Below are 56669 nucleotides of genomic sequence, written 5' to 3'. Positions count from 1 at the left end.
CCATCGTAGGCAGGGCGCCGCGGGCCGGGGACGTCCCGCCCGGTCGTCGGACGTGACCTACGACGCGCGGGCGCGGTGACGTCGCCGCCACCGCGCCCGCGACGCGTCAGTGCGCGGTCTGCTCCGCGGCCCGCACGTCCTGGCCGGTCGCGGCCATGAGGTCGGTGAACCACTCCTGGGAGATGTCGAACGCCTTGCCCCCGGCGACCCGCTCGTGCTCGATCGCGCGCAGGAGCCCGCCGCGCTCCTCGTCGTGCCCGATGAGGCCGGAGCCGCCCTCGAGCGCCACCTGGACGGCGAGGTCGGTCATCGACTTGATGAGCCGCAGGTCGTCCGGGTCCGCGGCCGCGGAGCGGGAGAAGTAACCCGACTTCTGCACCATGACCTTCTCGGCGCCGAGCTTCTCGGCGAACTGCTCGGCGAACCAGGCGCCCGGGTTGATCGTGTCGAGCTTGACGTGGCCGAACGGGTCGCGCTCGACCTCCTCGCCGCTCGCCTCGAGCTCGGCGACGATCTCGGGGACGCCCGCGCCCTCGGAGAGGAAGACGTTGACGTTGCCCTGGGCGTCCATGATCGCGCGCAGGCGCTCGGCCTCGGCGTCGATGTCGAGGTGCAGCTCGGGCAGGAAGACCGCGTGCACGTCCCACCGCTCGCGGGTCAGACCCAGCGCCGGCGCCCACTCCTGGGCGTCGAGCCACGTCCGGTAGCGCCGGGCGGCGGCCGCCGTGAGGTACCCGCAGTGCCGCCCCATCACCTCGTGGACGATGAGCATGCGGGGGTTGGACCGGTGCTCGCCGACGATGTTGGCGGCGAACTCGGCGGCCTCGCCGGCGGCGGTCCAGGCCCCCAGCGACTGCCGGACGGGCACGATGTCGTTGTCGATCGTCTTCGGGAGGCCGACCACCGTCATGTGGTGGCCGTTCTCCTCGAGGAACTGCGCGAGGTCGGCGGCCGTGGTGTTGGTGTCGTCGCCGCCGATGGTGTGCAGGACGTCGATCCGGTCGGCCACGAGCTGGTCGGCGGCCACCTGGAGCGGGTTCTGCCCCTCCGCCACGAGCCCGCGCTCGAAGAGGTTCTTGACGTTCGTCAGCTTGACGCGCGAGTTGCCGATCGGGCTGCCCCCGAACCGGTGGAGGATCGGTGCCTGCGCGCGCGCCTCGGGGGTGATCTCGATCGAGGTGCCGGTGAGCAGCCCGTGGTAGCCGTGCTGGTAGGCGATGATCTCGACCTCGGGGTCGATCTCGGTGTAGCGCTCGATCAGGCCGCCGACGGCGGAGGACAGGCACGGGGCGAACCCGCCCGCGGTGAGCAGGGCGACGCGGCGGACAGTCATGGGTGGCCTTTCGACGGCGAGGTCATCGTGGACCCCTCCATCCTAGGAGCGGGGCCGCCGCCCCCGCGGCCCGCGCGGGCGCCCGCGGCGATACCGTGGCCGGGTGACCACGTACCCCGAGGAGCCGGGCGACGACGAGCGGACGTCGGTCGGCCCGCCGTCCGCGGGGAACGACCACGGGCGCGAGCCCGGTCCCGGCACCTCTCCCGAGGATCCCGACGACGAGAACCCCTCCGACGACCGGTCCCCCTCCGGCGCGGGGCGGCCCGACGGCGCGAACACCTCCGGCGCGGGCGAGCTCGACGACGCAGAGGTCGACCGCCGGTTCGCGTCGATCCTCGACCAGCTCGGTGCCGCGCCCGTCCGTTCCCCGGCTCCCCCGGCCACCGACGACCGGCCGGCGCGCACGCCCCGTCCGCTCGGGCCGCGCGACGAGCTGCTCGAGGAGCACCCGGAGGACCCGGCGTGGGGCATCGACGGCTTCGTCGAGCCCGACCCGCCCGGACCGGACCTGTCCGACCCCGGCGCTGTCGTCGGGTGGCTCCTCGCGATCGGCCCGATCGTCGCCGGCATCGTCCTCGGCCTGGTCGGTCGTCCCCCGTCGGTGCTGATCATGCTGCTCGGGCTCGCCGTCACGATCGGGGGCATCACCCTGCTCGTCCGTCGTCTCCCCGGCGAGCGCGGCCACGGCTCGGACGGCGCCGTCGTCTGACCGGGACGCCCCGCGGCCGGTCGCGCCGCGCGCCGGGCCGTGCGCGGCGACGCGCCGGGAACGGCTGCACCGGCGACGGGCGCAGACACCGACACGGCCGGACCGCGTCGTCGCGCCGCGCGCAGGACCGCCCGCCGCCGCCTACTCTTGCCCCACCAACGACGTCAGGGCGGCCGCGTTCGCCCGGCAGGACCACGAGCCGACGGAGGCCCCCATGTCCAGCGAGCACGCCCCCCGCCCGATCGCCTCGCTCCCCCGCGTGATCGACGTGCCCGACGACTCCTCGATCACCACTCTGCTGGTCGACCACGCCCGGGAGACACCGGGCCGCGTGCTGTTCCGGGAGAAGGTCGACGGCGAGTGGGTCGACCGGGACGCCGCCTGGAGCCTCGCCCGCGTCGAGGCGCTCGCGAAGGGCCTCGTCGCCTCCGGGGTCGGAGCCGGCGACTCGGTCGCGATCATGTGCCGCACCCGGCTGGAGTGGACGCTCCTCGACCTCGCCGCCTGGTACGTCGGAGCGGTGCCGGTACCGATCTACGAGTCCTCCGCGTCCGACCAGGCCCAGTGGATCGTCAACGACGCCGCGGTCACGGTCGCGTTCGCGGAGACCGGGGCCAACGCGGAGGTCCTGCGCGAGGCGGGCACGCTCGAGGGTGGCACCCCGACGCTGCGCGAGGTCCTCGTCATCGACGACGGCGCCCTGGAGGAGCTGACCACCCGCGGCGCCGACGTGACCGACGAGCAGGTCCGGGAGCGCCAGCGGGCCGTCCGGCTCGCCGACCTCGCGACGATCATCTACACCTCGGGCACGACCGGCCGCCCCAAGGGCGCCGAGCTCACCCACGAGAACTTCGCCGTGCTCGCCGTCGAGTCGGTGCACGACCTCCACGAGGTCGTCGCGCAGCCCGGCTCCTGCACGCTGCTGTTCATCCCGCTGGCCCACGTCTTCGCCCGCTTCGTCGAGGTCCTCATCCTCGCCGCCGGCGTCCCGCTCGGGCACGCCCCCGACCCGAAGGAGGCGGTCGCGGACCTCGCCGTCTTCCGGCCCACCCTCCTCCTCTCGGTCCCCCGGATCTGGGAGAAGGTCTACAACTCGGCCGAGCAGAAGGCGGGCAGCGGCATCAAGCTCAAGCTGTTCCGCGCTGCGGCGCAGGCCGCCGAGCAGTACTCGCGGGCGCTCGACACCCCCTCGGGCCCCTCCGCCCTGCTCAAGGCCCGCTACCGGGTCCTCGACCGCCTCGTCCTCGGCAAGCTGAGGGACGTCATGGGCGGCCGCCTGAAGTACGCGGTCTCGGGCGGTGCGCCGCTCGGCGAGCGGCTCGGGCACTTCTACCGCGGCGTCGGCCTGGTCGTCCTCGAGGGCTACGGCCTCACCGAGACGACGGCGCCGATCGCCGTCTGCCGGCCCGACTCCCTGCGCATCGGCACGGTGGGCCTGCCGATGCCCGGCACCGAGATCCGCATCGCCGAGGACTCCGAGATCGAGGTGCGGGGCCTGCCCGTGTTCCGCGGCTACCGCGGCGGGGTCGGCGCGGACGCCTTCACCGAGGACGGCTTCTTCCGCACGGGCGACCTCGGCTCGCTCGACGACGGGCACCTGCGGATCACCGGCCGCAAGAAGGAGATCATCGTGACGGCCGGCGGCAAGAACGTGGTCCCCGCCCTGCTCGAGGACCCGCTGCGCGGACACCCGCTCGTCTCCCAGTGCGTGGTGGTGGGCGACAAGCAGCCGTTCATCGCGGCCCTGCTCACGCTCGACGAGGAGATGCTGCCCGGCTGGCTCGCGAACCACGGCCGGGACCCGCTCACGCCCGAGCAGGCGCGCACCGACCCGTTCGTCCGCGAGCGGCTCCAGCAGGGCATCGACCGGGTCAACACGAAGTTCTCGCGCGCCGAGCAGATCAAGGAGTTCGTCATCCTCCCCGAGGACCTCACGGTCGACAACGGCTACCTCACGCCGTCGCTCAAGGTGAAGCGGTCCGCGGTGCTCGCCGATCACGCCGACGTCGTCGACTCGCTCTACTCCGACGCCCGGACCCGACGCGACAACGGCGGGGCCGGCACCTCGTCGTGACCGCGGAGCCATGTCACGCGGCCGACGGGAACGCCGTCGGGCGCGGACCACGGCGCGTGGGGCCACGCCGCTCCGACGCGCCGGACCCGTCCCGCTCGCGCGCGTTGTCGGCGCGCGTCCGTAGCCTCACGGGATGACCTCGATGCTCGCCCCGCCGCCCGGTCGCCGCCTCGCGACCGAGGACGGCGGGCCGGGCGGCCGGCCCTACCAGGTCGGGCTCGACGAGCTCGGGACGCCGCTGAGCGAGGTGACGTTCGTCGTCGTCGACCTGGAGACCACCGGCGGGGCGGCCAGGTCGGACCGGATCACCGAGATCGGTGCCGTCAAGGTCCGCGGCGGCGAGGTGCTCGCCGAGCTCGGCACGCTGGTCAACCCGGGCGTCCCCATCCCGCCGCAGATCACGGTCCTCACCGGCATCACGACGGCGATGGTCACGCCCGCGCCGCCGATCGAGGAGGTGCTCCCCACCTTCCTCGAGATGGCCGGCCTGGAGACGGGCTCCGTTCTGGTCGCGCACAACGCGCGGTTCGACGTCGGCTTCCTCAAGGAGGCGTTCCGCCGCGCCGGGCGGGAGTGGCCCCGGCCGATGATCGTCGACACCGTCCAGCTCGCCCGCCGCGTCGTCACCAACGACGAGGTGCCCAACCGCAAGCTCGGCACGCTCGCCGCGTACTTCGGGGCGACGACGACGCCGGACCACCGGGCCCTGTCCGACGCGCGCGCGACCGTCGACGTCCTGCACGCCCTCATCGGCCGACTCACCCCGCTCGGCATCACGCACCGCGAGGACCTGCCGACGCTGGCCGAGCAGGTGCCCGCCCACCGCCGACGCAAGTCGACCCTCGCCGACGGGCTCTCGCGCGGCCCGGGCGTCTACCGGTTCGTCGGCCCCGATCAGCAGGTGCTGTACGTCGGCCGGGCGACGAACCTGCGCCAGCGGGTGCGCTCCTACTTCACGAGCGCCGAGCGCCGGGCGCGGATCGGCGAGATGGTCGACCTGGCCGTGTCGGTCGAGGAGATCCCGTGCGCCACCGTGCTCGAGGCCCAGGTCCGCGAGCTGCGCCTCATCGCCGAGCTCGACCCGCCCTACAACCGGCGCTCGAAGCGGCCGGCGCGGATGCCCTGGGTCCGGCTGACCGACGAGGCGCACCCGCGGGTGACGATCGTCCGATCCCTGCCGGCCGGGGGCCTGGACTCCGCGATCGGGCCGTTCACGTCCCACAGGGCGGCCCAGCGCGCGGTCGAGGCGATCCAGGCCGCCGTGCCCGTGCGTCGCTGCACCACGCGACTGCCCGCCACCCCGCGCGCCGACGCCCGCGCCTGCGCGCTCGCCGAGCTCGGCCAGTGCTCGGCGCCGTGCGTCGGCTCCCCCGCACTGCTCGAGATCCGCCCCCGCACGCGTGCCGCCGGCACGTCGGAGCCGCTCCCGCACGAGGACGCGGTCGCGGCGGTGCGCCGGGTGCTGGCGGGCGACGTCTCGGAGGTGAACGCCCGGCTGCGTGCCCGGATCCGGGAGCTGGCCGCACGGCAGCGGTACGAGGAGGCCGGGACGGAGCGCGACCGGCTGCGGGCGCTGCTCGTCGCGGCCCGGCGCACCGAGCTGCTGCGTCCGCTGGTCGCGACCGCGCAGATCGTCGCCGCCCGCGCCCTGGCCGCCGGCGGGTGGGAGATCGTCGTGGTGCGGCACGGCCGGCTGGCCGGGACCGCCGTGTCCCCGCGGGGCGTCGACCCGATGGACACCGTGGCCGACCTCGTCGCGACCGCCGAGCACGTGCAACCGCCGAGCAGCGAGTGGGGCGCGGCGTCGGCGGAGGAGACCGAGATCCTCGCCGACTGGCTGTGGCGGGGCGGCACCCGGATCGTCGAGCACTCCGGCGACGCGCCGCTCGGCTCGCCGACCGGCGGTGCCGCCTCCCTGCCCCTGCCGCCCGGACCCGACTCGCTCATCGGGGATGATGGGGGCCGGCGCCGCTGACGCCGTCCCAGCCCCGGCACCGCCCGGCGACCGACCGACCTCCAGGAGGAGACATGCTCACCGCCATCGTCATGATCGAGGCCGACGTGGCCAGGATCCCCGAGGTCGCCCAGGGCGTGGCCGACCTCGACGGCATCGCCGAGGTCTACTCCGTCACGGGGGACTTCGACCTCGTCGCGATCGCCCGGGTGGCGCAGCACGAGGACCTCGCGGTCGTCGTGTCCGACCGGCTCGGCAAGATCGAGGGCGTCACGGGGACGACGACGTACCTCGCGTTCCAGGCCTACTCCCGCAACGACCTCGAGCAGGCGTTCCACATCGGCCTCGACTGACTGCCCAATGAATCAAGCGGGAGGACTGGATATCGAACAATCCAGTTCTCCCGCTTGATATTCTGGGCGAGGTCCGGCCCTCAGCTGTCGGTGAGCTCGATCCAGCGGTCGAGCCGGGCGCGCGCGGCGCCGGTGTCGACGGACTCCCGGGCGTGGTCGATGCCCGTCCGCAGCCGCGCGACGAGGTCCGGCTGCTCCGCACGGTCCAGCCCGGGCAGGGTGCCGTCGGCGACGAGGGCGGCGGCCGCGTTGAGCAGCACCGCCTCGCGCACGGGACCGGTCTCGCCGGCCAGGAGCCGCTCCGCCACACCGGCGTTGTAGCCGGCGTCCTGGCCCCGCAGGTCCTCGACCGTGGTCGGGGCCAGGCCGAGCTGGGCGACGGCGTCGATCTCGCGGGCGTGCACCTCGCCGTCCGTGACCTCCCACACCTGGTTGACGGTGGTCGACGACAGCTCGTCGAGCCCGTTGTCGCGTCCGCGGAACACGAGCGCAGAGGTGCCGCGGGCCGCGAGCACGCCGGCGACCAGCGGGGCGCTGCGGACCGGGGAGACGCCGATGGCGCCCGCGCGGGGGCGGGCCGGGTTCGTCAGGGGCCCGAGCAGGTTGAACGCCGTCCCGATCCCCAGCGCGCGCCGGGTGGGGGCGGCGTACCGCATCGACGGGTGGAACATGTTGGCGAAGCAGAACGTCAGGCCGTTCTCGTGGAACACCCGCTCGACCGTGGGCACGTCGAGGTCGAGATCCACCCCGAGCCGCTCGAGGACGTCGGCCGAGCCGGACGCGGAGGACGACGCCCGGTTGCCGTGCTTGACCACGCGCACGCCGGTCCCGGCGATGACGAGCGAGGCCATCGTCGAGATGTTGACGGTCCGCAGGCGGTCGCCCCCCGTCCCGACGATGTCGACCACGTCGGAGGGCACGTCGACCGGCAGGGCGTGCGCGAGCATCTCGTCGGCGAGCCCGCGCAGCTCCTCGACGGACTCGCCCTTGGTGCTGAGCGCGGTGAGGAAGCCGCCGAGCACCACGTCGTCCGTCGCGCCGGTCATCACCTCGTTCATCGCCCACGCGGTGTCCCGGGCGGAGAGGTCCTCCCCCGCGACCACGCGGGCGAGGAGGTCGGGCCAGCGTGCGGCGCGCCCCGACCTCACGACAGGCGCTCGCGGAGCAGGCCGGACAGGGCCTCCTGGAGCTCCCGCGGGTCGACCGGGTAGGTGGCGACGGCGTCGGCCTCCGACCAGGTGGCGAGCCACCGGTCCTGGGGACGGGCGATCATCAGCAGCACGGGCGGGCAGTTGTAGACGCTCGTCTTCAGGCGGCGGGTGAGCGACATCCCGCCCTCCTTGGCCGCCTCCGCGTCGAGGACGAGAGCGGCGATCCCGCCGGCCTCGACGGCCTCGACGACCGCCTCGGCCGTGGCGGTCTCGACCAGGTCGACCAGGGGGACGTCGCGCGCGGGGCGCCGCCCGACCGAGGAGACGATCTCGCGGCGGGTGGCGGAGTCGTCCGAGAACACGAGGACTCTCAGGCGTCCCTCGTCGACGTCCTTCGCCGGCTCGGCCCCATGGTCGGCCCTGGTCACGGTCATGTCCTGCTCCTCACAAGTCCGGTGCCCGGCGGCCCGGCACGGCCGGGCTGCCCCGCACATCGTAGGCCCGCCGCGCCGCGCCACCCGGCCGTGGCGCGACCCACAGACCGCCGGGACCGGCCGCCTCCCCCGCGGGTACCACGTCGCGCGGCCGTCCCGACCTGTCGGCGCGCCGACGGGAGAGGTCCGCGCACCTCCTCGGGTGGGTCATAATGACCGGGTGTCGTCTACCTCTGCACCCGCCCACGTCCCGGGAACGGTGAACCGGCCGAACCCGCTGTCGGTCGGCGTCATCGTCTGGCTCAGCTCGGAGCTGATGTTCTTCGCGGGACTGTTCGCGATGTACTTCACGCACCGGTCCGTCGCCGGACCGGAGGCGTGGTCGGACGAGGCGTCCGTCCTCAACTTCCCGTGGGCGCTGAGCATCACGATTATCCTCGTCGCCAGCTCCTTCACCTGCCAGATGGGCGTGTGGGCCGCCGAGCGGTTCCAGCAGTCCCGCACCGGCTCGATGCTCGACATCCGCCGCTGGGGCATGAACGAGTGGTACGTGCTCTCCTTCGTCCTCGGCGCGATCTTCGTCGCCGGTCAGACGACCGAGTACATCGAGCTCATGCACCACGGCGTGACGATCCAGGCGAGCTCGTACTCGTCGGTCTTCTACATCACGACCGGCTTCCACGCGCTGCACGTCATCGGCGGGCTCATCGCGTTCCTCTACGTCCTCGGCCGCTCGTACCAGGCCAAGGTCTTCGGCCACCTCGAGGCCGGCTCCGCCGTCGTCGTGTCGTACTACTGGCACTTCGTCGACGTCGTCTGGATCGGCCTGTTCATCATCATCTACGTCATCAGATAGCGTCGCCGGGGCGCGGCACGGAAAGGTCCGGACCAGCCCCGACATCCCACGACCCCCACCACCGCACTCACCACCGAGAGGTCGAGAATCGTGAAGGCACTCGCCGCCCGCAGGAGGAGCCGGTACGCACCGGTCATCCTGCTCCTGCTCGCACTGCTGATGACGGGCGGGGTCCTCGCCCTCGTCGACGCGGGCACCGCGGACGCGACGTCCGCCGAGAGCTCCTCGGAGGACGCCGAGGCCGGCGAGCGGCTGTTCCAGGCCAACTGCGCCACCTGCCACGGCCTCGACGCCACGGGCACGGACATCGGCCCGTCGCTCGTCGGCGTCGGCGCGGCGAGCGTCGACTTCCAGATGGCCACCGGCCGGATGCCGATGCGCATGAACGGCCCGCAGGCCCCCGCCGGCAACCCGAGCTTCACGCCCGAGGAGATCAACCAGGTCGCCGCGTTCGTCGCGGCCCTCGGCCCCGGCCCGTCGGTTCCCACCGCCGAGCAGGTCGACCCGGAGATGGGTGACGCCGCCAACGGCATGGAGCTCTTCCGCACCAACTGCGCGATGTGCCACAACGCGGTCGGCGCCGGCGGCGCCCTCTCGGAGGGCCGGTACGCGCCCGCCCTCGACGGCTCCACCCCGACCGAGATCTACGAGGCCATGCTCACCGGCCCGCAGTCGATGCCGGTGTTCAACGACGCCAACATCACCCCCGAGGGCAAGCGGGACGTCATCGCCTACCTCGTCGCGCAGCGTGACGTGTCCGTGGGCGGGCTCTCGCTCGGCTCCGTCGGCCCCGTCAACGAGGGCGTGTGGGTGTGGATCGTCGGCATGGGCGTCCTCGTCGCCGCCTCGGTCTGGATCGGAGCGAAGTCCTCGTGAGCACCACCCCCCACAACGACCACCACCGCGAGGTGGCGACCGGCCGCGAGAGCGACTCCGCGGTCGCGGTCCAGGAGCGGTTCGAGAACCCCGGCCTGGCCCCGCACAAGCACCGCCTGGGCGACTCGGACCCGGCCGCCGCCAAGCGGTCCGAGGCCATCGTCGTGGCCCTGCTGACGATCTCGATCGTCGCGTCGGTCGCCGGCATCGTCCTCTACGTCGTCCTGCCGCTCAACGCCGAGATGATGAGCGTCCGGCTCTCCAACCTCTCCCTCGGCCTGGGCCTCGGGATCGGCGCGCTGGGCATCGGGATCGCGGCCGTCCACTGGGCGAAGTCGCTGATGAACGACGAGGAGCAGATCGAGGAGCGCCACTCCGTCGCGTCCGGCGCCGCCGAGCGGGCCGAGGCGCAGCAGATCCTCCAGCGCGGCGCGGACGACTCGAACATCGCCCGCCGACCGCTGCTCAAGGGCGCGCTCGCCGGCGCCCTCGCCCTCGCCCCGCTCCCCTTCGTCGTGCCCCTGGTCGGCAACCTCGGCCGGGACTGGGACGTCGACAAGTTCCGCCACACGATCTGGGGCGACACGCCCGAGGACGCCGACCCGAGCTTCTTCGGCGAGACGGCCGACGGCCGCGTGGGCCGCCGCCTCGCGATCGACCCGACGGGCGACCCGGTGCAGGCCTCCGCGGTCACGCGCGGCTCGGTCTTCCACATCGTCCCGCAGGGCATGGACGCCGAGGAGCACTACTACGAGGAGAAGGCCAAGGCCGTCGTCATCCTCGTCCGGATGGACCCCGGCATCATCACCGAGGCACCCGAGCGGCAGGACTGGAGCTACGACGGCATCGTCGCGTACTCGAAGATCTGCACGCACGTGGGTTGCCCCGTCGCGCTCTACGAGCAGACGACGCACGAGCTGCTGTGCCCGTGCCACCAGTCGACGTTCGACATGACCGACGGCGCGAAGGTCGTCTTCGGCCCGGCCAAGCGCCCGCTGCCGCAGCTGCCGATCGCCGTCGACACCGAGGGCTACCTCATCGCGACCGCCGACTTCGACGAGCCCATCGGGGCGAGCTACTGGGAGCGTCTCAAGTGACCACGACCGCCACCCCCAACGCGCTGCCCGCCTCCGCGCCGCGGACCGCGGCCGGCAAGGCCGGCGTCATGCTCGACGAGCGTGTCGGCGGAGCGAAGCTCGTCAAGGAGTTCGCCCGCAAGCTGTTCCCCGACCACTGGTCGTTCCTGCTGGGCGAGATCGCGCTCTACAGCTTCATCACGCTCATCATCACGGGCATCTTCCTCACGATGTTCTTCGTCCCCTCGATGGGCCACACCGTCTACCCGGAGGACGCCCTCCCGGTGACGATGCAGGGCGTCGAGATGTCCGAGGCGTTCCGCTCGACCGTCTACATGTCCTTCGAGGTCAAGGGCGGTCTGCTCATGCGGCAGATCCACCACTGGGCCGCCCTGCTGTTCATGGCGTCGATCGTCACGCACATGTTCCGCATCTTCTTCACCGGTGCGTTCCGCAAGCCGCGCGAGATCAACTGGCTCGTCGGCTTCGGCCTGATGATCCTCGGCCTGCTCGCCGGCTTCTCCGGCTACTCGCTGCCGGACGACGTCCTCTCGGGCAACGGCCTGCGCATCGCCGACGGCGTGGCGAAGAGCATCCCGATCATCGGCAGCTACGCCAGCTACGGGCTGTTCGGCGGGGAGTTCCCGGGCACCGACATCATCCCGCGGCTGTTCACGGTGCACATCCTCATCATCCCGGGGCTCATCCTCGCGCTCGTCGCCGTCCACCTCATGCTCGTCGTGGTCTACAAGCACACGCAGTACCCCGGCCCCGGCCGGACCGAGAAGAACGTCGTCGGGTTCCCGCTGTTCCCGGTCTACATGGCCAAGGCGGGCGGCTTCTTCTTCGTCGTGTTCGGTGTCCTCGCGCTCATGGGCGCGACGATGTCGATCAACAACGTGTGGAACTACGGGCCCTACGACCCCTCCCCCGTGGGCGCCGGCGCCCAGCCCGACTGGTACATGCTCTTCCTCGAGGGCGCGCTCCGGCTCATGCCGGGGCAGACCGAGGTCGTCATCGGCGGGTTCACGATCCCGTTCAACGTGCTCGTGCCCGGCGTCGTCATCCCCGGCATCCTCTTCGGGCTCCTGGCCATGTGGCCGTTCATCGAGCAGTGGGTGACCGGCGACCGCCGCGAGCACCACGTCCTCGACCGCCCGCGCAACGTGCCCGTGCGCACCGCCGTCGGCGTCATCATCATCGCCGAGTTCGGGCTGCTGTTCGCGGCCGGCTCGAACGACATCATCGCCACCCACTTCGACCTGTCGATCAACCAGATCACGTGGGCGTTCCGGGTCGCCTTCTTCGCGCTCCCGTTCATCCTCTTCCCGCTCGTCAAGCGCATCTGCCTCGCGCTGCAGCGCCGGGACCGCGAGCTGGTCCTCGAGGGCCACAACACCGGCCGGCTCGTCCAGCTGCCCGACGGCTCGATGCACAGCTGGCACCGCCCCCTCGACGAGCACGAGCGCTGGACGCTCGTCGGCTACGAGGCCGGTCGCCCGGTGCTCGAGGAGCCCGAGGTCGACGAGAACGGTGTCGACCGGCCTGCGGGCCAGCGCGGCCCCGGCAAGCTGCGCCGGGCCTTCTCGAGGTGGTTCTACGAGGACCGCGTCGAGCCGGTGACGCCCGCCGAGCTCGCCGAGGCCGAGACGCACCGCCACGGCCTCGTCGAGGGCACGGACCCCGCCGAGGAGCACCACGAGGAGCCGCCCGCCTCGCTCTCGAGCGCGCGTCTCATCCGGGACTGACCGGCACCTCGACCACCGGCACGACGACGAACGGCGTCACCCCACGCGGGTGGCGCCGTTCGTCGTCGTCCGGCCGTTCGCGCGCCGAACCACGCACGCGGGCCCTCGCCCCGGACGCGATCTCGCGGCGGGAGCGCGGACCGGGCGGGCCTTCCCCGCTCCCGCCGGTCCGAAGGTGCGCGGGCTCACGGAACCGGGAACAATGGGGAGCACGTGCTGTTGCAACTGGTGAGCGGGCCCGCAGCCCGTGAGCACGACACACCCGGCCCCGGCCGGCGAGACGATGGAGGACATGCATGACGTACACGCTTCCCGAGCTCCCCTACGACTACGCGGCGCTCGAGCCCCACATCAGCGGCAAGATCATGGAGCTCCACCACTCCAAGCACCACAACACCTACGTGACGGGTGCCAACACCGCCCTCGAGAAGCTCGCCGAGGCCCGCGAGTCCGGTGACCTGGCCGCGGCCCCGAAGCTCGAGAAGGACCTCGCGTTCAACCTCGGCGGCCACATCAACCACTCGATCTTCTGGAAGAACCTCTCCCCGGAGGGCGGCGGCCAGCCCGAGGGCGAGCTCGCCGAGGCGATCAAGGACTCGTTCGGCAGCTTCGACAAGTTCCAGGCGCACTTCACCGCCGCCGCCACGTCGATCCAGGGCTCCGGCTGGGCCGTGCTCGCCTTCGACTCGGTGTCGAACAAGCTCGTCGTCTTCCAGCTCTTCGACCAGCAGAACAACGTGCCCGTCGGCACGCTCCCGCTGCTCATGCTCGACATGTGGGAGCACGCGTTCTACCTCGACTACCTCAACGTCAAGGCGGACTACGTCAAGGCGTTCTGGAACATCGCGAACTGGCAGAACGTGGCCGAGCGCCTCGCCAAGGTCCAGGCCTCGGCCGGCGGCCTCGTCGTCGCCTGACGCTCCTTCCGTACGACGAACGGGCCCGGCCCCTCCTTGCGTGGAGGGCCGGGCGCGTTTGTCGTCTGCGGCGCCGTGGCGCCCATGGATCAGTGCGCGTGGATGCCGCGGTTGGCCTCGTACATCTGGCCGGCGACGCCGACGATCGCGATGACGAAACCGATACCGGTGAGCCACCAACCGGCCGCGATGCCGACGAACCCGAAGGTCGCTGCGACGCCGAGCACGAGCGGCCACCACGACCGCGGGGCGAAGTCGCCGATGTCGCCGGCGCGGTCGGCGATCTCGCCGTACGGGTCGTCCTCCCAGCGGGTCGCCGCGTCGGTCGTGCGCGCGGTGAGCCACAGGTAGACGGCGACGAAGCCGTTCATCCCGCCGAGCAGGAGGAAGCCGACCGTGCCGACGGACTCGAAGTCCGCGACGATCGCGTACGCGACGCCGCACAGCGTGAAGAAGACGGTGAGCGCCGTGAACATGACGATCTCGACCCGCATGGGGCGGATCTCGCGCTGCTGCTCCTCGATACCGATGGGGTCCGTGCTGCTCCCGTCGGGCTGCTGCGCCGTCATCGCTGGACCTCCTGGTCGTTCGTCGACGATCGTCGCCCGTGGCCGGCCGCGGCGAGCACCGACTCGTCGGGCGCCGTGTGCTCCATGGCGGTGACCTCCGGGTGGTGGAGGTCGAACGCCGGCCGCTCCGAACGGATCCGGGGCAGCGACGTGAAGTTGTGCCGCGGGACCGGGGAGGCCGTGGCCCACTCGAGCGAGTTGCCGAAGCCCCACGGGTCGTCGACGAACACGGTACGCGGGCCGCGCATCGTGACGTAGACGTTGATGAAGAAGAAGATCGTCGAGCTGGCGAGGATGAACGCGCCGACCGTCGAGATCTGGTTGTAGAGCTGGTACCCGTCCTCGACCATGTAGTCCGCGTAGCGGCGCGGCATGCCCTGGGCACCGAGCCAGTGCTGGACGAGGAACGTCGTGTGGAAGCCGATGAACGTCAGCCAGAACGTGATCTTGCCGAGCGTCTCGTTGAGCATCTTGCCGGTCCACTTGGGGAACCAGAAGTGGATGCCCGCGTACATCGAGAACACGACCGTGCCGAACACCGTGTAGTGGAAGTGCGCGACCACGAAGTACGTGTCGTGAAGGATGAAGTCCAGCGCGGGCGCCGCGAGGATGACGCCGGTGACGCCGCCGAAGACGAAGGTGGTCATGAACCCGAGCGCCCACAGCATCGGCGTCTCGAAGGTCAGCTTCCCGCGCCACATCGTGCCGATCCAGTTGACGAACTTCACGCCCGTCGGGACCGCGATGAGCATCGTCATCAGCGAGAAGAAGTCGAGCATCACCCCGCCGGTCGTGTACATGTGGTGCGCCCACACGGTCATCGACAGGGCGGCGATGGCGATCGTCGCGTAGATGAGCGTCTGGTAGCCGAACACGGGCTTGCGGGAGAAGACCGGGATGACCTCGGAGATGATGCCGAAGAACGGCAGCGCGATGACGTAGACCTCGGGGTGGCCGAAGAACCAGAACAGGTGCTGCCACAGCAGCGCCCCGCCGGCCTCCGGATTGAAGATCTGCCCGCCGAGCACGCGGTCGAACCCGAGCCCGAACAGCGCGGACGCCAGCACGGGGAACGCCATGAGCACGAGCAGCGAGGTGACGAGCGTGGTCCACGTGAAGACCGGGACGCGCATCATCGTCATGCCCGGGGCGCGGTAGCAGATGATCGTGGCGATGAAGTTGACCGACCCGAAGATCGTGCCGAAACCGGTCATCGCGAGGCCGACGACCCACAGGTCACCACCCAGTCCGGGCGAGAACGCCTCGGTCGACAGCGGGGTGTAGGCGGTCCAGCCGAAGCTCGCCGCGCCCTGCGGGGTGAGGAACCCGGCCACGACGACGATGCCGCCGAACAGGTAGAGCCAGTAGGCGAACATGTTGAGCTTGGGGAACGCGACGTCCGCCGCGCCGATCTGCAACGGGACCATGATGTTGCCGAACGCCGTGAACAGCGGCGTCGCGAACAGGAACAGCATGATCGTGCCGTGCATCGTGAAGAACTGGTTGTACTGCTCCGCCGACTGGAGCATGAGGCCGGGCGAGAAGAGCTCGAGCCGGATGACCAGGGCGAGCAGACCACCGATCGCGAAGAACACGAACGCGGTGATCAGGTACATGTACCCGATCGTCTTGTGGTCGGTCGAGGTGATCCAGTCGACGATGATCTTGCCCATCGACTGCTTCCGCGGTCGCAGCCCGGGGACGAGCTCACCGCCGTCGGACGTGTGTGCCGACTCCTCGATCGTGGTCGCCATCAGTTGCCCTCGCTCGCGCTCTCGACCGGGTAGCGGGGCAGGTCGTAGTCACGCCCCAGCTCCGCGGGCAGATCGCCCACCCAACCGTTCGCCCGGTACTCCTCCATCATCGCGTCGTACTCCTCCTGCGGGACGACCGCGACGTTGAACAGCATCTCGCTGTGGAACTCGCCGCAGAGCTCGGCGCACTTGCCCGAGTATACGCCCTCGCGGGTGGGAGTGAGCTCGAAGGAGTTCGTCCGGCCCGGGATCATGTCGACCTTGTAGAGGAAGGCCGGGATCCAGATCGCGTGGTTGACGTCGCGGGAGTGCACGACGATCTCGACCGTCTGGTCGACCGGGAGGTACAGGGTCGGGAGGGTCTCCTCGACGCCCTCCTCGCCGGTGAGGTCCATGCGGCCGCCGGAGTAGTACACGCCGTCGGTGGTGTAGACGAAGTCCCAGCTCCACTGCTTGCCGTAGATGTCGATGACCAGGTCCTCCTCCGCGGAGGTGTCCTGCATCGTCGCGGTCGAGGACTGCGAGAAGTAGAAGAGCGTGCCGACGAGGAGCACGGGGACGACCGTGAACATCATCTCGAGCGGCACGTGGTAGCGGGTCTGCACCGGGAGGCGGTCGTCGTTCTTCCGCTTGCGGTACACGACGATGCACACGAGCGTCATGATCCAGACGGCGGCGCCGACCGCCAGGGCGGCGAGCCAGGTCCCGTTCCAGAAGCTGATGAGCTGGTCGGTCTTGTCCGTCATGTCCCGCGTCGACGGCAGGAAGCCGACGTCGAGGCCCATCCCCTCCTCCGAGGGACCGTTCTCTCCCGCGCAGCCGGCGAGCAGCAGGCTCGCCGTCACGGCCGCGGCGAGGAGCGGCGTTCGCCGCTTGTGGGACTGAGTACTCCGCACGGTGGACCTTTCCCGACGTCTTGATCAGCTGGGCCGGCCGTCCGCCCCGGGCAGCGGCCGCACAGCCGTGGTGGAGCGGGACGTAGGCCCGTCCGGGCCACCTTACCCCGCCGTCACGACGCAGCGTCGCCATCGCCCGCCCGATCGGATCCCGCGTGTTGCACCCGGTGGGGCGGCGTCCCGGCGTCGGCCGGGTATCGACGGGACGGCCCCCGGCGGCGCGTCCTGCGCGCTGCCGGGGGCCGTCCGAGGTGTCGGTCCGAGGATGGGGTCAGGAGGCGCTCTCCGACGGGCTCTCGGCGCCGGAGCCGGACTCCGAGCCCGACTCGGACGGGGACTCGCCGCCCTCGACCGGTGGGCCCTCGACGGCGCCGACGACGTCGAAGACGAAGGCCGACGACGGGACGCCCTGCTCGGCCAGCGCCGGGGCGAGGACGACGACCCGGGACCCGACGGGGACCCCCGTCAGCGCGTCGGCGACGCTGCCCATGCCCACGGGCTGAGCCATGACCGACCCGAGCTCCCAGGTCGACTCGGTCGTCGAGCCGTCCCACGAGGCGGCGGCGTACTGGAGGACCACCGTGCTGCCCGGCGTCTCCGGGACCGGGTCGCCCGAGCCCTCGGCGATGACGTGGGTGGTCATCTCGGTGGGCTCCTCGGCGCCCTCCTCGACCGCGATGGTCGCGGCGCTGCCGAGGTCCCCCTCGATGGTGACGGGCAGGTCGGGGGCCGGCTCGACCGGGGTCGCGTCGGCCTCCGCCTGCGCGTCGGGCGCGAACGTGTCGACCACGTCGACGACGAAGAGCAGCGTGTCCTCCGGACCGATCCCGGCCGCGGGCTGGCCGGTCTCGCCGTAGCCGTCCTCCGGCGGGATGGAGATGACCACGCGGTCGCCCACGTGGGTGCCCGTCAGTCCCTCCTTCCAGCCCGGGATGACCTGGTTGAGGGAGAAGGCGGTGGGCGCTCCGCGGTCGAACGAGGAGTCGAAGACCTCGCCGTCCCAGATCTGACCCGAGTAGTTGGCCACAACCACGTCGTCCGCGCCGACCTCGGCGCCGTCGCCCTCGACCACGACCTCGGTCTGCAGGGTCTCGGGCGCGCCGCTGCCGGGGAACTCGACGACCGGGGTCTCGCCGACCTCGGTGCTGACGGTCGGCAGGTCCTCGCCGGCCGGCGTGGCGGCCTCGCCGTCGCTGGGCTGCTCGGAGCCGTCGGTGCTCTCCTCCTCGTCCGAGCCGGTGCAGCCGGCGAGGGCGAGGGAGGCGCCGAGCAGGGCGGCGGTCACGAGTCGGATGGGTCGGCGCACAAGATCTCCGTCTGGGTCGGGGTCTGGGGGTGTCCGGGCAGCACAACGGCGCGCCGACGGGTGCGTCGGCGCGCCGTGGGGCCGGTCAGTGGAACGAGTCGCCGCAGGCGCAGGAGCCGCCGGCGTTCGGGTTGTCGATGGTGAAGCCCTGGCGCTCGATGCTGTCGGCGAAGTCGATCGACGCGCCGTCGAGGTACGGGGCCGACATGCGGTCGACGATCACCTCGACGCCGTCGAAGTCGCGCACGAGGTCGCCGTCGAGCATGCGCTCGTCGAAGTGCAGCTGGTAGATGAGGCCCGAGCAGCCGCCGGGCTGGACCGCCACGCGCAGGCGCAGGTCGTCGCGCCCCTCCTGGTCGAGCAGGCTCTTGACCTTGGCAGCGGCGCCGTCGCTCAGGTTGACACCGTGCGCCTGGTCGATCGTCGTGTCCGTCATGGGACGTCCTTCCTCGCAGTTCGTCTCCGGCCCGGGCCGGTCCCGGGTGCAACGCCCGCTCGGCGCGCGTTGTTCCCGCGCTCACAGGGTACGTCTCCGGTGCACCGGAACGGGAGAGGCGGATGCGTCACGTCAACGCCGACCCGACGACGTCAGAGAATCAGGGCCTGGACCATGTCCTGGCGAGCCGGGCGCCCCGGTCGACGAGCGCGCGGCGCAGGGCCACCGGGTCGTCCGCCGCCGGCGCCTCGTCCGGGTGCCGGCCGGGCACGAGCGCGGCGGTGGCGGAGACGCCCGTCGGGGCGAGCTCTCGGCGCGAGGACGAGACGGTGCGCCCCACGGCGACGACGGGGAGCGCACGGGCCGCCGCGGCCCGGCCGACGGTCGCGAGCACCGAGCGGCGCGCCTCGTCGGGGCCCACCTCCGAGGCGGACGTGACGACCAGTCCCACGCCCTCCAGCTCGTCGAGCGCGTCGGCCAGACCGAGCTCGTCGGCGACGACGTCCGCCCCCTCGAACGCCCGGGCGCCGAGCGCCAGCAGGGCGAGTCCCGCCCCTCCCCCGGCGCCGCCACCGTCGGTGCGGGTCGTCAGGCGAGCGTCGGCTGCGGGCGCGGCGTGCGCGTGGCCCGCGTGCGCTGCCGCCGCACCCGAGGCGTCCGGCGGTCCGGCGAGCGGGAGGGAGGTCCGGCGCGGCAGGTCGGCGGCCGCGCGCAGGATCTGCTCCGCGGCCCGGCCGGTCCGTCCGTCGAGGTCCTGGGCGGCCACGGGGTCCAGGCCGTGCCGCTCGGCGAGCTGGGCCCCCGTGCCGTGCAGGCCCGTGAGCGGCTCGTCCACGCCGAGAGCGAGCACGACGTCGAGGCCCGCCAGCCGGTCGGCCGCCCGGCGCACCCGTTCGGCGAGATCGTCGATGGCCGACGCGTCGCCGGGCACCGGACCGGTCGGCGAGTCAGGTCCCGCGCCCGCGGCCCCGTCCGCGTCGAGCCCGCGCCCGCCGATCGTGCAGTGGCCGTCCTCGTCGGGGCCGGGGACGCCGAGCTCGTGGACGAGGCCGGACCCGGCGTCGTGCACGCCCGCCGGTCCCAGGCCGACGACCACCCGGCCCGCGCCCGCGGCGGCGGCGTGCCGGAGCAGCACCCCGAGCCCGGCGCTGCTGCCGCGCTCGAGCGACTCCGCCACGCGCCCGCCGACGAGCCGGGCGCCGAGGACGTCGTCGGCGTCGATCCACCAGGTGCTACCCGTCCGGGCGAGCCCGGCGGGGATGTCGTCACCGAGCGGTCCGGGGACCACGACGACCTCGCGCCCGGCGGTCGGCAGGACGTCGAGCAGGCCCGCCGAGCCGTCGGACAGCGGGAGCTCGCGGACGTCGTCGTCGGGCCGCTCGACGCCCCAGCCCTGCGCGAGGGCGGCGGCGACCTCGCGGGCCGGGAGAGCACCGACCCGGTCGGTGGCCAGCAGGACCCGCACGGTTACAGGGTCCCGCCGAGCCGGGCGAGCAGCAGGGCCTCGGCGAGGACCGCGCGGGCGTGCTCGCCCACGTGCAGGGACTCGTCCTCGGAGTGCGCCCGCGAGTCCGGGTCCTCGACGCCGGTGACGAGGATCTGCGCGTGCGGGAACGTCTCCTTGAGGTCGGCGATGAACGGGATCGAGCCGCCCATGCCCTGGTGGACGGGGCGCCGGCCCCACGCGTGGGCGAGGGCCCACTCGGCCGCCTCGGTGGCCGGGCCGCCACCGCTGCCGTCGAAGCCCGGGCCGGACTCGACGACGGTCGTCGTCACCTGCGCGCCGAGCGACGCGCGGGACTCGAGGTGGTCGGTGAGGGCGCGGGCGGCCTCCGCCGGGTCCTGCCCGGGCGCCACGCGGAGCGAGATCGCGGCACGCGCCGCGGGGATGAGGGTGTTCGACGACGTCGCGACGGGCGTGGCGTCGAGGCCGATCACGGCGATCGCGGGCTTGTTCCACAGGCGCGCCGCGAGCGGCCCGGAGCCGGCGAGCCGGACCTCGTCGAGCATCCCCGATGACGTCCGGAAACTCTCCTCGGGGTAGTCGACGAGCTCGGCGTCGGAGACGTGCAGCCCGTCGACGGCGACCTCCCCGTCCTCGTCGTGCAAGGTCGAGATGAGCCGGGCGAGGGAGGTGACGGCGTCGAGCGAGGGGCCGCCGAAGAGGCCGGAGTGGACGGCGTGGTGGGCGACCCGGACCTCCACCTCGACCTGGACGACGCCCCGCAGGGAGGTGGTCAGCGCCGGCGTGCCCACGTCCCAGTTCGAGGAGTCGGCGACCACGATGACGTCCGCGGCGAGCGCGTCGCGGTGCTGGGTGAGGAACGAGCGGAACGTCGGCGACCCGATCTCCTCCTCGCCCTCGACGAACACGGTGACGTTGACCGGCAGGTCGTCGCCGAGGATCCGCAGCGCGCCGACGTGCGCGAGGATCCCCGCCTTGTCGTCCGCCGCGCCCCGGCCGTAGAGCCGGTCGCCGCGCAGCTCGGGGACGAACGGGTCGTCCGTGGACCAGCCGGCGGACTCGCCCGGGGGCTGGACGTCGTGGTGCGCGTAGAGCAGCACCGTGGGCGCCCCGGGAGGGCCCGCCTTGTGGCCGAGGACAGCGGGTCGGGAGACGGCGCCGTCGTCGGTGGTGGCCTCCGCGATCCGGACGTCCTGCATCCCGGCGCCCCGCAGCAGCCCGGCGACGGCCTCCGCGCTCACGCGGACGGCCGCCTGGTCGAACGCGGGGTTCGACACGGACGGGATGGTCACGAGCTCGGAGAGCTCGGCGAGGACCCGGGGGTAGTCCTGCTCGGCACGGGCGATGAGGTCGTCGATGGTCACGCCACGAGGCTAGGCGACGCGGCGCGGGCCGCTCCCCACGGCGTCCACCCGCCGACGCCCCCAGCCCCACCCCACGACCTCGGGAGCCGGTCCCTCCGGTCCTCGCGTCCCGCCCGACCGGCCACCCGCGACCGGCGCGGTCCGTGTGCCCGGAGCCACGCCGCCACCCTCCCGGGCCGCCGGACGGGTCGACTACCCTGCTGAGGTGAGAATTCGCCGCACAGACGCGTCCCCCGCAGCGCCCGAGGACGACGGCGCCGCCCCGGAGGTCGTGGACGAGCGGCCGGCCGCCGGCACCACGCCGCGCAAGGGCCGCCCCACGCCGACGAAGGCCGAGGCCGCCGCCCGCAACCGCCAGCCGCTGGTCGTCAACGACCGCAAGGCGGCGCGCCAGCGGGCGAAGGCGGAGCGCAACAAGGCGTTCGCCCTCCAGCAGGAGGCGATGCGGACGGGCGACGAACGCTACCTGCCCGCCCGCGACCGCGGGCCCGCGCGGCGTGCGGCGCGCGACTGGATCGACGCCAAGTTCCTGCCCTCGCAGATCTTCCTGCCCGGGGCGTTCGTCATCATGCTCGGCATGCTGATCGTCGGGCAGTTCTTCCCGGGCTACGAGGGCGTCATCGTCATGTCGATGTACGTGCTCCTCGTCCTGTCGATCGTCACGTCGGTCATTGCCGTGTTCCTCATGAAGCGCCGCCTGGTCGCCGAGCACGGCGCGCGCTACCAGAAGGGCACCGTCTGGTACGCGTTCATCCGCTCGATGTACCCCCGCTTCCTCCGCCAGCCCAAGCCGCAGGTGCGCATCGGCGGGGAGCCGGTGCGGCCGAAGCAGTAGCGGTCCGCGGGGCCTCGCGCCCCTAGCCCAGGACCGCCGCGATACCGAGGATCGCCGGGAACGAGAGCACCGTGGTGACGACGATGCCGTCGCGGGCCAGCTGCTCGCCGCGGCCGTACTCGCCGGCGATGACGAAGATGTTCTGGGCGGCCGGGAGGGCGCAGACGACCGCGACCCCGAGCGTGGCTGTCCGGTCGAGCCCGAGCGCGAGGGCGACCCCGACCCCGACGGCCGGCATGAGGACGAGCTTGACGACGGTGATCCAGGCGACCTCGGCCCAGCCGCCCTCGCCGATCCGCGGGCCGAGCCGGAGCGAGATGCCGAACGCGACGAGGATCGCGGGGATCGTCATGTCCCCGAGCATCGACAGCGGGGTGTCGATCGTCGTCGGCAGCTCCCAGCCCGTCGCCGAGAGCACGATACCGACGGCGGTGCCGAGCAGCATCGGGTTGGCCAGCGTCTGCAGGGCGGCGCGGACGGGCCCGGCGCCCCGAGCCTTCGCAGCGTCCGCGCCCCGCCCCTGCTCGCGGGACTCCCCCGCCCCGCCGCGCCGGGCCCGCGAGACCTCGAGCACCGTGATCATCAGCGGCTGGACGAGGACGAGCTGGATCAGCACCATCGGGACCACGACGGTGGGGTCGTCGAGCGCGAAGATCGCGAGCGGCAGCCCGAGGTTGATGGCGTTGACGAACCCGACGAGCGACGCGGCGACCGTCGTGCTCACCAGGTCGCGCCGGAGGATCAGGCGCGCCGGAACGGCGACCAGGAGGGAGGCGACGACGACCGCCAGGAGCTGGGCGAGGGCGGCGCCGGAGACGATGTCGCCCAGGTCGGCCGCGCCGACGACCCCGACGAGCAGGGCCGGGACCGCGACCCAGAACACCACGGTGCTCAGCGCGCGCTGCACCCCGAGGTCGACGATCCCCAGGTGGGCGAGCAGCGCGCCCGCGCCGATGAGGACGCCGATCGTTCCGAAGGCGTCGAGGACGCCGGTCATGCCTGGCGCGCGAGCCTGCCCGGCAGGAACGGGCCCTGCTCGACGAACGACGAGTAGATCTGCACGAGGTCGGCGCCGGCACCCAGCATCGCCCGGGCGTCGTCGACGGAGCCGATGCCGCCGACACCGATGATCACCCGGTCCGGCCCGAGCCGCCCGCGCAGCCGCGCGACGATCTCCCGGGAGCGCAGGGTGAGCGGGGAGCCGGACAGTCCTCCGGCGCCGAGGTCGTGGTCGATGGTCGTGTTCGTCGCCGAGACGCCCGCCAGGTCGAGGTCGAGCGCGAGGTCGGCGACCGCGTCGACGTCGGCTGGCGCGAGGTCGGGCGCGATCTTCACCAGCAGCGGCACGCGACGGTCCGCGGCGTCGTCGGCGGCCCGCTGGACCGCGGTGAGGATGGGGCGCAGCGCGTCGACGTGCTGGAGCTCCCGCAGGCCCGGCGTGTTGGGCGAGGAGACGTTGACGACCAGGTAGTCCGCCCACCGCGCGAGCACGCGGGCCGAGTGCTCATGGTCGGCCACGGAGTCCTCGACCGGGGTGACCCGGGACTTGCCGATGTTGACCCCGACGACGACGCCGCGACCCTGCCGGGTCGAGCGCATCTCGCGCAGCCGCTGCGCGAGCACGTCGGCGCCGGCGTTGTTGAAGCCCATCGCGTTGCGCAGGCCGTGGAGCTCGGGGTGGCGCCACATCCGCGGGCGAGGGTTGCCGGGCTGGGGGTGCGCGGTGACGGTCCCGACCTCGACGAACCCGAAGCCGAGGGCGTCGAGACCGAGGATCGCGCGCCCGTCCTTGTCCATCCCGGCGGCCAGACCGACGACGGACGGCACCTGACGGGCGAACGGGCCGTGGGGCGCGGGCGCGAGAGGGACCGCGGGGGCCCGCCCGACCGTCGCCTTGAGCAGGCGCCGCACGGGCTCGACCCTGCCGGCCGCGGCGATGGCCCGCAGCGCGGCGACGTGGGCCTCCTCGGGGTCGACGCGCGTGAGCAGGCGGCGGTAGATCGCGGGGTACGGGTCGGGCAGGGGCACGGGCGCAGCCTAGGCGGGCCGCCCGGGGCGTCGCACGGTCGTCCTACCCTGGAGCGGTGACCACACTTGAGACCAGCACGAAGTCAGCGACCACGATCACGGCCGACGTCGTCGTCGTCGGGGTCGGCACCACCGGCCACGGGCCCGCGCTCGTCGGGAGCGACGCGCTCGGCAGGCACCACGGGGCGCTCACCGACCGCCTCGCGGCCCTCGGCGTGACGGGGAAGCCCGATCAGGTCGTGCGCGTCGCCGCCCCGGAGTCCTGGAAGGCACCCGCCGTCGTCCTCACCGGGGTCGGACCGGTCGAGGAGGTCGACGCCGAGGCGCTGCGCCGCGCGGCCGGCGCCGCCACGCGCTCGCTGTCCGGCGTCGGGCACGCCGTCCTCGCCCTGCCGGCGCGGGACGCCGCGGACGCCGGGGCCGTCGCCGAGGGCGCCCTGCTCGGCGCGTTCTCCGCCGGCACCTACCGTTCCGAGCCCGAGACGCCCGTCGAGCGCCTCACCCTCGCGACCGTCAAGGGCAAGGAGATCGACGCCGCCGCCGACCGCGCACGGATCGTCGCCGGCCACGTCAACGCCACCCGCGACCTCGTCAACGCCTCCCCCGGCGAGCTCTACCCCGAGTCGTTCGCCGACCGGGCGAAGGAGCTGGCGCGGAAGACCAAGGTGACCGTCGACGTCCTCGACGTCGCCGCGCTCGAGGCGGGCGGCTACGGCGGCCTCGTCGGCGTCGGGAAGGGGTCGACGCGCGGGCCGCGCCTCGTCACCGTCAGCTACGCGCCGAAGCGCGCGAAGAAGCGGTACGCGCTCGTGGGCAAGGGCATCACCTTCGACTCGGGCGGCCTCTCGCTCAAGCCGCCGAAGTCGATGGAGACGATGAAGTCCGACATGGCCGGTGCCGCCGCCGTCCTGCACACCGTGCTGGCCGCCGCCGAGCTGGGTCTCCCCGTCGCCGTGACCGGCTACCTCCCGCTGGCGGAGAACCTCCCCAGCGGCACGGCGCAGCGTCCGTCCGACGTCCTCACCCAGCGCGACGGCACGACGGTCGAGGTGACGAACACCGACGCCGAGGGGCGGCTCGTCCTCGCGGACGCGCTCGTCGACGCCGTCGCCGCGAAGCCGGACGCGGTGCTCGACATCGCCACGCTCACCGGCGCCCAGGTCGTCGCCCTCGGCGACCGCACCGCCGGGATCATGGGCACCGACGACGCGCGCGCCGACGTCGTCGCCGCCGCGGACGCCGCCGGGGAGGCCGCCTGGCCGATGCCGCTCCCGCCGGAGCTGCTCGACGGGCTGAGGTCCCCCGTCGCCGACCTCAAGAACTCCGGCGAGCGCGCCGGCGGCATGCTGACGGCGGGCGTCTTCCTCCAGCAGTTCGTCGGGGACGCCCCGTGGGCGCACATCGACATCGCCGGGCCCAGCTACAACTCGGCGAAGCCGTTCGGCTACACCCCGGTCGGCGGCACCGGGTACGGCGTGCGCACGATGCTCGGCTACCTCGAGGCGCGCGCCGCCTCGTGACCGGGCGGCGGGGGCTCCCGGCGCGCGCCGGGAGCCCCCGCCGTGACACGATCGACCGTGAAGCGCCCTGGCGCTCGGCCCATCGGCGGGACGGGCCATCCCGGGCGGCTACGGTTGGACCTGTTGACATGGCGGCCCCGTGAGGTGGACCGCCGAGCCTGCGGCAAGGAGAGGCACGTGGCAGACCAGGAGTACGACATCGTCATCCTCGGAGCGGGGAGCGGCGGTTACGCCGCGGCCCTGCGTGGGGCGCAGCTCGGGCTGAGCGTGGCGCTCGTCGAGGCGGACAAGCTCGGGGGGACCTGCCTGCACCGCGGCTGCATCCCCACCAAGGCGCTCCTCCACGCCGCCGAGGTGGCCGACGAGATCGCGCACTCGGAGACGTTCGGGGTCAAGGCCTCCCTCGACGGCATCGACATGCCCACCGTCAACGGCTACCGCGACGGCGTCGTCGGCAAGCTGTACAAGGGGCTGCAGGGCCTCGTGTCCTCCGCCTCGATCGAGTACGTCACCGGCTGGGGCACCCTCGTGGCGCCCAACACCGTCGAGGTCGGCGGTCGCCGTCTCGTCGGTCGCAACGTGATCCTCGCTTCCGGGTCCTACTCGAAGTCGATCCCCGGCCTCGAGATCGGCGGCCGGGTCATCACCTCCGAGCAGGCGCTCGAGCTCGACCACGTGCCGAGCTCGGTCGTCGTCCTCGGCGGCGGCGTCATCGGCGTCGAGTTCGCGTCGGTCTGGAAGTCGTTCGGCGCGGACGTGACGATCATCGAGGGCCTGCCCAACCTCGTCCCCAACGAGGACCCGGCCGTCTCCAAGGCGCTCGAGCGGGCCTTCCGCAAGCGGAAGATCACCTTCCACACCAAGGCCCGCTTCTCCGGCGTCACGCAGAGCGACTCCGGCGTCACGGTCACCACCGAGGACGGCAAGTCGATCGACGCCGACTACCTGCTCGTCGCCGTCGGCCGTGGCCCGGCCACCGCGAACCTCGGGTACGAGGAGCAGGGTGTCGCGATGGACCGCGGGTTCGTCCTGACGAACGAGCGCCTGGCGACCAGCGTGCCGGGCGTGTACGCGGTCGGCGACATCGTGCCGGGCCTGCAGCTCGCGCACCGGGGCTTCCAGCAGGGCATCTTCGTGGCCGAGGAGATCGCCGGCCTCAACCCGGTCGTCATCGAGGAGGCGAACATCCCGCGCGTCACCTACTGCGACCCGGAGATCGCCTCCGTGGGCCTCACCCAGCCCCAGGCCGAGGAGCGGTTCGGCAAGGACAACGTCGAGACCGTCGACTTCAACCTTGCCGGCAACGGGAAGTCGGGCATCCTCGGCACCACCGGCTTCATCAAGCTCGTCCGTGAGAAGGACGGGCCGATCGTCGGCTTCCACGGCGTCGGCGCCCGCATCGGTGAGCAGATCGGCGAGGGCCAGCTCATCGTCAACTGGGAGGCCTACCCCGAGGACGTCGCCGCCCTCGTCCACGCGCACCCGACCCAGAACGAGGCCGTCGGAGAGGCGGCACTCGCGCTCGCCGGCAAGCCCCTGCACTCCCACAACTGAGCCCGCGCCTAGGAGAAAGCACCCACCATGTCTGAATCCGTGAAGATGCCCGCGCTGGGCGAGTCCGTCACCGAGGGCACCGTCACCCAGTGGCTCAAGGCCGTCGGCGACACCATCGAGGTCGACGAGCCCCTGCTCGAGGTCTCCACCGACAAGGTCGACACCGAGGTCCCGTCGCCGGTCGCCGGAACGATCGAGAAGATCCTCGTCGAGGAGGACGAGACCGTCGAGGTCGGTACCGACCTCGTGGTCATCGGCGACGGCTCCGGCGGCGGTGGCGCCGACGACGCTCCCGCGCAGGAGGAGGCTCCCGCCGAGGAGCCGTCCGAGGAGCCGGCGGACGCGGCCCCCGCAGAGGAGGCTCCCGCCGAGGAGCCGGCGGACGTGGCTCCGGCGCAGGCCGAGGAGCCCGCCCAGGCCGAGGAGCCCGCCCAGGAGGCGGCGCCGGCGACCGCGTCCACCGGTGGTGGCGGCGGCCAGGAGGTCACCATGCCGGCGCTCGGCGAGTCTGTCACCGAGGGCACGGTCACGCAGTGGCTCAAGGCCGTCGGCGACGAGGTCGCCGTGGACGAGCCCCTCCTCGAGGTCTCGACCGACAAGGTCGATACCGAGGTGCCCTCCCCGTTCGCGGGCACGCTCACCGAGATCCGGGTGAACGAGGACGAGACCGTCGACGTCGGCGCCGTGCTCGCCGTCATCGGCGGCGACGCCGGCGGGTCGGCCGCGGCCCCCGCCGAGGAGGCCGCACCGGCCCCGGCGCAGGCCGAGGAGCCGAAGACCCAGGAGCCGAAGGCCGAGGAGCCGAAGGCCGAGGAGAAGCCCGCACCGGCCGCTCCCCCGGCCGAGGCGCCCGCTCCGGCGGCTCCGTCCGCTCCGGCCGCCGAGAAGCCTGCTGCTCCGGCGCCCCCGGCGCAGGCACCTGCTGCTCCGGCGCAGGCCCAGGCTGCCCCGCCCGCGGACGCCGAGGGCGCCGCGTCCTACGTCACGCCCCTCGTGCGCAAGCTCGCCCGCGACCGCGGGGTGGACCTGTCCACGGTGACGGGCTCCGGCGTCGGCGGTCGGATCCGCAAGCAGGACGTCGAGGCCGCGGCCGAGGCCGCTGCCCAGGCGTCGGCGGCCCCCGCGGCCGCTCCGGCGGCCGGCGCTCCGGCCGCCAAGGCGCCGACGACCGTCCCGGCGGCCTCCACCCTGCGCGGCACGACCGAGAAGATGTCCCGCACCCGCAAGGTCATCGCCAAGCGGATGATGCAGTCGATGCAGACGACCGCGCAGCTGACCACGGTCGTCGAGGTGGACCTCACCCGCATCGCCGACCTGCGGGCCCGCGCGAAGTCGACCTTCCAGGCCAACGAGGGCGTCAAGCTCACGTACCTGCCGTTCCTCGTCAAGTCGGCCACGGAGGCGCTCAAGGCGCACCCGAAGCTCAACGCCGAGATCGACGGCGAGAACATCGTCTACCACGACGCCGAGAACATCGGCATCGCGGTCGACACCGAGAAGGGCCTCATGGTCACGGTCGTCAAGGACGCCGGCGACCTCACGCTCGGCGGCATCGCCAAGCGGATCGCCGAGCAGGCCGAGCGGGCCCGCACCGGCAAGGTCACCCCGGACGACGTGAGCGGTGCGACCTTCACGGTCACCAACACCGGCTCCGGCGGCGCGCTGTTCGACACGCCGATCGTCAACCAGCCCGGCGTTGCGATCCTCGGCACCGGGACGATCACGCGCCGCCCGGTCGTGGTCAAGGACGCCGACGGCAACGAGGCGATCGCCATCCGCTCGATGATGTACCTGGCGATCAGCTACGACCACCAGCTCATCGACGGTGCGGACGCCGCGCGGTTCCTCCAGACGATGAAGGCGCGGCTCGAGGAGGGCTCCTTCGAGGGCGACCTCGGCCTCTGACCCGACCTCAGGGACCACGGACGGGCCCCGCAGTCACCGAGGGTGACCGCGGGGCCCGTCCGCGTCGAACCTCGACCGCGCACCCGTCGGGCTCGACAGCCCGTCGAGTCGTACCCCGACAGGGCCCGGCGCCCGCACGCGCACCCGGCGGGGCCACCTGTCGGCCCCGTGGCACCGACCGACCGCCGCGCGGTTAGAGTCGAGGGCATGGATCTGCGCAGGCTCGATCTCGGCACCGCCCGTACGGACTACCGGCAGGCCTGGGACCTGCAGCGGGAGGTCCACACGGAGGTCGCCGACGGCACGCGGAGCGACACGCTCCTCCTCCTCGAGCACGACCCCGTCTACACGGCCGGCCGGCGCACCGCGCGCTCCGACCGGCCGACGGACGGCACCCCGGTGGTCGACGTCGACCGCGGCGGGCGCATCACCTGGCACGGTCCGGGCCAGCTCGTCGTGTACCCGATCGTGCGGCTGGCCGAGCCGGTCGACGTCGTCGCCTACGTGCGTGCCCTCGAGGACGCGGTGATCGACGCGTGCTCCGAGCTCGGGCTGACGACCGTGCGGGTCCCCGGGCGCACCGGCGTCTGGGTCCCGGGTACCGGTGGGGCGCCCGACGCGAAGATCTGTGCGATCGGCGTCCGCGTCGCGCGCGCGACGACGATGCACGGCATCGCCCTCAACGTCTCCCCCGACCTCGGCGCGTACGACCGGATCGTTCCCTGCGGGATCCCCGACGCCGACGTCACCTCCCTCGAGCGGTCGCTCGGCCGCCCGTTCACCCTCGGCGAGGTCGCCGACGTGGTCGAGCGCGCCCTCGTGCGTCACCTGCTCCCGATGACGGCCGCCCACGCCCTGCCGGACGTCGCGGCCGACGCCGTCACGGCCGCGCCGGCGACAGGTCCCACGCGGTCGGCCGACCCGTACGTCTCGGTCGACCTCGGGCTCACCTCCCTCGGCGCCACCGGCGGCTCATGCGGGTGCGGGGGCGGCGGGTCGTGCGGCTGCGGCGGGCACGGCGACGCGAAGGTCGACGCAACGGAGTCGCAGCCGACCCCCGCGCGGCGGCCCGCGCCGGGCGAGCGCAAGATGCTGCGGGTCGAGAAGCGCAACGCCGAGACCCCGATCGGCCAGAAGCCGGAGTGGATCAAGACCCGCGCGACGATGGGCCCGGAGTACAACGAGCTCAAGGACCTCGTCCACGGCCAGGGCCTCAACACCGTGTGCGAGGAGGCCGGCTGCCCCAACATCTACGAGTGCTGGGAGGACCGCGAGGCCACGTTCCTCATCGGCGGGGCCCAGTGCACGCGGCGCTGCGACTTCTGTCAGATCGACACCGGAAAGCCCGCCCTGTTCGACCGTGCGGAGCCGCTCAAGGTGGCGAGCTCGGTGCGGCGCATGGGGCTGAAGTACTCGACGATCACCGGCGTGGCCCGGGACGACCTCGACGACGGCGGCGCCTGGCTCTACGCCGAGACCGTCCGGCAGATCCACCGGCTCAACCCGGGCACCGGCGTCGAGCTGCTCATCCCCGACTTCGACGCGGACCCGGACCAGCTCGCCGAGGTGTTCTCCTCGCGTCCCGAGGTGCTCGCGCACAACGTCGAGACCGTGCCCCGGATCTTCCGGCGCATCCGGCCCGGGTTCCGCTACGACCGTTCGCTCTCGGTCCTGCGCGCCGCCCGCGACGACGGCTTCGTCACGAAGTCGAACATCATGCTCGGCATGGGCGAGACGTTCGACGAGGTCGTCGAGGCCCTCGGCCTCATCCGCGAGGCCGGCACCGACCTCATCACGATCAACCAGTACATGCGGCCCTCGTTGCGCCACCACCCGGTCGACCGCTGGGTCAAGCCGCAGGAGTTCGTCGAGCTCTCCGACATCGCGACCGAGCTCGGCTACCTCGGCGTCATGGCCGGGCCGCTCGTCCGCTCGAGCTACCGCGCCGGGCGACTGTGGGCGCAGGCGATGACGAGCCGCGGCGAGGAGATCCCCGAGCAGCTCCGTCACCTCACCGAGGAGGGCAGCTCCCGCCAGGAGGCGTCCTCGCTGCTGGCCCGGTTGGGCTGAGATGACCACGCGGCCGACGGGCGAGTACGACGGCGACGGACGGCTCGCCGTCGTCGCGGGCTCTTCCGGGCTCATCGGGAGCGCCCTCGTCGAGGCGCTCCACGCCCGGAGGTGGCGGGTGCGCCGGCTGCTCCGCCACGGGTCCGGGGCGCCCGGCGCCGACGACGCCGTGTGGGACCCCTCGGGCGGCGTGCTCGATGCGTCCGCGCTCGACGGCGCGGACCTCGTGGTCAACCTCGCCGGTGCCGGGCTCGGCGACCGGCGCTGGACCGATGCGTACAAGGCCACGGTGCTGCTCTCGCGCACGTCCTCGACCGCGCTGCTGGCCACCGCGCTCGCCCGCGGCGTGCGCGAGGGCCGCGTCTCCCCCGGCGTCCGGTACCTCCAGGGCAGCGCCGTGGGCTACTACGGCGACCGCGGCGAGGAGGTCCTCACCGAGTCCTCCTCCCGCGGGGCCGGCTTCACGAGCGACCTGGCAGCCTCGTGGGAGGCCGCCACGCGTCCGGCGCTCGACGCCGGGATCTCGACCGTCTACCTGCGCACCGGGATCGTCCTCGCCACCGGCGGAGGGGCGCTCGGCCGGATGATGCCGCTCCTGCGCGCCGGTCTCGGCGGCCCCCTCGGCAGCGGACGCCAGTGGTGGTCCTGGATCACCGTGACCGACCACGTGGGCGCGCAGCTCCACCTCGCCGACTCCGACCTGACCGGCCCCGTCAACCTCGCCGCACCGGGCGAGGCGCGTCAGCGCGAGGTCGTCGCCGCCCTCGCGGGCGAGCTGCACCGACTGTCCGTCGTCCCGGCGCCGGGTCTCGCCCTGCGCGCGGTCCTCGGTGAGTTCGCCGGCGACGTCCTCGCCTCGCAGCGGATGCGTCCGGCCGCCCTGATCGGTGACGGGTTCGAGTTCGCGCACCCGGACGTGGCCTCGGCAGCGCGGGCGCTCGTGGGTCGCTGAGCCGGGCGCCGCTCCTGCTGTCCTTCACCACCTGGGTCCCCTCGGTCGCCGCCTGCCCGTGCACCGGTCGACGGCCACGCCGTCGCGAGACGACGCACCGACGACAGGTCACCGCCTCGGCGATCAGCGGTTGCCCGGCCGGTCGTCCGCCGGCAACGAGGTGTGCTCCCCCGGGTGCGCGCGAGCCGGCGGGATGAGCGACGCGAGGACGGCGGCGACGACCGCGGCCCCGAGCCCGAGCAGGAGCGCGGTGCGGAATCCGTCCGCGGTGGGGAGCTGGACGCCGCCGACGTCGACCGTGGACAGCGAGAGCACGGCCGCGACCGCCGCGGCCGCCGACGTGGTCCCGAGCCCCCGCATGAGGGTGTTGAAGCCGTTGGCGGCACCGGTCTCCGAGGCCGGGACGGCGCGCATGACGAGGGTGGGCATGGCGGCGAAGCCGAGCCCGATGCCGAGCCCCACGAGGATGTTGATGATGAGGACGACCCAGGCCTCGAGCGGCACGATCACCGCCACCGCGTAGCCCGCGGCGATGACGAGGGCGCCCGTGACGAGCAGGGGCTTCGGGCCCCACTGCCCGAGGAGGCGGCCCGCCACTGGGGACATGGCGAGCATCGCGAGGCCAGAGGGCATGACGACGAGGCTCGCGGGGACGAGGCCCATGCCGAGGCCGCCCGCCTCGGCCGGCAGCTCGAGCAGCTGCGGGAAGACGATGTTGGCGGCGAACAGGGCGAAGCCCATCGCCACCGACGCGAGGTTGGTCATGAGCACCGGGCCGCGGGCGGTCACGCGCAGGTCGACGAGCGGGTCGCGCACGCGCAGCTCGAACGCCCCCCACGCCAGCAGGACGACGACGCCGCCGAGCCCGAGCCCGAGGGTGCTCGACGAGGTCCAGCCCCAGTCGCCGCCGCGGGAGATCGCGAGGAGCACGCCGGTGAGGCCGGCGGCGAGCCCGATCACGCCGACGAGGTCGATCCGCCCACCGCTGCGCAGCGTGCTGGGCGGGACGTACCGGGCCATGAGGACGAGGACGACGAGCGCGAGCGCCGCCGCCACCCAGAACAGGACGTGCCAGTCGGCCCTCTCGGTGACGAAGGCGCTGACCGGCAGGCCGAGCGCACCGCCGACCCCCAGGGTGGCGCTGACCAGGGCGATGGCGCCGCCCATGCGGTCCGGGTGCATGACGTCGCGCAGGACGGAGATCCCGAGCGGGATGACGCCCATCCCGACGCCCTGCAGCCCGCGCCCGACGATGAGCGGGCCCGCCGCGGTCGAGATCGCGGCCACCACGGACCCGGCGGCGAGCACCCCCATGAGGACGAGGGCGACGCGGCGCTTGCCGTACATGTCGCCGAGACGCCCCGAGATCGGCGTGCAGACCGCGGAGACGAGCAGCGTGATCGTCACCGCCCACGCCGTCGTGTCCCGCGAGGCGTCAAGGAGCTCGGGCAGCTCGGACTGGATCGGGATGAGGAGGGTCTGCATGAACGAGGCCGTCATCCCGGCGAGCTCGAGGACGGCGACGACGCTGCCGGGCCTGGGTGGCGTCAGTCCTCGGCGGGTCACCCGTGCAGGCTATCCGCCCTGGTCGGCAGCACTCTCGCACGCTGCGGAGTCGGCGACGGCCCACCCGTCCCCGACCCGTTCGAGCTCGAGGACCCCGCACGCCTCGGTGGCGGGGTAGACGCTCTCCCCCGTGCCGTCCCGCGCCCGCCACTCCTCCTGGTGCAGGTTCACCCGGGCGACGAACCGCCCGTCGGCGACGGAGCCCTCGAGCACCTCGACCGAGGTCACGGACGTCGACAGGTCATCGATCGTCGTGGTCGCGAGGGCACCGGACAGGTCGGCGTCGGCCGCCCGGGCGGGCGACGCCTCCACGGTGGCACCGGCCAGCGCTGCGGGGTCGCCGGCGAGGAGCGCCGCCTCCCGGGTCTCGACGACGGCGGTCACGACGCCGGTGGCATCCGTGATCCCCTGGCTCGAGTCGTCGCTCTCGGCGGCGTCCGGGGCCGGCTCGGTGGGGCCGGCCCCTGCGAGCGGGGCCGCCGGCGCCACGTCCGCCCCCGCGACGGACTGCGACTCCCCAGACGCGTCCGACTCCCCCACCGCACTCGCCTCCGCGACGGCATCAGCCTCCACGACCGCGCCCCCGTTCCCGTCCGGAGCGAGGAGCGCCTCGGTCGTCACGTACCCGCCCACGGCGAGGACGACGGCCGCGGCGGCGAGCACACCGACGCGAGCGACGACCGATCGCACACCCCTCCGATCGACTCCTCCCGTGTCACCGCGCCGTCCGGCCACCGCGACGCGGTCGCGGGACGACCCGGCCGACCTCCCTGGGCCCCGCGCCGCACCCCGCCGCTCCCCCGCCGGTCCGTCAGGTCGCCGTGCGCGCCGGCCCCTGGCCCGCGTCCTGCCCGTCAGCGCGTGCGCCGTCGCCTCACGCAACGCGCCCTCCCGCAGCAGGGCGCCCGCGAGATCCGCTCCGGCAGGCAGCCGCACCCCGCTGCGGCCGCCGAGCTCGGCGGCCCGTGCCGCGAGCGCCCTGGCCGTGGGCCGACGGTCGGGGTCGTCGTCGCACGCCTGAGCAGTCAGTGCCTCGACCTCGGCGTCCCCCGGGGCGAGCCCGCGGACGAGCATGCCGAGCGCGTACACGTCCGCCGCCGTCGACGCCGGTCCCCCGGCCAGCCGCTCGGGCGCGACGTGCCCGGGCGTGCCCTCCTCGAGCCGCACGTCCCCCACGAGGTCGACGAGGACGACCGCGCCGGCCGTGTCGACGACGACGTTCGCCGGCGAGACGTCACCGTGCACGATCCCCTCGGCCGCGAGGTGGGCGAGGGCCGACCCGATGTCCGTCAGCACGCCCGCGACCTCGGGGACCGACAGCGACCCGCGCGCCACGCGCACGGACGCGAGCGACGCCCCGGGCACCACCTCTGTCACGAGCGCCGCGCGTCCCTCCGGCATGACGACGACGTCGACCACCCGCGGCAGGTGCGGGTGCGGCCGTGTCCGCAGACCCGTCAGACGCCGGCGCAGCGCGTCGCCGGCCCGCCCGTCGGGCAGGTCGACGACCGAGACGATGACGGGCGACCCGCGCTCGTCCGACGTCGCGCTGAACACCCGCCCAGACCCGCCCCCCCAGCGAACGGGAGATGCGGTACCCGGGCACCCGACCCACGTCTCCCGACAGCTCCCGCGCGGCCGTCCGTCGCCTCGCCTCACCCGGTCCCTGCCCCATGCACCGAGCGAACCAGGTGCGCTCACCCCGCCGTGGAGTTCTCCACAGGTGCGGCATCGAGGGCGGGCGGGGCCTCACCTCGGTCCTCGTCGTCGTGCGGGAAGCGCGCCTGCCGGGGCCACCAGACGCCCCGTCCGATGTCGTGCACGAGTGCCGGGACGAGCAGGGTGCGGACGACGAGCGTGTCGATGAGCACGCCGAGCGCCACGATGATCGCGAGCTGGAGGAGGAACAGCAGCGGGACCACCCCGAGCGCGGCGAACGTGGCGGCGAGGACGACGCCGGCGGAGGTGATGACGCCGCCCGTGACGGACAGGGCGCGGCGCACGCCCCGCCGGGTGCCCAGGTTCAGCGACTCCTCGCGGGCGCGCGTCATGAGGAAGATCGTGTAGTCGATCCCCAGCGCGACGAGGAAGACGAACCCGAACAGCGGCACGGTCGGGTCCGCCCCGGGCAGGTCGAGGACGTGGTTGAAGATCACCGCCACGATCCCCATCGCCGCCGCGAAGCTCAGCACGTTGGCGGCGAGCAGCAGGACCGGCGCGAGGACGGACCGCAGCAGCACGACCAGCGTGAGCAGGATGACGAGCAGCACCGCGGGGATGATCACCCGCAGGTCGCGCTCGGCCGTCGTCCGGGTGTCGAGGGTCCCGGCCGCGGCGCCCCCGACGAGGGCGTCCGGGTCGACGTCGTGGACGGCGGTGCGCAGCGCGCCGACGGTCGACACCGCCTCCTCGGAGTCGGCCGGCGCCTCGGTGGTGACCTGGACGTGCACGCGCCCGTCGACCTCGAGCGGCTCCCCGCCCTCGGCGGGCGCACCGCCGGGAGGCCCACCGCCGGCAGGTCCGCCTCCCTGGGCCGCGCCCTCCGTCACGACCGACGCGCTGGCGACCCCGTCCGTGCCCTCGGCGGCCGCGACGATCTCGTCGGCCACGTCGGCGTCGGCGACGACGTCGAGGGGCTGGACGGCGCCGGCCGGGAAGTGCTCGGCGAGCACCTCCTCGCCGTCGACGGCGTCGGACTGCGCGAGGAAGACCTCGGAGTCGCTCGTGCCGTCGGCGTCGAGGGTGACGACGAACGCGGCGGCCACCAGCAGCGCGAGGGACGTGACGATCCACGTGCGCCGGTCGCGCCGGCCGACGAGCCGGGCGATCCTGCCCCAGCCTCCACGGGAGTCCTCCGGGGCCGTCGAGGTGAGGGCGTGGGCCCCTCCCCCGGCGCGGTCTGCCCCGTCCGCGCGACCGTCCCCCGCGGTAGCGGCCCGCGGCATGCGCGGCCAGAACACGACACGGGAGCGCCGGCCGCCGACGAGGAGCAGGGTCGGGAGCAGGGTGAGCGCCGCGACGAAGGCGGCGGCGATGCCGACGGCGGCGACGGGACCGAGCGAGGCGTTCGACCCGAGGTCCGAGAGCAACAGGCACAGCAGCCCGAGCGCGACGGTGCCCGCCGATGCCGCGATCGGTGGCAGCGACGCCCGCCAGGCGACGCGCATCGCGGCGAACGGGTCCTCGTGCCGGACAAGCTCCTCGCGGTGCCGGGCGACGAGCAGGAGGCAGTAGTCGGTCGCCGCGCCGATGACGAGGATCGACATGATGCCCTGCGTCTGTCCGTTGAGCTGGACCACGCCCGCGTCCGCCAGGTGGTAGACGACCAGGCCGGCCAGCGCGAGGGCGAACACCGCCGTGAGCAGCACGGCGAACGGCAGGATCGGCGAGCGGTAGACGAGGAGGAGGATGACGAGCACGACGACGAGGGCGGTGAGCAGCAGGACGGCGTCGACGGACCCGAACGCCGAGGACAGGTCGGCGGCGAACCCGCCCGGGCCGGTCACCCAGCCCTCGAGCCCGGCGGTCTCGAGGCCGTCCGCGACGGCGCCGCGCACCTCGGTGACGACGGAGCCGACGAGGTTCTCGCCGTCGGGCAGGGGCTCGGCCGTGAGGGCCGTGTCGATGCCGAGGACCACCATGGCCGCCTCGCCGTCCTCGGACGGGACGACGACGGGCGGTGCCGTGAGGACCTCCTCGACGGCGCGGCCGTCGCTGAGGGTGGCGGCGCCGGCCGACGCGGCGAGCTCGTCGGCGGCGGCGAGGTCCTCCTCGTCCATCGGGCCGCCGTCCGCCGACCGGACGACGAGGAGCACCGGGAGGGTGGACGTGTCGGTGAAGTCCTCGACGGCCTCCGCCGCCCGCACGGACTCCGCCGAGGTCGGGAGGAACATCGCCGAGTCGTTCTCCTGGACCTCGCTGAGCCGCCCCATGTACTGGCCGCCGATCCCACCGATCGCCACCCACGCGACGACGAGGGCCAGGACGACGAGCCCCCGCCACGGACCCGTGCGTGCGCGGGTGCTGCCGCGGCCTGCCATGTCGTCTCCCGTCCGCCGGACCACCGGCACATACTTCGTATGCTGAGCAATGCCGCAAGCATGCACCCGGACGGGCCGCCGCGCAATCCGGACCGGCAGGTTCTGGCACCATCGAGCGGTGCACATCGACGACGATCCGGGCGACCTGCTGGGGAGCAGCGGCCAGGGACCCGGGGTGGGCGAGGACCCGAGCCGCTGGCCGACAGGCCGCCTCGTGTCCGCCGTCGCCCGGCGCGCCGAGCGCGAGCTCGATGCGCGTCTCGTCGGCCACGGTCTCTCGCACGCGACGATGCCGATCCTCGCGACACTCCTGCCGTGGCCGCGCAGCCAGCGGCAGATCGCGGCCCTCATCGGCATCACCGAGCAGACGCTCTCGCGGCACATCGTCGCGCTCGAGAGACAGGGGCACGTCCGACGCAGCACGGACGCCACGGACGGGCGGCGCCGACTGGTCGAGCTGACGGAGCACGGCCGCGCGACCATGACCGACGTCGTGCCCCGGTTGCGCGAGGCGACCGCCGGGGAGCGGGCGCTCGACGCCGGCGAGACCGCGGCGCTGCGCACGCTCCTGCTCAAGATGGTCTCCGCCACGGAACGGGACGATCAGGACTGACGCCGGGCCCGGTACCCTGGCCGCATCATGGCCCGCACCCCGAAGACCGCCGACGACGGCGCAGAGAAGACCCCGAAGCCCAAGAAGAAGCGGTGGTACCACAGCTTCGCCGAGGCCTACAAGATCACCGCCGAGCACCGCCCGGCGACCCCGCTGATCCTGGCCGGCGTGTTCGTCGCCGTGCTCGGCATCGCGATCGGCATCGGGTTCGCGATCAACCACCCCGTCTACCTCGGGATCATCGGCGTCCTGCTCGGGATCATCGCCGTCCTCATCGTGCTCGGCCGCCTCACCCGTGTCGCCGCCTACGCGCGCGTCGAGGGACAGCTGGGCGCCGCCTCCGCGGCGCTCGGGCAGCTCGGACGCGGCTGGTACGTCGAGGACGAGCCGGTGGCGTTCAACCCCAAGCACCAGGACCTCGTGTTCCGCGCGATCGGGAAGTCGGGCATCGTGCTCGTCTCCGAGGGGCCGGCCCACCGCGTGACGCGCATGCTCGAGGACGAGCGCAAGAAGGTCGCCCGGGTCGCCCCCGGCGCCCAGGTCCACCTCGTCCAGGCCGGTCGCGACGAGGGGCAGGTCCCGCTGCCGAACCTGGTCCCGACGATCAAGAAGCTGGGGGGCGCGAAGCTGACCTCGGCCGAGATCGCCGCGGTGACCAAGCGGCTCAAGGCGCTCGGCGGCATCCGCCAGTCCGTGCCCAAGGGCATCGACCCGAACAAGGCGCGCCCCGACCGCAAGGGGATGCGCGGCCGCTGAGCCCCGACCACCCACGAACGCACGACCGATGGCCCCGTCGACACGACGGGGCCATCGCCATGTTGGGACCCTGTCCCGCACCCGGAGGACCGTCACGCACGCAGAGGCCCGTCTCGCACGCGAGGGCTCCCTCGCCCACGACCGCTTCTCATCCGGCACCCCTCCCGCACCCGCGCGCACGCACCCCCGGCGGCGCTACGAGATCAGGTTGTACGTTTCTACGTTTGTCCGTACTCTCGTCGGCATGACCGACACCGACGACCTGCGCGCCGCCGTCTCCGCACTCGAGGATCGCGTCGCCGCGCTCGAGGAGGCCGGGCCGCCACCCGACCGCCGGGGCACCGGCGGGAGCGGGGCCGATGGCGATGCGTTCTGGGCCCTGACTGGACTGCGCGACCGGCTCGACGACGATCCGACCACCGCCGACGGCGCCGTCATGCTCGTCGGTTCCCTCACGCTCCCCGGCGACCGGCCGGTGGAGTGGCAGCAGGCCGGCGCGACCGCCGGGATCCTCGAGTCCGACTGGTCGGACCGCGCCGCCACGCTCGGCGCGCTCGGGCACCCGGTGCGCCTCGAGCTGCTCCGTCTCGTGCTCGGCGGCACCGGTTCCACGGCCGAGCTCGCCGAGGCCGACGGCCTGGGCACGACCGGCCAGCTCCACCACCACCTGCGCCAGCTCCTCGCCGCCGGCTGGTTGCGGCAGTCCGGCCGCGGGCGCTACGAGGTCCCGGCCGCCCGGGTCGTCCCGCTGCTCGCCGTTCTCCTGGGGGCCGAGCGATGAGCGCGCTCCGCGAGACCGTGTACCGGCTCCGACTCCCACTCTTCCTCGGCGGTGCCCTCCTGGCCGGCGGGGCCACCCTCCTGCGCCGGATCCTTCCCGACGGCCCGCAGGACGTGCCTCTCCTGTGGCTCGCACGCGCGGGGCTCGTCGCGATCGCGTTGTGGCTCGTCGTCGTCCTGGCGACCAGGGGACGGCATCCGCAGCACGAGGAAAGGACCGTCCGCTCCCCCGTCGTCGGGCGTTGGCTGGCGCTCAACAGCCCGGCGTCGACGGTGCCGAGCCACGGGACGCGCGCGTATGGCCAGAGCCACGCGATCGACCTCGTGGCGGAGCCCGACGACGCCGAGCGTCCGGCGTTCGGCACCGCCGGGGCGTTCCGCCGGAACGAGGACTATCCCGCGTTCGGCGAACCGGTGCACGCGATGGTGAGCGGCGTCGTCGTCGACTCATCCAGCTGGCGCCGGGACCATCGGGCGCGCTCGAACGGGTGGGGGCTCGCCTACCTGACGATCGAGGGGATGGTGCGCGAGCTCGGCGGGCCGGGCTGGATCGTCGGGAACCACGTGACGATCCGGACCGCCGACGGGACCTTCGCCCTCGTCGCCCACCTGCAGCGCGGGTCGGCCACCGTCCGGCGAGGGGACGTCGTGTCCGCGGGCGACGTCATCGGCCGGTGCGGCAACTCCGGGAACAGCTCCGAGCCCCACGTCCACGCGCAGCTGATGGACCGGCGCTCCCTGTGGACCGCGGCCGGCGTCCCCATGGCGTTCGCCGGGATCTCGCTCGGGGACGCAGCGGAGCCTGTCGACGGCCTGCCGGCGAACGGCGAGCACCTGATGGCGGCACGGACGCTCAGCCCGGACGGCGACCGCACCTGACCTCGAGGGCAGTCGGCTCCGTCCGGGCCCGACCTCGACGAGGCCCTACCCCCGCACGAGCCGGCTGCGCGCCAGGTCGTCGTGCAGCGGCACGCCCTCGACGGTCCGCCACAGCGGCGGCAGCACGAGGCACAGCAGCACGGTGCGCACGAGGACGGAGAGGAACGGCACGCGGCCCCGGGTCGCGTGGACGATCCGCAGGCCGAGCAGCCGGTGACCGATGGAGGATCCCGTCAGACCACCGACCAGCACCCGCTGCGCGGCGAAGATGCCGAGGATCGCCATCGCGTCGCCGCCGGCGAACCCGTAGGCGATCGCCATGGCGATCGCCCAGTCGATGACCAGCGCGGCGACGCGCCGGCCGAACGGAGCGAGCTCCTCGGGCCGGACCGGGCCCGAGCCGGCGGGCGCGGCGGCCGCCGCGCCCTCGCGCGCCGCGCCGCCTCTCGCGGTGACCCCGCGCGCGGGCGAGGCATTCGCGGAGGAGGGATCGGCGTCGGGCACCGGTCCAGTCTAGGCGGGGCGGGCGAGGACGGGCCGGTGGGCCCCGTAACATGGCCGACACGCTCGGGAGACGGCTGGGAAACGACCCGGGTCTAGCGTCGAACCCGTCCAGCCGGCACAGCCGGTGCACGCGAACGAGGAGCCACGGATGTTCTCAACCCCCGAAGAGGCGATCGCCTACACGCGCAACGAGGACGTGAAGTTCGTCGACGTCCGGTTCTGCGACCTGCCAGGGGTGATGCAGCACTTCAACATCCCCGTCGAGACGTTCGACGAGGACGCCTTCACGGACGGCCTCATGTTCGACGGTTCCTCGATCCGTGGCTTCACCGCGATCCACGAGTCCGACATGAAGCTGGTCCCGGACGTCGGGTCCGCGTACATCGACCCGTTCCGCGCGCAGAAGACGCTCGTCGTCAACTTCTCGATCGTCGACCCGTTCACCTCGCAGGCCTACGACCGCGACCCGCGCACCGTCGCCTCCAAGGCGGAGGCCTACCTGCGCTCGACCGGTATCGCCGACACGGTCTTCTTCGGTGCCGAGGCCGAGTTCTACCTGTTCGACGACGTCCGGTTCGGGACGTCGGCGCAGTCGAGCTTCTACCACATCGACTCCGAGGAGGCCGCCTGGAACACCGGGCGCGTGGAGGAGGGCGGCAACCTCGGCTACAAGACCCGCTTCAAGGGCGGCTACTTCCCGGTCTCCCCCAACGACCACTTCGCCGACCTGCGCGACGAGATGGTGCGCGTGATGGCCGAGGTGGGCCTCAAGGTCGAGCGCTCCCACCACGAGGTCGGCACCGCCGGCCAGCAGGAGATCAACTACCGGTTCGACTCGCTGCGCGCCGCCGCCGACGACGTCATGAAGTTCAAGTACATCGTCAAGAACGTGGCCTGGGAGCACGGACGCTCGGCCACGTTCATGCCGAAGCCGCTGTTCGGCGACAACGGCTCGGGCATGCACTGCCACCAGTCCCTGTGGAAGGACGGCGAGCCGCTGTTCTACGACGAGCAGGGCTACGGCGGCCTCTCCGACATGGCCCGCTGGTACATCGGCGGCCTGCTCCACCACGCGCCGTCGCTGCTCGCGTTCACGAACCCGACGCTCAACTCCTACCACCGGCTCGTCCCCGGCTACGAGGCGCCCGTCAACCTCGTCTACTCGGCCCGCAACCGGTCGGCGTGCATCCGCATCCCGGTCACCGGGTCGTCCGCCAAGGCCAAGCGCGTCGAGTTCCGCGTCCCGGACCCCAGCTCGAACCCCTACCTCGCGTTCTCGGCCATGCTCATGGCCGGCATCGACGGCGTGAAGAACCGGATCGAACCGCCCGAGCCGATCGACAAGGACCTCTACGAGCTCCCGCCCGAGGAGCACGAGCAGATCGAGCAGGTCCCGGAGTCGCTGTCCGAGGCCCTGCGCGCGCTGGAGGCCGACAACGACTACCTCACCGAGGGCGACGTCTTCACGCCCGGCCTCATCGAGACGTGGATCGACTACAAGCGCACCCACGAGATCGACCCGATCCGCCTGCGCCCGCACCCCCACGAGTTCGAGATGTACTACGACCTGTAGGCCGCTCGGGCGGCGCCGGCCTGCTTGTGCACCTCGTCACGTCGGCCTACGGTGAGCGGACCCGCTTCCCCGTCACCGTCGACGAAAGGTGCGCGACCCATGAAGGCCGTCCGGATCCACGCCTACAACCAGATGCCTACGCTCGACGACGTCCCGGAGCCCGAGATCACCGGGCCCTGGGACGTCGTCGTCAAGGTGGGGGCCGCCGGCCTCTGCCGTACCGACCTGCACATCATCGAGGGCCAGTGGGACCCGATCCAGAACCCCACGCTGCCCTACATCCTCGGCCACGAGAACTCGGGCTGGGTCCACGCCGTCGGCTCGGCGGTCACCAACGTCGCCGTCGGTGACACCGTCATCATGCACCCCCTCGTCACCTGCGGGCTGTGCCCCGAGTGCCGCATCGGCAACGACAGCCACTGCCAGAACGCCTCCTTCCCCGGCCTCAACGCCGAGGGCGGCATGGCCGAGTACATGCTGACCAACGCCCGGGCGGTCGTGAAGCTCGACCCCTCGCTCCAGCCGAGGGACATCGCGGCGCTGGCGGACGCCGGCCTCACCGCCTACCACGCCGCGCGGAAGGCGGCGCCGCGCCTGCACCCCGGGACGCACGTCGTCGTCGTGGGCTCGGGCGGGCTCGGCCACATCGGCATCCAGTCCCTCCTCGCGCTCACGCCGGCCGAGATCACGGTCGTCGACCGCTCCGAGCAGGCGCTCGAGCTCGCGAAGGGCCTCGGGGCCCACCACACCGTGGTCTCCACCGGCGACACGGACGCCGTGGTCCGCCAGGTCCACGACATCACCGGGGGCGGCGCGCACGTCGTCCTCGACTTCGTCGCGGAGCAGGGGATGGAGCTGCTCGGCCCGAACCTCATCCGCAACCAGGGCGACTACTACGTCATCGGCTACGGCGGCACCGTCCAGCTCGACACGATCAGCATCATCTCCCGCGAGATCAACATCATCGGCAACCTCGTCGGCACCTACGAGGACCTCGACCAGCTGATGGTGCTCACGGCGCAGGGCAGGATCTCGCTGCACACCTCGGTCTACGACCTCGCCGACTTCGCCACGGCGATCGACGACCTCGACGGCGGCCGGCTGGTCGGGCGGGGCATCCTCGTCCCGTAGGCCGTCCCCGCGCACCATGCCCGACGACGGCGGGGCCCATCCGGGTCCCGCCGTCGTCGCGCTGCCCGGAGCAGGGAGTCGGACTGCCCCGGTCCGAGCGGCACGAGCGACCGCTGGTAGGTCCCGCTCAGTCCTCGGCCGCCCGGCCGGCCACCCCGAGCGAGTCGGGGTGGCGCTCGTCCGGGTAGCCGGCGGGGCCGTCGTGCTCGACGTCGGAGACTGATGGCCCGCCCAGGGCGCGGGACTCCCACCGCACGAGCTGCCACCCGTCCGTGGGGTCGCCCTCGATGATGACGACGCCGGTGTTCGAGATCGAGCGCCCGAGGAACTCGCGCGGGACCTCGACCGTGCTCGCCGCCCAGGAGACGATGACCGCCCCGTGGGAGACGATCATCGCCGTCTCCTGCCCGGTCGCGACGATCTCCGCGACGACGGCGTCGTAGCGCTCCTTGACCTCGCGCCCGGTCTCGGCGCCGGGCATCCGGGAGTCGGGGTCGACGGTCCAGGCCATGATCCCCTCGAGGTAGGTGCGCACCTCGGCGTCGCCGTTGGCCATCTCGAGGTCGCCGGCCCGGATCTCCCGCAGCCCCTCGCGCTCGATCGGCGTGAGCCCGAGCGCACCGGCGAGCGGCGCCGCCGTCTGGTGCGTGCGCACGAGGTTCGAGACCCACATCGACTCGATGTCCTCCTCGCCGAGCTCCGCGACGAGCGCCTCGGCCTGCCGGCGCCCGAGCTCGGTGAGGTCCGCACCCGGAGCCTCCGTGTCGAGGGCGTGGATGACGTTGGAATCGGTCTGGCCGTGCCGGACGAGAATGAGCCGCATGCCGTCCATTGTCCCAGTCACCCGGCGGGCGCGCTGCTAGCGTCACGCCATGACCGACCACGACACCCCGCAGGGCCGACGGACGGGCGACCGGCCGCCGAGCCGCTGGCGGTTCGTCGCCACGCTCGTCCTCGCCGCGATCGCCGTCGCGGTCGTCGTGTGGCTCGTCGACCTGGCGTTCGACTCCTGATCAGCGACTCCTGATCAGCGGCCCCGGCGCCGGTCCTCCTCCCAGAAGAGCCGCTCGACGACGGCGCGCGAGCGGCGCGCGGCACGCAGGTAGTCCTCCTCGAGGTCCTGGCGGTGCCCGGCGGCGTACCCCAGCATGCGGGCCACCGTCTCGAGTCGCTCCACCCCGTGCGGGAGGACGTCGATCTTCGGCCCGCTCGTCCGCCCCCCGACCTGGACGACGGCGTCCCGGATCTGCCCCGACAGCGTCCAGGCGTGCAGGAGCGTGCTCGCGTCGGCCGCGTCGATCAGCCCCTCGTCCTCCAGCGCGGCGAGCGCCTCCTCGGTGGAGGTCACCCGCAGCGAGGGGACGTCCCCGGCGTGCCGGAGCTGCCACAGCTGGACGGTCCACTCGACGTCCGCGAGCGCGCCCGGCCCCAGCTTGAGATGACGGTTGGGCGGGACCCCGCGCGGCATCCGCTCCTGCTCGACCCGACCCTTGACCCGGCGGATCTCCCGCTCTGCGGCGGCGCCGATGCCGCCGGGCACGTAGCGCACCGGGTCGACGAGGGCCGTGAACCGCTCACCCAGCTCCCGTGAGCCGGCGGCCGGGCGTGCCCGCAGGAGCGCCTGCCGTTCCCAGACGTCGATCCACCGCTCGTAGTACTCCGCGTAGGAGGCGAGGGTGCGGACGAGCGGGCCGGAACGACCCTCGGGGCGCAGGTCGGCGTCGACCGGCAGCGCCGGCTCGTCGCTCGTGGCGCCGAGCATCTCCTGGACCGAGGTCGCGACGTCGAGCGCCCAGTCGGCGGCGATCTTCTCGGCAGCGCCGTCCGCCGGTTCGTGGACGAACAGGACGTCGGCGTCCGAGGAGTAGCCGACCTCGCGTCCGCCGAGCCGGCCCATGGCGACGACGAGCATCTCGCCGGGCGGTTCGGCGAGCCCCGCCCGCTCGGTCGCCGCCCGGGAGGCGACGCGCACCGCCGCCTCGAGCGCGAGGTCCGCGACGTCGGCGAGCTCCTTGCGACGGGAGCGGGGCGCCCGCTCGAGGACGTGGGCCATCGCCGCGCGGGTGGTCTCGCGGCGGCGCAGGTAGCGGGCCTGCCCGACGGCGTCGGCCGGGTCGTCGCGGCGGCTGAGCATCGCGTCGACCTCCCGCTCGAGGTCCTCGCGCCGGCGCGGCGCCAGGCCCCCGTCGCCGTCCAGCCACTTGACCGCCTCGGGCAGCTGGAGGAGGAGGTCGCCGACGTAGCGGGACGTGGCGAGCACCGTCGCCAGCGCCTCCGCCGCCGCGGAGGAGTCGCGCAGGAGCGCGAGGTACCAGTGGGTCGTGCCGATCTCCTCCGAGAGCCGGCGGAAGGCGAGCAGCCCGACGTCCGGCATGGGCGCGTGGGCGAACCACCCGATCATCACCGGCAGCAGCTGGCGCTGGATCGTCGCACGGCGCGAGACGCCCTCCGTCAGCGCGGCGATGTGCCGGAGCGACCCCTTGGGGTCGGCGAACCCGATGATCTCCATCCGTGCCTCGGCGGCCTCGGGCGCGAGGGAGGCCTCGGCGGGCGAGAGCCGCGCGGTCGCGGGGAGCAGGGGGCGGTAGTAGATCTCCTCGTGCAGCCGGCGCACGTCGCGCCGGACCGTGCGCCAGGCCTTCTCCAGGGCACCGCCGCTCGTGATCTCCTCGGCGCCGAACGCGCGGCCGAGGATCTCGAGGTCGCCGTCCGAGCTCGGCACCACCTGGATGCGGTGGAGGCGCCACAGCTGCATCCGGTGCTCGAGCACGCGGAGGAACCGGTAGTGGTGGTCGAGCGCGGCGGCGTCGGTCCGCGCGACGTACCCGCCCTCGGCGAGGGCGGCGAGTGCCTCGAGGGTGGTGCGCGAACGCAGCGTCTCGTCGGTCCGACCGTGCACGAGCTGGAGGAGCTGGACGGTGAACTCGACGTCGCGCAGCCCGCCCTTGCCGAGCTTGAGCTGCCGGTCGGCGTGCTTCGCGGGGACGTGCGCCTCGACCCGGCGGCGCATCTTCTGGGTCTCCTCGACGAAGTTCTCGCGCGAGGCGGCGCTCCAGACGAAGGGGGCGAGGGCCGTGCAGTACTCCTCGCCGAGCGCGAGGTCCCCGGCGACGGGGCGGGCCTTGAGCAGGGCCTGGAACTCCCAGCCCTTGGCCCAGCTCTCGTAGTAGCTGACGTGGCTCGCGAGCGTGCGCACGAGCGGGCCGTCCTGGCCCTCGGGCCGCAGGTTGGCGTCGAGCGGCCAGAGGGCGGGTTCGGGCCCGACGCCGCCGACCGCGTCCGCGAGGGTTCCCGCGAGGCGGGTCGCCACCGCGATCGTGTCGTCCTCGTCGCGCACCGGCGCACCGTCGGCGTCGACCTCCGGCTCGGCCACGTAGACCACGTCGACGTCGGAGATGTAGTTGATCTCCCGGCCGCCCGTCTTGCCCATGCCGAGGACCGCGATGCGCACGCCGGCGCCGTGGTCGGGCAGGTCCGCGCGGGCCACGGCGAGGGCCGCATCGAGCGCGCCGGCGACGATGTCGGCGATCGAGGCGGCGACCAGCGGGAAAACCTCGAGGGAGTCCATGCCGTCCCGGTCGCACGTGAGGTCGGCGGCGACGATCTCGAGCAGGCGGCGGCGGTAGGTCCGGCGCAGCGCGGCGACGCCGTCCTCACCGGTCACCGTGGCCACGGGGTTCGCGTCGGCGGGGTCGGCGCCGACCGCCTCGAGGGCCTTCGCGCGCTCGTCGGCCGGCGCGAGGTGGAGCACCGGGACCTCGCCGTGGCGGTCGAGGAGGTGGGCGACGTCGCCGGGGCGGGCGACGAGGGAGTCGCCGAGGGGACGGGAGGCCCCGACGACGGCGACCAAGCGCCGCAGCGCCACGTCATCGCGCTCGAACGCGGTGCGCAGGGCGTCGTCGTCCCCGCCCTCTCGCGCGCTCTCGGCGAGGCGGACGAGGGTGAGCAGGGCGTGGTCGGGATTCCCGGCGCGCGCGAGGTGGCCGAGCAGCCGGTCCATCACCTCGTCGGAGACCAGGTACGGGGCGAGCGCCGGGTCGTCGAGGAACTGCTCGGCGCGCCTGGGCTCGTGGACCCCGGCGCGCCGGAGCCGGCTGGTCCGGGAGACGACCCGCCCGCGGGACATCGTCAGTGCGAGGGGATGAACTGGGCGAGCTCGAAGTCGGTGACCTGGTCGCGGTAGGCCTCCCACTCCTCGTGCTTGTTGCGCACGACGAAGTCGAAGGTCTCCTCGCCCAGGGTCTCCGCCACCAGCTCGGAGCTCTCCATGGCGTCGATCGCGTCGGCCAGCGAGGCCGGGAGCGAGACGATGCCGAGGGCGCGCCGCTCGCCGCGGGTGAGCGTCGAGACGTCGGTGTCCGCGGGGTCGGGCAGGTCGTAGCCCTCCTCGATGCCCTTGAGGCCGGCGCGCAGGATGATCGCGAAGGCCAGGTAGGGGTTGGCCGCGGCGTCGAGCGCCCGGAATTCCACCCGGCTCGACTGCGACTTGCCCGGCTTGTAGCCCGGGATGCGCACGAGCGCGGAGCGGTTGTTGTGACCCCAGCTGACGTAGCTCGGGGCCTCGCCGCCGCCCCACAGGCGCTTGTAGGAGTTGACGTACTGGTTGGTGATCGCCGCGAACTCCCGGGCGTGCGTGAGGACCCCGGCGATGAAGCGCCGGCCCGTCGTGGAGAGCTGGTACTCGCCGGACGGGTCGTGGAACGCGTTGGAGTCGCCCTCGAACAGGGAGAAGTGGGTGTGCATCCCGGACCCGGGGTGCCCGGGCATCGGCTTGGGCATGAAGGTCGCGGTCAGGCCCTGCCGCATGGCGACCTCCTTGACGACGGTCCGGAAGGTCATGACGTTGTCGGCCATCGACAGGGCGTCCGCGAACCGGAGGTCGATCTCGTTCTGGCCGGGTCCGCCCTCGTGGTGGGAGAACTCGACCGGGATGCCCATCTCCTCGAGCGTGGTGATGGCCTCGCGCCGGAAGTCGTGGCTCGAGCCGCGGGCCACGTGGTCGAAGTAGCCGGCGCGGTCCGCCGGGACGAGCGGCTGCCTCGGGTCGCTGATCTCGTGGAAGAGGTAGAACTCGATCTCGGGGTGCACGTACGGCGTGAAGCCGGCCTGCGCGGCGTGCTCGACGGCACGGGCCAGGACGTTGCGCGGGTCTGAGCGGGCGGGCTCGCCGCCCGGGGTCAGCACGTCGCAGAACATCCGCGCCACGCCGTGGTGCTCGCTGCGCCACGGCAGGACCTGGAAGGTCGTGGGGTCGGGGCGCACGAGCATGTCCGACTCGAACACGCGGGTCAGCCCCTCGATCGCGGAGCCGTCGAACCCGATGCCTTCCTCGAAGGCGCTCTCGAGCTCGGCGGGGGCGATGGCGACGGACTTCAGCGTCCCGAGGACGTCGGTGAACCACAGCCGGATGAACCGGATGTCGCGTTCCTCGACCGTGCGCAGCACGAACTCCTGCTGGCGGTCCATCCCGCCTCCTCCCGCTCGGATCAGTGCCCCCACATTGTCACCTACGGAGCGCGACTACCCTGACAGGTATGCCGCTGTCGATCGCGATCGCCCAGGTGAATCCCTGCGCCGGAGACCTGCTCGAGAACTCGACGATGATCCGCGACGCGGTGGCGGAGGCCGCACGCGGGGGCGCCCGGGTCGTGCTGCTGCCCGAGATGGTGCTGCCCGGCTACCCGGTCGAGGACCTCGCGCTGCGGTCCTCGTTCCGGGCCGCGACCGCGGAGACGCTCGAGACGCTCGCGGCCGATCTCGCGTCCGACGGGCTCGGCGACGTCGTCGTCGTGCTCGGGACCCTCGGCACGTCCGCGCACGGCCGGCCGACCAACTGCGCGGCGGTCGTCACCGGGGGCGCAGTCACGGACACTTACGTCAAGCGGCATCTGCCGACCTACGGCGTGTTCGACGAGATCCGCATCTTCGAGCCCGGCGCCGAGGCGCTGACGATCGAGGTCGACGGGCGCCGGCTGGGGATCGCGATCTGCGAGGACATCTGGGTCGAGGGCGGAGCGTCGGCCGCGTACGCCGGGGCCGGCCTCGATGCCCTCCTCGTGCTCAACGGGTCGCCGTACGAGTTCGGCAAGGGCGCGGTCCGGGAACGGCTCGCGGGAGACGTGGCCGGCCGGCTCGGTTGCCCGCTCGTGTACGCCAACCTCGCCGGCGCGCAGGACGACCTCGTCTTCGACGGGCAGTCGTTCGTCGTCGACTCCGCGGGATCGGTCGTCGCGCGCGCCGGGGCGTTCGGTCGTGCGGTGCTCCCGCTCGTCCTCGCCGACCCGGTCGACCCGGCCGGGGACGCGGCAGCGGCGACGGGCACGGACGCACCTGGCGACGCGGCGAGGCACGCGCCCGGCGTCGTCGTCCCCGAGCAGGACGCTGTCCCGGACGCGCCTTCCGACGTCGAGCAGATGTACACCGCCTGCGTCGTCGGCCTGCGTGACTACGCCCGGAAGAACCGGTTCGGCTCCGTGGTGCTCGGCCTGTCGGGCGGGATCGACTCCGCGCTCGTGGCAGCGATGGCGGCGGACGCGCTCGGCGGCGGCAACGTCGTCGGCGTCTCGATGCCGTCGAGCTATTCCTCGGCGCACTCGAAGGACGACGCCGCCGCCTCGGCCGAGGCGATCGGCCTCGACTACCGGGTCCGGCCGATCGCGCCGATGGTCGAGGCGTTCCTCGCGAACGTCGAGCTGACCGGGGTCGCCGAGGAGAACCTCCAGGCGCGCGTGCGCGGGGTCATCCTCATGGGGCTGTCCAACATGGAGGGCCACCTCGTGCTCGCCACCGGGAACAAGTCCGAGCTGGCGGTGGGCTACTCGACGATCTACGGCGACGCCGTCGGCGGCTTCGCCCCGATCAAGGACGTACCCAAGACGAAGGTCTGGGAGCTCGCGCGGTGGCGGAACGAGCTGGCGACCGCCCGGGGCGAGTCCGTGCCGATCCCCTGGAGCTCGATCGAGAAGCCGCCCTCGGCGGAGCTGCGGCCGGGCCAGCAGGACTCGGACTCGCTGCCGCCCTACGACCAGCTCGACCCCGTCATCGAGGACTACGTCGAGCGCAACCTCGGCCGGGCCGACCTCCTGGCCGCCGGCCACGCGCCCGAGGTCGTCGACCGGGTCCTCGGGCTCGTCGACCGGGCCGAGTGGAAGCGGCGGCAGTACCCGCTGGGGCCGAAGGTGACGGCGCTGGCGTTCGGCCGCGACCGGCGCCTCCCCGTGACCTCCCGGTGGCACGAGCAGGACGAGCGACAAGGAGACGAGCGATGACCGACACCCCGAGCCGCCCCAAGCGGGTCCGCGTCCACCACCTCGCCCAGATGAAGGAGCGCGGCGAGCCGATCACGATGCTCACCGCCTACGACGCGATGACCGCTCGCGTCCTCGACGCCGCCGGGGTCGACCTGCTGCTGGTGGGCGACTCGATCGGCGACAACATGCTCGGGCACCCGACCACGCTGCCCGTGACGGTCGACGAGATGATCGTCGCGACGCGCGCCGTCGCGCGGTCGGTCAGCCGGGTGCTCGTCGTGGCCGACATGCCGTTCGGCAGCTACGAGGCCAACCCCGAGCAGGCGCTCGCCACCGGCGTCCGGCTGATGAAGGAGGGCGAGGCGCACGCGGTCAAGCTCGAGGGCGGCGCGCACCGGGCGGGGCACGTGCGGCTGCTCACCGAGGCGGGGATCCCCGTGGTGGGACACGTCGGCTTCACGCCCCAGTCCGAGCACCTGCTCGGCGGCAAGCGGATCCAGGGCCGCGGCGAGGGCGCGGCCGAGCGCCTCGTGGCGGACGTCCGCGCGCTCGAGGAGGCCGGCGCCGTCGCCGTCGTGCTCGAGATGGTGCCCGGCCCGGTGGCGGAGCAGGTGACGCAGGCGGTCGGCGTGCCGACGATCGGCATCGGCGCAGGTGCCGGGACGGACGGGCAGGTCCTCGTGTGGATCGACATGGCCGGCATGTCCGACTGGTCGCCGAGCTTCGCCCGCCGCTTCGCCGAGCTCGGCGAGGCCCTCGGCCGCGCCACCGGCGAGTACGTCGCCGCCGTCAAGGACCGCAGCTTCCCCGGGCCGGAGCACACGTTCGACTCGTGACCGGGTGCGCGTGCCGTCCCCGGCCGACGTCGCCCGGACGGGAGCCGCGTCGTGCCGGCCGGCCACGCGCCGGGGGCCGGCGTGCGCCCCACCGCGCGCCCTACTCCCCCGCCGCCACCCGGGCGGCCACCGAGTCGAGCACGAGCGCGAGGCCGTGCTCGAACTCGTCCGAGAACTGGTACCCACCGGCGATGAGGTCTCGCACGAGAGCGCCGAGGTGCGGGTACTCGGCCAGTGCCGGCTCCATCCCGACGGCGAACTCCCCCGCGCCCGAGGCCGCGTCGAACGGCAGGTTCTGCTCGGTGAGCACGAACCCGAACACGTAGGAGTCGACCGCCGAGAAGGCACGGCTCGCGAGGACGGCGGACAGGCCGGCACCCCGCAGGTGCCCGACGGTCGCGTCGTAGTAGCGCAGCACCGCCGGCCCGGGGGTCGTGCGCGTGTCGACCATGCCGAGCGCCCACGGATGCGCTGCGAGGACGGAGCGCAGCGAGTGCGCCCGCGCCTCCGTCCCCTCGCGCCAGCCGGATGCCGCCTCAGGCAGCTCGACCTGCTCGTACACGCGGTCGGCGAGGGCGTCGAGCAGCGAGTCCTTGCCCGCGACGTGGTGGTAGAGCGACATCGCCTCCACCCCCAGCTCGCGCGCGACGCTGCGCATGCTCACCGCCGCGAGCCCGTCGCGATCGGCCACCTCGACGGCCGCCCCGACGATCCGGGCCACGCTCAACGGCTCCCGCATCGGTGGTCCTCCCCCTCCCGGCCCCGCGTCGAAGTCTCCACGCGGCACCTCTTGTCCACTTACACCCGTAAGGCTACTCTTCCACCACAGGCTTACACACGTAAGGGGTTCCCATGAGAGCCGTCGTCGTCGACAGGTACGGACCACCCACGCACGCCGTCGTCACCCGGCGCCCGTTCCCCGAGCCGCGCGCGGACGAGATCCTCGTGCGCGTCGAGGCCGCTGCGGTCACCGCCGGGGACGCCCGCCTCCGCTCGGGCACGTTCCCACCCGGCTTCACCGTGCCGGCACGGCTGGCGATGGGGATCCGCGGCCCCCGCATCCAGGTGCTCGGCAACTCGTTCGCCGGCGTCGTCGAGAAGACCGGGGCCGACGTCGACGGGTTCTCGCCCGGCGACCGGGTCGCCGGGATGTCCGGCTTCCGCATGGGCACCCACGCCGAGCACGTTCGGGTACGCACAAAGGCCGTCGCCCACGTGCCCGAGGGCGTCAGCGACGTCGACGCCGCGGCGGTCCTCTTCGGCGGCACGACCGCCCTGCACTTCCTGCGCGACCTCGGCCAGGTTCAGGCCGGCGAGAGCGTCCTCGTCAACGGGGCCTCGGGCGCGGTCGGCACGAGCGCCGTCCAGGTCGCCCGCCACCTGGGCGCCCGCGTCACGGCCGTCACCAGCGCCGGCAACGCCGACCTCGTGCGACGTCTCGGGGCGGCGGCGGTCGTCGACTACCGGACCACGCCGGTCACCGAGCTGACGGAGCGGTTCGACGTCGTCCTCGACGCCGTCGGCAACCTCTCCCGCAGCGCGGGACGGCGGCTGCTCACCGGCGACGGGCGCCTGCTCGTCGTCGTCGGGAGCCTGGCCGCCCTCCTGCCCGCCAAGCAGGTCCACGGCGGCACGACGCCGGAGAACGCCCGGATCGTCACCGACACCCTCGACCTCCTCGCGCGCGGCGAGCTCGACCCGGTCGTCGAGGTCATGGGCGGGCTCGAGGCGGTCGTCGAGGCGTACCGGCGGATCGACTCCGGCCACAAGGTCGGCAACCTCGTCGTCACGCCGCACGGCCCTGCGGCGACCGAGGACGGGGCCGCATCGTGATCGTCGAGGGCGAGCGGGTCGTCCTCGCCGCCGCGTGGGTCTGCCTCATGCTCGTCTACCTGCTCGGCGACGTCCTGCGGATCTTCGCCGGGGACGCCGAGCCCGGGCAGATGGGCGGCCAGACCGTGAGCGGCGGTGCGTGGGTGGGCGCGGCGCTCATCATGCTCGTGCCGATCGTCATGGTCATGGTCTCGCTGCTCGTCCCGGCCGGGCCGCTGAGGTGGGTGACGGTCGTCGTCGCCGTGGGTCTCGCGCTGTTCAACGTGCTGGGCCTGCCCTACCCCGGGGCGTACGACAACCTGCTCATCGTCGTCGGCATCGCCTGGGTGCTCGTCATCGGGTGGCTGGCGTGGCGGTGGCTCCCGGTCGCGACGACGACGCCGGTCGGCGCCGCCGTCTGACCCGGAGCTGTCCGGTGTCGCCCGGTCAGCGCCGCTCCTCGTTCTCCTCCTCGGCGTCGTCGTCCCAGGCGTTCCACTCCTCCTCCTCGGCGTCGACCTCCTCGTTGCGCTCGGCCGCGCTCTGCAGGGCTGCGGCGGCCGCCTCCGGGGTCGCGTAGGGGCCCATCCGGTCGGCCGCCGGCGACTCCGGCCCCTCCTCGACCGCGTGCGTGCGCAGGTTGAACCAGTACTCGCCGGTGCTCATGTCGACTCCTCGGTCTCGCTCGCTCGTCCACGGTCCGTAGACTCGGGAACCATGCTCGCCGATCGCGCCCCGCGGGGCACCCTCACCAAGGGAACCGTCTCCCCCGTCCGCGAGGTCCCCTCCTCGATCGAGCGCCCGGAGTACGTCGGCCGCACCGGTCCCGAGCGGGTGACCGCCGGCGAGGTCAAGAGCCCGGCGACGATCGAGCGCATCCGCACGGCGTCCCGGATCGCCGCGCAGGCGCTCGAGCTGACCGCCGAGGCCGTGCGCCCGGGGATCACCACGGACGAGATCGACCGGATCGGTCACGAGTTCCTTCTCGCACAGGGCGCCTACCCGTCCTCGCTGCACTACCAGGGCTTCCCGAAGTCGCTGTGCACGTCGATCAACGAGACGATCTGCCACGGCATCCCCGACTCGACGGTCCTCGAGGACGGGGACATCGTCAACATCGACATCACGGCCTTCGTCGGCGGCGTCCACGGGGACGCGTCGGTCATGGCTCTGGTCGGCGACGTCGACGAGGAGTCTCGCCTGCTCGTCGAGCGGACGAAGGAGGCCATGCACCGCGGCATCAGGGCGGCGCGCGCCGGCCGGGAGGTCAACGTCATCGGCCGCGTCATCGAGTCCTACGCCAGGCGGTTCGACTACGGCGTGGTCCGCGACTTCACGGGCCACGGGGTGGGCGAGGCGTTCCACTCGGGCCTCATCATCCCGCACTACGACTCGGCGCCCCAGTTCGACGACGTGATCGTCGAGGGGATGGTCTTCACCGTCGAGCCCATGCTCACCCTCGGCGAGCCGGACGGCGAGCAGTGGGACGACGGCTGGACCGTCGTGACGAAGGACCGCTCGCGGTCCGCGCAGTGGGAGCACACCATCCTCATCACGGGCGACGGCCCGGAGATCCTTACTCTCGCCTAGAGTCCTGCACGACCCCCTTCTTTTCGACGGTGAAGGAACCCATATGGCCACGAACCAGCTCGCGTTCGGCATCGACATCGGCGGCTCCGGGATCAAGGGCGCCCCGGTCGACCTCTCCACGGGGCAGCTGACGACCGACCGCGTGAAGATCCCGACCCCCCAGCCCTCGACCCCGGCGGCCGTCATCGAGGTCCTCGGCCGCCTGCTGGCCGAGTTCGAGGAGGACGACGACGTCCCGGTCGGCCTCACGTTCCCCGCCCCCGTGCTGCACGGCGGGTTCCCGTTCGTGGCGAACCTCGACCAGAGCTGGGTCGGCATGAACATCGAGGACGAGGTCCGCAGGGAGCTCGGCCGCGAGATCGTCGCGATGAACGACGCCGACGCCGCCGGGGTCGCCGAGGCCCACTACGGCGCCGCCAAGGGCGTCGACGGAGTCGTCCTGCTGACGACGCTCGGCACGGGAATCGGGTCGGCGCTGCTGGTCGACGGCATCCTCGTGCCCAACACCGAGCTCGGGCACCTCGAGATCGACGGGCGCGACGCCGAGTCCCACGCCTCCTCCGCCGTCCGTGAGCGAGAGGGCCTGTCCTACCCGAAGTGGGCAAAGCGACTCCAGCGCTACTACGAGGTGGTCGAGAAGCTGTTCTCCCCCGACCTCATCGTCGTGGGCGGCGGCGTGAGCCGGAAGCACGAGAAGTTCCTCCCGCTCATCGAGACGCGCGCCCCGATGGTGCCCGCCGAGCTCCGCAACAACGCGGGCATCGTCGGCGCCGCCTATCGCGCGGTCGAGCTCGCGCGCTGACCCACCCGCGGGGTCGGGGACCCCTCCCCGACCGGATCGGCCACGACGGCGGCCTGCCCGCGTAACCTCGTGATCGGTCGGGCACGCGCCCGGCCGGTCCGACCCAGCGCAAGGCCGAGGAGGCGACGTGCCGCGGTTCAACCCGCCCCCTGGCTGGCACGTGCCGCCGGACTTCATGCCGCCCGTCGGCTGGCGCCCGGACCCGCGCTGGCCTCCCGCCCCGCACGGCTGGCAGATGTGGATCGTCGACCCCGTGGGTCGCTCGGGCACGATGGACCCGCCCGACGGCGGACCGGGCGGCGATCCCGAGGCGACCCGTCTGCGGTCCGTCAGGGCGTCCGTGGGAGACACGGAGGACAGCCTCCTCCAGACGCAGGCGTGGTCGCCCGAGCGGGACCG

50 protein-coding genes and 1 pseudogene (1 of these 51 cut by a window edge) are annotated in these 56669 nt (G+C 73.2%); 30 read left to right on the top strand and 21 right to left on the bottom strand.

Going from position 1 to position 56669, the window contains the following annotated elements; all coding sequences use genetic code 11:
* Positions 1 to 106 precede the first annotated feature (106 nt).
* A complete protein-coding gene (locus ACPYO6_RS02555) occupies positions 107 to 1333 on the bottom strand; it encodes a pyrophosphate--fructose-6-phosphate 1-phosphotransferase (RefSeq protein ID WP_425713323.1) in 1227 nt (408 codons plus the stop codon).
* A gap of 103 nt (positions 1334 to 1436) precedes the next feature.
* Here ACPYO6_RS02555 and ACPYO6_RS02550 point away from each other — a divergent pair, with 103 nt between their 5' ends.
* The 4 genes from ACPYO6_RS02550 to ACPYO6_RS02535 all read left to right on the top strand — a co-directional run bounded on the left by ACPYO6_RS02550 (position 1437) and on the right by ACPYO6_RS02535 (position 6426).
* The gene (locus ACPYO6_RS02550; protein ID WP_425713322.1) at positions 1437 to 2045 is read left to right on the top strand and encodes a hypothetical protein; all 609 of its coding nucleotides are present in this window, start codon (positions 1437 to 1439) and stop codon (positions 2043 to 2045) included.
* Positions 2046 to 2259: 214 nt separating this feature from the next.
* On the top strand, positions 2260 to 4119 hold the full coding sequence (locus tag ACPYO6_RS02545; RefSeq protein ID WP_425713321.1) for an AMP-dependent synthetase/ligase: 1860 nt from the start codon (positions 2260 to 2262) through the stop codon (positions 4117 to 4119).
* 133 nt (positions 4120 to 4252) lie between these two features.
* The gene (locus ACPYO6_RS02540; protein WP_425713320.1) at positions 4253 to 6094 is read left to right on the top strand and encodes a DEDD exonuclease domain-containing protein; all 1842 of its coding nucleotides are present in this window, start codon (positions 4253 to 4255) and stop codon (positions 6092 to 6094) included.
* A 53-nt stretch (positions 6095 to 6147) separates the two neighbouring features.
* On the top strand, positions 6148 to 6426 hold the full coding sequence (locus ACPYO6_RS02535; RefSeq protein ID WP_425713319.1) for an Lrp/AsnC family transcriptional regulator: 279 nt from the start codon (positions 6148 to 6150) through the stop codon (positions 6424 to 6426).
* Between the two features lie 80 nt (positions 6427 to 6506).
* On the opposite strand, the gene trpD is transcribed toward ACPYO6_RS02535, so the two are convergent.
* Positions 6507 to 7574, bottom strand: a complete 1068-nt coding sequence (gene trpD / locus ACPYO6_RS02530) for an anthranilate phosphoribosyltransferase (protein WP_425713318.1) — start codon at positions 7572 to 7574, stop codon at positions 6507 to 6509.
* Entirely contained in the window at positions 7571 to 8011 is a 441-nt protein-coding gene (locus ACPYO6_RS02525; RefSeq protein WP_425713317.1) for a hypothetical protein, read from the bottom strand. The genes trpD and ACPYO6_RS02525 overlap by 4 nt, the downstream gene beginning before the upstream one ends.
* Positions 8012 to 8231: 220 nt before the next feature.
* Here ACPYO6_RS02525 and ACPYO6_RS02520 point away from each other — a divergent pair, with 220 nt between their 5' ends.
* The 5 genes from ACPYO6_RS02520 to ACPYO6_RS02500 all read left to right on the top strand — a co-directional run bounded on the left by ACPYO6_RS02520 (position 8232) and on the right by ACPYO6_RS02500 (position 13484).
* Positions 8232 to 8867 carry a cytochrome c oxidase subunit 3 gene (locus ACPYO6_RS02520; protein WP_425713316.1) on the top strand — a complete coding sequence of 212 codons (636 nt, stop codon included), beginning with the start codon at positions 8232 to 8234 and terminating at the stop codon, positions 8865 to 8867.
* Between the two features lie 90 nt (positions 8868 to 8957).
* On the top strand, positions 8958 to 9743 hold the full coding sequence (locus ACPYO6_RS02515) for a cytochrome c (RefSeq protein WP_425713315.1): 786 nt from the start codon (positions 8958 to 8960) through the stop codon (positions 9741 to 9743).
* Positions 9740 to 10840: a ubiquinol-cytochrome c reductase iron-sulfur subunit gene (locus ACPYO6_RS02510; protein ID WP_425713314.1), complete on the top strand. Its 1101-nt coding sequence runs from the start codon at positions 9740 to 9742 to the stop codon at positions 10838 to 10840. The genes ACPYO6_RS02515 and ACPYO6_RS02510 overlap by 4 nt, the downstream gene beginning before the upstream one ends.
* Complete coding sequence (locus ACPYO6_RS02505; protein WP_425713313.1) at positions 10837 to 12567, top strand: cytochrome b; 1731 nt, start codon at positions 10837 to 10839, stop codon at positions 12565 to 12567. The genes ACPYO6_RS02510 and ACPYO6_RS02505 overlap by 4 nt, the downstream gene beginning before the upstream one ends.
* A 296-nt stretch (positions 12568 to 12863) precedes the next feature.
* Positions 12864 to 13484 (top strand): superoxide dismutase, encoded by a 621-nt coding sequence (locus ACPYO6_RS02500; RefSeq protein ID WP_425713312.1) that lies wholly within the window; start codon positions 12864 to 12866, stop codon positions 13482 to 13484.
* Positions 13485 to 13573: 89 nt separating this feature from the next.
* On the opposite strand, the gene ACPYO6_RS02495 is transcribed toward ACPYO6_RS02500, so the two are convergent.
* The 7 genes from ACPYO6_RS02495 to ACPYO6_RS02465 all read right to left on the bottom strand — a co-directional run bounded on the left by ACPYO6_RS02495 (position 13574) and on the right by ACPYO6_RS02465 (position 21274).
* Positions 13574 to 14053, bottom strand: a complete 480-nt coding sequence (locus ACPYO6_RS02495) for a cytochrome c oxidase subunit 4 (protein ID WP_425713311.1) — start codon at positions 14051 to 14053, stop codon at positions 13574 to 13576.
* A complete protein-coding gene (gene ctaD / locus ACPYO6_RS02490) occupies positions 14050 to 15807 on the bottom strand; it encodes a cytochrome c oxidase subunit I (RefSeq protein WP_425713310.1) in 1758 nt (585 codons plus the stop codon). Before ctaD ends, ACPYO6_RS02495 begins: the two co-directional genes overlap by 4 nt.
* Positions 15807 to 16703 carry a cytochrome c oxidase subunit II gene (coxB, locus tag ACPYO6_RS02485; RefSeq protein ID WP_425713309.1) on the bottom strand — a complete coding sequence of 299 codons (897 nt, stop codon included), beginning with the start codon at positions 16701 to 16703 and terminating at the stop codon, positions 15807 to 15809. Before coxB ends, ctaD begins: the two co-directional genes overlap by 1 nt.
* 271 nt (positions 16704 to 16974) lie before the next feature.
* Positions 16975 to 18009: an FKBP-type peptidyl-prolyl cis-trans isomerase gene (locus ACPYO6_RS02480; RefSeq protein ID WP_425713308.1), complete on the bottom strand. Its 1035-nt coding sequence runs from the start codon at positions 18007 to 18009 to the stop codon at positions 16975 to 16977.
* Positions 18010 to 18094: 85 nt separating this feature from the next.
* Positions 18095 to 18445: a HesB/IscA family protein gene (locus ACPYO6_RS02475; protein WP_425713307.1), complete on the bottom strand. Its 351-nt coding sequence runs from the start codon at positions 18443 to 18445 to the stop codon at positions 18095 to 18097.
* 160 nt (positions 18446 to 18605) lie between these two features.
* Positions 18606 to 19910 (bottom strand): glycerate kinase, encoded by a 1305-nt coding sequence (locus ACPYO6_RS02470; protein ID WP_425713306.1) that lies wholly within the window; start codon positions 19908 to 19910, stop codon positions 18606 to 18608.
* 2 nt (positions 19911 to 19912) lie between these two features.
* Positions 19913 to 21274: a dipeptidase gene (locus ACPYO6_RS02465; RefSeq protein WP_425713305.1), complete on the bottom strand. Its 1362-nt coding sequence runs from the start codon at positions 21272 to 21274 to the stop codon at positions 19913 to 19915.
* A 205-nt stretch (positions 21275 to 21479) separates the two neighbouring features.
* Here ACPYO6_RS02465 and ACPYO6_RS02460 point away from each other — a divergent pair, with 205 nt between their 5' ends.
* The gene (locus ACPYO6_RS02460; RefSeq protein ID WP_425713304.1) at positions 21480 to 22109 is read left to right on the top strand and encodes a DUF3043 domain-containing protein; all 630 of its coding nucleotides are present in this window, start codon (positions 21480 to 21482) and stop codon (positions 22107 to 22109) included.
* A gap of 22 nt (positions 22110 to 22131) precedes the next feature.
* Here the strand turns inward: ACPYO6_RS02460 and ACPYO6_RS02455 are convergent, their stop codons facing one another.
* Entirely contained in the window at positions 22132 to 23106 is a 975-nt protein-coding gene (locus ACPYO6_RS02455; RefSeq protein ID WP_425713303.1) for an AEC family transporter, read from the bottom strand.
* Positions 23103 to 24137: a quinone-dependent dihydroorotate dehydrogenase gene (locus ACPYO6_RS02450; RefSeq protein ID WP_425713302.1), complete on the bottom strand. Its 1035-nt coding sequence runs from the start codon at positions 24135 to 24137 to the stop codon at positions 23103 to 23105. The genes ACPYO6_RS02455 and ACPYO6_RS02450 overlap by 4 nt, the downstream gene beginning before the upstream one ends.
* 56 nt (positions 24138 to 24193) lie before the next feature.
* On the opposite strand from ACPYO6_RS02450, the gene ACPYO6_RS02445 reads away from it, so the two are divergent.
* The 6 genes and pseudogenes from ACPYO6_RS02445 (at position 24194) to ACPYO6_RS02420 (ending at position 32138) form a co-directional block, all read left to right on the top strand.
* Positions 24194 to 25657, top strand: coding sequence for a leucyl aminopeptidase (locus ACPYO6_RS02445; RefSeq protein WP_425713301.1), 1464 nt, complete (start codon positions 24194 to 24196; stop codon positions 25655 to 25657).
* Positions 25658 to 25834: 177 nt separating this feature from the next.
* Entirely contained in the window at positions 25835 to 27211 is a 1377-nt protein-coding gene (gene lpdA, locus ACPYO6_RS02440) for a dihydrolipoyl dehydrogenase (RefSeq protein WP_425713300.1), read from the top strand.
* Between the two features lie 27 nt (positions 27212 to 27238).
* Complete coding sequence (gene sucB, locus ACPYO6_RS02435; RefSeq protein ID WP_425713299.1) at positions 27239 to 29116, top strand: 2-oxoglutarate dehydrogenase, E2 component, dihydrolipoamide succinyltransferase; 1878 nt, start codon at positions 27239 to 27241, stop codon at positions 29114 to 29116.
* Between the two features lie 42 nt (positions 29117 to 29158).
* Positions 29159 to 29944 (top strand): annotated as a pseudogene (lipB, locus tag ACPYO6_RS02430) (lipoyl(octanoyl) transferase LipB); the annotation flags it as partial.
* 261 nt (positions 29945 to 30205) lie between these two features.
* Complete coding sequence (locus ACPYO6_RS02425) at positions 30206 to 31186, top strand: lipoyl synthase (protein ID WP_425713493.1); 981 nt, start codon at positions 30206 to 30208, stop codon at positions 31184 to 31186.
* A gap of 1 nt (position 31187) precedes the next feature.
* Positions 31188 to 32138 carry a TIGR01777 family oxidoreductase gene (locus ACPYO6_RS02420; protein WP_425713298.1) on the top strand — a complete coding sequence of 317 codons (951 nt, stop codon included), beginning with the start codon at positions 31188 to 31190 and terminating at the stop codon, positions 32136 to 32138.
* A 123-nt stretch (positions 32139 to 32261) separates the two neighbouring features.
* On the opposite strand, the gene ACPYO6_RS02415 is transcribed toward ACPYO6_RS02420, so the two are convergent.
* The 3 genes from ACPYO6_RS02415 to ACPYO6_RS02405 all read right to left on the bottom strand — a co-directional run bounded on the left by ACPYO6_RS02415 (position 32262) and on the right by ACPYO6_RS02405 (position 37744).
* Positions 32262 to 33638 (bottom strand): MFS transporter, encoded by a 1377-nt coding sequence (locus ACPYO6_RS02415; RefSeq protein WP_425713492.1) that lies wholly within the window; start codon positions 33636 to 33638, stop codon positions 32262 to 32264.
* Between the two features lie 75 nt (positions 33639 to 33713).
* Positions 33714 to 35363, bottom strand: a complete 1650-nt coding sequence (locus ACPYO6_RS02410; protein WP_425713297.1) for a protein kinase domain-containing protein — start codon at positions 35361 to 35363, stop codon at positions 33714 to 33716.
* A 38-nt stretch (positions 35364 to 35401) separates the two neighbouring features.
* Complete coding sequence (locus ACPYO6_RS02405; RefSeq protein WP_425713296.1) at positions 35402 to 37744, bottom strand: MMPL family transporter; 2343 nt, start codon at positions 37742 to 37744, stop codon at positions 35402 to 35404.
* Positions 37745 to 37862: 118 nt separating this feature from the next.
* Between ACPYO6_RS02405 and ACPYO6_RS02400 the strand changes: the two genes are divergently transcribed.
* From ACPYO6_RS02400 to ACPYO6_RS02385, 4 genes are all read left to right on the top strand, one after another.
* Positions 37863 to 38357 carry a MarR family winged helix-turn-helix transcriptional regulator gene (locus ACPYO6_RS02400; protein WP_425713295.1) on the top strand — a complete coding sequence of 165 codons (495 nt, stop codon included), beginning with the start codon at positions 37863 to 37865 and terminating at the stop codon, positions 38355 to 38357.
* A gap of 27 nt (positions 38358 to 38384) precedes the next feature.
* The gene (locus ACPYO6_RS02395) at positions 38385 to 39113 is read left to right on the top strand and encodes a DUF4191 domain-containing protein (protein ID WP_425713294.1); all 729 of its coding nucleotides are present in this window, start codon (positions 38385 to 38387) and stop codon (positions 39111 to 39113) included.
* A 244-nt stretch (positions 39114 to 39357) separates the two neighbouring features.
* The gene (locus ACPYO6_RS02390) at positions 39358 to 39894 is read left to right on the top strand and encodes an ArsR family transcriptional regulator (protein WP_425713293.1); all 537 of its coding nucleotides are present in this window, start codon (positions 39358 to 39360) and stop codon (positions 39892 to 39894) included.
* Positions 39891 to 40772, top strand: a complete 882-nt coding sequence (locus ACPYO6_RS02385) for a M23 family metallopeptidase (protein WP_425713292.1) — start codon at positions 39891 to 39893, stop codon at positions 40770 to 40772. The genes ACPYO6_RS02390 and ACPYO6_RS02385 overlap by 4 nt, the downstream gene beginning before the upstream one ends.
* A gap of 45 nt (positions 40773 to 40817) precedes the next feature.
* On the opposite strand, the gene ACPYO6_RS02380 is transcribed toward ACPYO6_RS02385, so the two are convergent.
* On the bottom strand, positions 40818 to 41276 hold the full coding sequence (locus tag ACPYO6_RS02380; RefSeq protein WP_425713291.1) for an RDD family protein: 459 nt from the start codon (positions 41274 to 41276) through the stop codon (positions 40818 to 40820).
* Between the two features lie 148 nt (positions 41277 to 41424).
* Here ACPYO6_RS02380 and glnA point away from each other — a divergent pair, with 148 nt between their 5' ends.
* Complete coding sequence (glnA, locus tag ACPYO6_RS02375; RefSeq protein WP_425713290.1) at positions 41425 to 42849, top strand: type I glutamate--ammonia ligase; 1425 nt, start codon at positions 41425 to 41427, stop codon at positions 42847 to 42849.
* Between the two features lie 99 nt (positions 42850 to 42948).
* Positions 42949 to 43980: an NAD(P)-dependent alcohol dehydrogenase gene (locus ACPYO6_RS02370; protein WP_425713289.1), complete on the top strand. Its 1032-nt coding sequence runs from the start codon at positions 42949 to 42951 to the stop codon at positions 43978 to 43980.
* A 127-nt stretch (positions 43981 to 44107) separates the two neighbouring features.
* Here ACPYO6_RS02370 and ACPYO6_RS02365 read toward each other — a convergent pair whose 3' ends face one another.
* A complete protein-coding gene (locus ACPYO6_RS02365) occupies positions 44108 to 44803 on the bottom strand; it encodes a histidine phosphatase family protein (RefSeq protein ID WP_425713288.1) in 696 nt (231 codons plus the stop codon).
* A gap of 49 nt (positions 44804 to 44852) precedes the next feature.
* Between ACPYO6_RS02365 and ACPYO6_RS02360 the strand changes: the two genes are divergently transcribed.
* Positions 44853 to 44993, top strand: coding sequence for a hypothetical protein (locus ACPYO6_RS02360; protein WP_425713287.1), 141 nt, complete (start codon positions 44853 to 44855; stop codon positions 44991 to 44993).
* 14 nt (positions 44994 to 45007) lie between these two features.
* Here ACPYO6_RS02360 and ACPYO6_RS02355 read toward each other — a convergent pair whose 3' ends face one another.
* Positions 45008 to 48106 carry a bifunctional [glutamine synthetase] adenylyltransferase/[glutamine synthetase]-adenylyl-L-tyrosine phosphorylase gene (locus ACPYO6_RS02355; RefSeq protein WP_425713286.1) on the bottom strand — a complete coding sequence of 1033 codons (3099 nt, stop codon included), beginning with the start codon at positions 48104 to 48106 and terminating at the stop codon, positions 45008 to 45010.
* Between the two features lie 2 nt (positions 48107 to 48108).
* A complete protein-coding gene (locus ACPYO6_RS02350; RefSeq protein ID WP_425713285.1) occupies positions 48109 to 49446 on the bottom strand; it encodes a glutamine synthetase family protein in 1338 nt (445 codons plus the stop codon).
* Between the two features lie 68 nt (positions 49447 to 49514).
* On the opposite strand from ACPYO6_RS02350, the gene ACPYO6_RS02345 reads away from it, so the two are divergent.
* Both ACPYO6_RS02345 and panB read left to right on the top strand, forming a co-directional pair.
* Positions 49515 to 51248: an NAD+ synthase gene (locus ACPYO6_RS02345; RefSeq protein WP_425713284.1), complete on the top strand. Its 1734-nt coding sequence runs from the start codon at positions 49515 to 49517 to the stop codon at positions 51246 to 51248.
* Positions 51245 to 52066, top strand: coding sequence for a 3-methyl-2-oxobutanoate hydroxymethyltransferase (gene panB / locus ACPYO6_RS02340; protein WP_425713283.1), 822 nt, complete (start codon positions 51245 to 51247; stop codon positions 52064 to 52066). Before ACPYO6_RS02345 ends, panB begins: the two co-directional genes overlap by 4 nt.
* A gap of 100 nt (positions 52067 to 52166) precedes the next feature.
* On the opposite strand, the gene ACPYO6_RS02335 is transcribed toward panB, so the two are convergent.
* Positions 52167 to 52805 carry a TetR/AcrR family transcriptional regulator C-terminal domain-containing protein gene (locus ACPYO6_RS02335; protein ID WP_425713282.1) on the bottom strand — a complete coding sequence of 213 codons (639 nt, stop codon included), beginning with the start codon at positions 52803 to 52805 and terminating at the stop codon, positions 52167 to 52169.
* Positions 52806 to 52918: 113 nt separating this feature from the next.
* Between ACPYO6_RS02335 and ACPYO6_RS02330 the strand changes: the two genes are divergently transcribed.
* Both ACPYO6_RS02330 and ACPYO6_RS02325 read left to right on the top strand, forming a co-directional pair.
* Positions 52919 to 53899: an NAD(P)-dependent alcohol dehydrogenase gene (locus tag ACPYO6_RS02330; RefSeq protein WP_425713281.1), complete on the top strand. Its 981-nt coding sequence runs from the start codon at positions 52919 to 52921 to the stop codon at positions 53897 to 53899.
* Positions 53896 to 54300: a hypothetical protein gene (locus tag ACPYO6_RS02325; RefSeq protein ID WP_425713280.1), complete on the top strand. Its 405-nt coding sequence runs from the start codon at positions 53896 to 53898 to the stop codon at positions 54298 to 54300. The genes ACPYO6_RS02330 and ACPYO6_RS02325 overlap by 4 nt, the downstream gene beginning before the upstream one ends.
* 25 nt (positions 54301 to 54325) lie before the next feature.
* On the opposite strand, the gene ACPYO6_RS02320 is transcribed toward ACPYO6_RS02325, so the two are convergent.
* Positions 54326 to 54544 carry an SPOR domain-containing protein gene (locus tag ACPYO6_RS02320; RefSeq protein ID WP_425713279.1) on the bottom strand — a complete coding sequence of 73 codons (219 nt, stop codon included), beginning with the start codon at positions 54542 to 54544 and terminating at the stop codon, positions 54326 to 54328.
* A gap of 51 nt (positions 54545 to 54595) precedes the next feature.
* Between ACPYO6_RS02320 and map the strand changes: the two genes are divergently transcribed.
* From map to ACPYO6_RS02305, 3 genes are all read left to right on the top strand, one after another.
* Positions 54596 to 55468 (top strand): type I methionyl aminopeptidase, encoded by an 873-nt coding sequence (map, locus tag ACPYO6_RS02315; protein WP_425713278.1) that lies wholly within the window; start codon positions 54596 to 54598, stop codon positions 55466 to 55468.
* A gap of 43 nt (positions 55469 to 55511) precedes the next feature.
* Positions 55512 to 56270 (top strand): polyphosphate--glucose phosphotransferase, encoded by a 759-nt coding sequence (ppgK, locus tag ACPYO6_RS02310; RefSeq protein ID WP_425713277.1) that lies wholly within the window; start codon positions 55512 to 55514, stop codon positions 56268 to 56270.
* Between the two features lie 127 nt (positions 56271 to 56397).
* Positions 56398 to 56669, top strand: the beginning of a protein-coding gene (locus tag ACPYO6_RS02305; RefSeq protein ID WP_425713276.1) for a hypothetical protein. It continues 1096 nt past the right edge of the window; 272 of the gene's 1368 nt are visible here — the first part of the coding sequence; its start codon is at positions 56398 to 56400; the stop codon falls past the right edge of the window.

The sequence above is a fragment of the Georgenia sp. Z1344 genome, from assembly GCF_049856295.1.
Taxonomy (GTDB): domain Bacteria; phylum Actinomycetota; class Actinomycetes; order Actinomycetales; family Actinomycetaceae; genus JB111.
This window is presented reverse-complemented; position numbering and strand designations above follow the sequence as displayed.

What these genes read in the sequence shown, in the direction of transcription:
- ACPYO6_RS02330 (WP_425713281.1), top strand. Translation starts at nt 52,919, where the DNA reads ATGAGAGCCGTCGTCGTCGACAGGTACGGACCACCCACGCACGCCGTC.
- ACPYO6_RS02335 (WP_425713282.1), bottom strand. Translation starts at nt 52,805, where the DNA reads ATGCGGGAGCCGTTGAGCGTGGCCCGGATCGTCGGGGCGGCCGTCGAG.
- ACPYO6_RS02555 (WP_425713323.1), bottom strand. Translation starts at nt 1,333, where the DNA reads ATGACTGTCCGCCGCGTCGCCCTGCTCACCGCGGGCGGGTTCGCCCCG.
- ACPYO6_RS02500 (WP_425713312.1), top strand. Translation starts at nt 12,864, where the DNA reads ATGACGTACACGCTTCCCGAGCTCCCCTACGACTACGCGGCGCTCGAG.
- ACPYO6_RS02455 (WP_425713303.1), bottom strand. Translation starts at nt 23,106, where the DNA reads ATGACCGGCGTCCTCGACGCCTTCGGAACGATCGGCGTCCTCATCGGC.
- ACPYO6_RS02525 (WP_425713317.1), bottom strand. Translation starts at nt 8,011, where the DNA reads ATGACCGTGACCAGGGCCGACCATGGGGCCGAGCCGGCGAAGGACGTC.
- ppgK (WP_425713277.1), top strand. Translation starts at nt 55,512, where the DNA reads ATGGCCACGAACCAGCTCGCGTTCGGCATCGACATCGGCGGCTCCGGG.
- ACPYO6_RS02385 (WP_425713292.1), top strand. Translation starts at nt 39,891, where the DNA reads ATGAGCGCGCTCCGCGAGACCGTGTACCGGCTCCGACTCCCACTCTTC.
- ACPYO6_RS02420 (WP_425713298.1), top strand. Translation starts at nt 31,188, where the DNA reads ATGACCACGCGGCCGACGGGCGAGTACGACGGCGACGGACGGCTCGCC.
- ACPYO6_RS02415 (WP_425713492.1), bottom strand. Translation starts at nt 33,638, where the DNA reads ATGACGGCCTCGTTCATGCAGACCCTCCTCATCCCGATCCAGTCCGAG.
- ACPYO6_RS02545 (WP_425713321.1), top strand. Translation starts at nt 2,260, where the DNA reads ATGTCCAGCGAGCACGCCCCCCGCCCGATCGCCTCGCTCCCCCGCGTG.
- sucB (WP_425713299.1), top strand. Translation starts at nt 27,239, where the DNA reads ATGTCTGAATCCGTGAAGATGCCCGCGCTGGGCGAGTCCGTCACCGAG.
- panB (WP_425713283.1), top strand. Translation starts at nt 51,245, where the DNA reads ATGACCGACACCCCGAGCCGCCCCAAGCGGGTCCGCGTCCACCACCTC.
- glnA (WP_425713290.1), top strand. Translation starts at nt 41,425, where the DNA reads ATGTTCTCAACCCCCGAAGAGGCGATCGCCTACACGCGCAACGAGGAC.
- ACPYO6_RS02370 (WP_425713289.1), top strand. Translation starts at nt 42,949, where the DNA reads ATGAAGGCCGTCCGGATCCACGCCTACAACCAGATGCCTACGCTCGAC.
- ACPYO6_RS02425 (WP_425713493.1), top strand. Translation starts at nt 30,206, where the DNA reads ATGCTGCGGGTCGAGAAGCGCAACGCCGAGACCCCGATCGGCCAGAAG.
- ACPYO6_RS02320 (WP_425713279.1), bottom strand. Translation starts at nt 54,544, where the DNA reads ATGAGCACCGGCGAGTACTGGTTCAACCTGCGCACGCACGCGGTCGAG.
- ctaD (WP_425713310.1), bottom strand. Translation starts at nt 15,807, where the DNA reads ATGGCGACCACGATCGAGGAGTCGGCACACACGTCCGACGGCGGTGAG.
- ACPYO6_RS02405 (WP_425713296.1), bottom strand. Translation starts at nt 37,744, where the DNA reads ATGGCAGGCCGCGGCAGCACCCGCGCACGCACGGGTCCGTGGCGGGGG.
- ACPYO6_RS02390 (WP_425713293.1), top strand. Translation starts at nt 39,358, where the DNA reads ATGACCGACACCGACGACCTGCGCGCCGCCGTCTCCGCACTCGAGGAT.
- ACPYO6_RS02535 (WP_425713319.1), top strand. Translation starts at nt 6,148, where the DNA reads ATGCTCACCGCCATCGTCATGATCGAGGCCGACGTGGCCAGGATCCCC.
- ACPYO6_RS02355 (WP_425713286.1), bottom strand. Translation starts at nt 48,106, where the DNA reads ATGTCCCGCGGGCGGGTCGTCTCCCGGACCAGCCGGCTCCGGCGCGCC.
- ACPYO6_RS02475 (WP_425713307.1), bottom strand. Translation starts at nt 18,445, where the DNA reads ATGACGGACACGACGATCGACCAGGCGCACGGTGTCAACCTGAGCGAC.
- map (WP_425713278.1), top strand. Translation starts at nt 54,596, where the DNA reads ATGCTCGCCGATCGCGCCCCGCGGGGCACCCTCACCAAGGGAACCGTC.
- ACPYO6_RS02495 (WP_425713311.1), bottom strand. Translation starts at nt 14,053, where the DNA reads ATGACGGCGCAGCAGCCCGACGGGAGCAGCACGGACCCCATCGGTATC.
- ACPYO6_RS02540 (WP_425713320.1), top strand. Translation starts at nt 4,253, where the DNA reads ATGACCTCGATGCTCGCCCCGCCGCCCGGTCGCCGCCTCGCGACCGAG.
- ACPYO6_RS02395 (WP_425713294.1), top strand. Translation starts at nt 38,385, where the DNA reads ATGGCCCGCACCCCGAAGACCGCCGACGACGGCGCAGAGAAGACCCCG.
- ACPYO6_RS02365 (WP_425713288.1), bottom strand. Translation starts at nt 44,803, where the DNA reads ATGCGGCTCATTCTCGTCCGGCACGGCCAGACCGATTCCAACGTCATC.
- ACPYO6_RS02350 (WP_425713285.1), bottom strand. Translation starts at nt 49,446, where the DNA reads ATGGACCGCCAGCAGGAGTTCGTGCTGCGCACGGTCGAGGAACGCGAC.
- ACPYO6_RS02345 (WP_425713284.1), top strand. Translation starts at nt 49,515, where the DNA reads ATGCCGCTGTCGATCGCGATCGCCCAGGTGAATCCCTGCGCCGGAGAC.
- ACPYO6_RS02360 (WP_425713287.1), top strand. Translation starts at nt 44,853, where the DNA reads ATGACCGACCACGACACCCCGCAGGGCCGACGGACGGGCGACCGGCCG.